The sequence below is a fragment of the Micromonospora sp. NPDC047738 genome, from assembly GCF_040642675.1.
GTDB lineage: Bacteria > Actinomycetota > Actinomycetes > Mycobacteriales > Micromonosporaceae > Micromonospora.
Window position 1 is genome coordinate 101480 of record NZ_JBEYSO010000009.1, and the last position, 55895, is coordinate 157374.

Consider the following 55895-nt stretch of genomic DNA (forward strand, 5'->3'; position numbering starts at 1 on the left):
CGGGCGATCCGGCACAGCGACGAGGTACGCGAGGTCAGGTCGGCCGCGTTCCCGTAGAGGTGCTGGCTGTCGGATGCGCCGCCGCCCCCCGGGCTGTGCGTTGGTCAGGCCGCCGGCGTACCGGTGACCGTGAAGAGACGGGTACGGCCGATGTTGTCGAACGAGCCGAAGCCCACCCGACCGGAGCCGAAGGTGGTGTCCTTCGCGGTCAGCAGCGGGTCCTTGGCGTTGTCGACGTAGACGGCGATCTCACCGGTGGCGGGCAGGTGCACGACCCGCACCTTGTGCCAGTCGGCGTCGGTGATCGCCGGGTTGGCGCCGCGGGAGCGGCCGTTCCACTGGTGGTCGATGCGTTCCCGGTCGGCGTTGTTGACCTTGAAGATGCCGTTGTGCGGGTAGATCGTGTTGTCGGTCGACAGGTGCGCGTAGTAGTACTGCGTGTCCGACTGCCAGCCGAAGACGATGATGATGTCCCGGTTGCTGACCTCCACGGGCGTGTCGAGGCGTACCCGGGCGTCGATCTGCACCGACGACCAGGCCGACGGGCCCTTGTTGAGGAGGGCGTACTCGAACGGGCGGCGCGGGCCGGGGCGGCTCACGCCGGCCTCGGCGAGGATCACCTGGTCGCCGTCGAACTGCCACTTCGACGGGGTCACCGGGGTCCAGTTCTCGGCGCCGCCGGTGTGGACGACCTTGGTCTTGCCCACGTCGCCCTTCGCCACCTTCTTGGTGCCGACCACCTTCCAGATCTTCCCGTTGGCCTTGGCCACGATGTAGAGCTCGCCGGCCGCGTCGGTACCGAAGCGCAGGTCGACCCGGTTCGGGTCGCCGGGCGCACCCGGGCTGGACAGGTCCCGCATGCGTACCAGGTCGCCGGCGGTGGTGTAGAGGGCGAGCCGGTGGATCGGGGCGAGACCCTCGCCGCGGCGCATCTCGTCCGCCTGGGTGTAGAGGATCTGGCCGTCGACGAGGTCACCGAAGACGTACTTGCCGATCAGGGCCGGCAGGGTGTGACCGCGGTAGACGAAGCCGCCCGCCACCGCGACGCCCACGTCGGAGGTGCAGTTCCAGCCCGGGGCCGGGTTGTGGTCGTACGCGGCGACCGGGTACGTGTAGCCGTACTTCGCGTCGTCGGCCGGCAGCGGGTAGAGCTTGTCGCAGGGCTTGGTCGCGGTCTTGTCGAAGACCCACGAGCCCTCGCGCTCGCTCCAGCCGAAGTTGTCCCCGGCCCGAACCTCGTAGATCGACTCGATGGCGTGCTCGCCGATGTGGCCGAGGAACATCCGGCCGGTGGCCCGGTCCCAGCTGAACCGGTGCGGGTCGCGGAAGCCCACCGCGTAGATCTCGCCGAGTGCGCCGTCCCGACCGACGAGCGGGTTGTCGGCCGGGATCCCGTACCGGCCGTTGGGCGCGTTGGTGCCCTGCGGGTCGATCCGCAGCAGCTTGCCGTGCGGCATGCCCATGTTCTGCGGGTCGCCGTTGCGGTAGCCCTGCCCGCCGTCACCGACCGCGAGGTAGAGCATGCCGTAGTCCGCGTCGTCCGGCTTCGCGGTCGGGTTGAAGTTGATCTCCTGGATGCCGTGGATCTGGCCGCCGAAGCCGATGCGCAGCAGCTCGCGGTGGGTGCCGGAGAAGGTGTCGGCGGCCGGGTCGGTGGCCGTCCACTCGGTGATGACGCCCTGGTAGATGGTGTTCGGCTGGGCGTAGTCCGGGGTCCGGGTGGCGAGCGAGGCCTGCTCGGTGTGGATGGTGTAGAAGCGGCCGTTGCGCGCGAAGTCCGGGTGGAACGCGACGTACCCGAAGCCCTGGCCGAGGCCACGGCCGGAGAAGAACTGCGGCGCGAAGGTCGCGGCCACGTCGAGGTAGACGTGCGGCACGCCGTTCTCGACGAAGTAGAGGTTGCCGTTGAGGTCCGGCACGGCGCGACGGCCGGAGCCGTCGGGCAGTTCGTTGATGGTGTTGATCCGGGCCTTGCGGACCAGCCGCTGGTCGACGGGGGCCGGGTTCGGGTTCGACTGCGGGAAGCTGGCGTACTCCTCCAGCACCAGCCCCAGCTGGGACTGGATCGGCGATTCGGGGATCGGGTCGTAGACGGCGCCGGCGGCCCGGGCGGGTCCGGCGACCAGGGTGGACAGGACGAGGGTGGCGGCAGTGACCCCGGCGGTGAGGGCGGCTCTGCGGAGCCTGCCGGTGCTGCCAGCGCGAATGAACACGCGGGTTCTCCTTCTCGGTGGGACGGACCGAGGAACGGTCAGCGGGCCATGTAGCGGTACTGCTTGGCGATGTCGCTCGCCGGGATCACGCTGTCGAGGAACATGAGCCCGTCCATGCGGCAGTCGCACGGGTTGCGCTCGAGGTTGTTCTGCGGGAAGCTCCCGCCGATCTTGATGCCGCGCGGGTCGGTGGCGCTGGTGACGTGCGGGCCGGGCCCGGACACCTTCCACGGGTCACCGGCGACGGTGTAGAAGCCGTCGACCGGCTCGCCGTTGCGGTAGAGCGCCATGGTGCCGGTGGTGAAGTCGTAGGTGGCGGCGAGGTGCACCCACTCCCCCTTCGGCAGCAGGGTGCGCCAGTCCTCACTCGCCGCGAACGTCTGCGAGGATCCGCCGTCGAGGCGCCGGCCGAGCGCGACCAGGCGCAGCTCGCCGTTGACGTCGATCAGCTCGAGCAGGGCCCGCACACCGTGCCCGTCGGAGTCGCCGGTCAGCACGCCGGCCAGGCCGATCGCGTTGTACCGGTCGGTGGGGTTGGCGGTGGTGGAGTTCGGTGCCGGGCCGTCCATCTCCCGCTTGAACCAGCCCATCACCGTCGTACCCTCGGCGCCGCTGAACGCGCGCAGCGTCCGTACGCCGCTGGACGACCAGGTGCCGGCCTTCCAGTCGTCGTTGCCGGCGGCCTCCGGGTTGACCTGCCGGGTCTGCAACGCGTTGCCGCTGTTCTTGTACGCCTGGTCGGGCACCCGCATGTCCGCGCCGCCGTTGACCAGTTCGATCTCGGTGCTCGAGCGGCCGAGGTCCCGTTCGAGCGCGGCGTCGCCGGGCATCGGGTGGTCGAAGTCGTAGAACGCGACCAGATGCGACCACAGGGCGGGGTGGACGTCGTGCGGGCCGGGCCGGTCGGCCTGGGCGGGGCTCGCGCTGGCGGTCAGGGCCAGGCCCAGCAGGGCGGTGGCCGCGATGGCTGCCCTTCTGCTTCTTCTCATTGGACGGTGCTCCGTTCGTCGGTGCGTGGTGGTCGCTGACGAAAGCGCTTACGTGAGGCGCGGGACCGTACTCCGGTCGCTGAAGTTGGAGGTACGTCTGGACAGGACTGAGGGCCGCCCGGGCCGCTGGCCGGGCGAGGTGACGCTCGCCGGACGGCGGTCGGGCAGTGGCGGTGCCGCACGTACGAAAGCGCTTACGAAAGCGCTTTCGTACTCTATGCTGTGCCTTACGCCACAGGCAAGAGCCCGGTGCGGATCAATGTGACGTCAGGAGTTCGTGGATGCCCAAACCCGGTGCGCGGCTACGCCTCGTCGACGTGGCGGAACGCGCCGGCGTATCGCTGGCGACCGCCTCCCGCGCCCTGGCCGGCCGCGAGGGCGTCAGCGAGGAGGTCGCCGACCGGGTCCGGCAGGTCTCCCGCGAGCTCGGCTACGTCGCCAACCCGTACGCCCGCACCCTCGCCGGCGGTGCCAGCTCCACGGTCGGCCTGATCGTCCACCAGATCGACGACCCCTACTTCTCGGAGATCGCCAGCGGGGTCGTCGAGGTCGCCGCCGAGGAGGGGCTGCTGGTCCAGATCGCCCACTCCGGCCGCGACCCCGAGAATGAGCTGCGCCAGCTGCGGCACCTCATCGCTCAGCAGGTGGGCATCATCCTGATCGCCGGGTCCGGCTACGACGACCCGCGCGTGGAGGGCGAGGCGCGCACCGAACTCGCCGCGTTCCAGCGCGCCGGCGGCCGGGTCGCCGTCATCGGCCGGCACGCCCTCGGCGTCGACGCCGTCGCACCCGACAACGAGGCCGGCGGCCGGGCGATCGGCGCACACCTGCTGGGACTCGGCCACCGGCGGATCGCCGTGGCCGCCGGCACGCCGGGACTGACCACGGTGGCCGACCGGCTCGCCGGGGTCGCCGCCGCGCTGTCCGCGCACGGGCTCTCGCTCGACGAACTGCCCGTCGTGCACTCCGACTTCACCCGCGACGGTGGCCGGGTGGCCGCCGAGCGGATCCTGCACCAGCATCCGGACAGCACCGCGATCATCGCGCTCAACGACGCGATGGCGATCGGCGTGCTGTCCATCCTGCGGGCCCGGCGCATCCCGGTGCCCGAACGAATGTCGGTGGTCGGCTTCGACGACGTGTCGGTCGCCGCCGACCTCGCCCCGAGCCTCACCACGGTACGCCTGCCGATGACCGAAATGGGACGGATGGCCCTCACCCTCGCCCTCAAGCCCAGGTCGACCCGCCCCCGCCGCCGGCCCACCGGCCACACCCTGGTCGTCCGCGACTCGACCGGCCCCGCGCCGGCCGGCTGACCGGGCCGGGCACGCGATACGGCGACAAACCGGCGGCGGCGGGTTTCCCGGCCCGAGCCCCGGGAAGGCACCGGCATGGCCGAATCTTTCGTGGATGAGGACCTGGCGACGCTGCGCGCCATCGCGTACGCCGCCGGGATCCCGGGTGGCGAGCGGATGTCACACGACGAGCTCGTCACCGCGCTGCGCCGGGCCGGCCTGTCCGAACCGACCGGCGGGCCGATCGACACCAGCCTGGCCGATCCCGGCGATCCGGGCACGGACGAGGGCATACACCACGGCCAGGGGGTGGGTCGCCGCGAGTCCTCGGGTGGTCCGGCTGCCCAGACGGCGGCGCCACGACCGGGCCCGCCCGGCCCGGGTCGGCCGGCCATCGGCCGCTGACCGGCACCGCCGGCCAGCTCGACAGCCAGCACACGGGAGGCGACATGAGCGACGACATCAAGCGCGTGGCGAAGTCCCGAGCCGATCACCTGGGGGGCGAGACCGCGCACCAGCGCCTGGACGAACGCGGTGTGGCGCGGGGCCGTACCGGTGATTCCCGCACCGCCGGCCCAACGGACGGCACCGGCATCGCCGCCGGGGTGGAGGGCATGCCCCGCAGCGACCTCAACCTGGGTGACGAGAGCACCGGCGGCCGTGCCGCCGAGCAGGCGATCGGTGCCCTGCCCGAGGAGTCCGGTACCGAGATCGAAGACCGCACCGAGCGGTGAGGGTGCAGTCCCGGGGCGGCCTCGCGGCGCGAGGCCGCCCCGGCGCACGTTCAAACCCGACCTGGCTTGAAGGTTGGGCGGCCGGACACCGGGGCGGCGTGCGGTGCGGTGTGCCGGTAGCGTCGCCGGGGTGGCTCTTCTGGACATGGTCGCGGCGGAACGACGCCGGTTCGCCGACCTGATCGACTCGCTGACGCCGGAACAGTTGGACACGCCCAGCCTCTGCGGAGAGTGGACGGTCAAGGAGGTGGCCGGCCACCTGATCGCCCCGTTCGCCACGCCTCCCCGCTGGTTCCTGCCGCTGATCCTGCGTAGCCGCTTCAACCTGCACCGGGCCAACGCCGAGTTGGCCCGCAGGATCGCCCGGCGGCCGACCGCCGAAGTGGTGGCCGAGCTGCGCCGCAACGAACGCAACCCGTTCAAGCCGCCCGTGGTCGGCCTCTTCGGCCAGCTCACCGACCTGCAGGTGCATGGCCAGGACGTACGCCGCCCACTCGGCCTGCCGCCCGAGCTCGACCCGGATCACGCCCGGACCTCGCTCGACTTCCTGGTCAGCCGCCGGTCGGTGGCGTTCGGGCCGCGCCGGCTCCGGGCCGGGCTGCGGTTCGCGGCCACCGACCTGGACTGGGCCCGGGGTGACGGGCCGGAGGTCCGCGGCACGGTGGAGGCGTTGTTGCTGGCCCTCACCGGGCGACTGGTCGTCCTGCCCGAGTTGGCCGGCGAGGGTGCGGAGATCCTGCGCGCCCGCTCGACCCGGTGAGCGCCTGAGTACGCCGACTCACGCGCGAGCGACCGAAGTCAGCGGAGCCCTCTACCCTCACGACGTGCTGTCGCAGATCAAGGGCTTGTCTCGCCACTTCACCGAGGAAACGCTCCGGACGTACCTGCGCGACCGCTCAGCCCGCACGGAAGACGGTTGCCTCGTCGTGCGCGGCTACGGCAACCAGCGCGGCGTATATCAGAAGGTGGCGGGTCGGGCGTGGGCACACATCGCCGCGTTCGTCGTCTTCGTCGGCGGCTACGACCCGGCGCTGGATGTTCACCACGTCTGCGGCGTGCCGGACTGTATCGAGCCCACCCACCTGCGTCAGGTCGGTCATGGCGAGAACCGTGGCAACCGGAAACAGCAACCGCAGTGCCGCAACGGACACGACCGCGAGATCGATCCCCGGACCGGCCGCTATCGCAAGGTCTGCCGGCGCTGCAACAGCGATGCGCAGAAGCGGTGGCGCGACCGGCAAGCCCGCCAGGTGGCGGAGGCCCGCGCCAGCTACGGCCGCCCAACGGATTGACAAGCGGACCTGCACCCAGCTGGGTGGAGAACGCTCGCTGACGCTCTTGGCGATGCCGTCGCGCAGAATGCTGCCGCTTCGCGGGGAGATGGCCCATCCACCGGGGGCGATAACAGAAAAGCAGGGAGAGCACCTACTCCCTGCCACTATCAACATATAGCGCACTGGGGGGCTTGCGGCAAGACCCGGGTCGTGCCGCAGAATCGCCGGCCGAGGCCAGAACTTGACGAAATGGGAACCGCGAAATGCGTGCGTCGACGTATTGCGCGGGCACCACGACGACGGCTGCGGCCTCAGATCGGAGCTGATGACGTGACCCCGCTGACCACCAGCGCGTTTGATCTTCCCGACCACCTCTCCCCCAAGGCCGACCCGGCGCTCATCGCCGGCGACGAGCAGCATTTCGCGGCCATCGCGGAGAGCCTTGAGCAGACGATCGCCGACCTGTCCGGCCGTCTCGATGCCGAACTCAAGGCGCCCGGCGGCAAAGGCCGGCAGGCGCTGGACCGGGACCAGGCGATCCACCGGCTGACCGCTCGCCTGCGCGCCCTGCGCCGCTTCAGCCGGGACCTGTGCCTGGGCCGCATGGTCAGTGCGGACGACCCCGAGCCCGGGTACGTCGGACGACTCGGCCTCACGGACGGCGCGGGTCGCCGGCTGCTGGTCGACTGGCGGTCCCCCGCGGCCGAGCCGTTCTTCGCGGCGACCCACGCCAACCCCATGGGTCTGGCGAGCCGCCGCAGGTATCGCTGGACCCGCGGCCGGATCACCGACTACTGGGACGAGGTGTTCACCCCGGACGGGTTCGAAGGGCACGCCGCGCTCGACGACCAGTCCGCCTTCATCGCCAGCCTGGGCGGCAACCGGTCGGCCCGGATGCGGGACGTGCTCGGCACCATCCAGGCCGACCAGGACGCCATCATCCGCGCGGGATCCGCCGGCGCTCTCGTCATCGACGGCGGCCCCGGTACGGGGAAGACCGTCGTCGCCCTGCACCGCACTGCGTACCTCCTCTACTCCGACCCTCGCCTCGGTCACCGCCGGGGCGGCGTGCTGTTCGTCGGCCCGCACCAGCCCTACCTGGCGTACGTCTCCGACGTCCTCCCCAGCCTCGGCGAGGAGGACGTGCAGACCTGCACACTGCGGGACCTCGTCCCCGAGGGCGCCGCAGCCAGGATCGAGGTCGACCCGGAGGTGGCCGCGCTGAAGTCGTCCGCCGACATGGTCAAGGCGATCGAGGCGGCCGTACGGTTCTACGAGGAGCCGCCCGCGAAGGGGATGACGGTCGCGACCGAGTGGTCCGAGATCCGGCTGAGCGCCGACGACTGGGCGGAGGCGTTCGAGGCGCCGGATCCGGGCACGCCGCACAACGAGGCGCGCGAGCAGATCTGGGACGCGCTGCTCACGATCCTGCTCGAGAAGTACGACGGCGACGAGCCGGAGGCCCGGTTCCGCGCGTCGATGGAGCGGAACCGGGAACTGCGCGCGGTCTTCCACCGCGCGTGGCCGCTGCTCGACGCGGCCGACGTCGTCGGAGACCTCTGGTCGGTACCCGCCTACCTGCGCAGATGCGCCCCCTGGCTCAGCACGGACGACATCCGTAAGCTCCAGCGCGCGGACGCCCAGGCCTGGACGGTTTCTGACCTGCCGTTGCTGGACGCCGCGCGGCAGCGGCTCGGCGATGCGGAGGCCGCTGAGCGCCGGCGCCGGCATGACGCCGCCGCCTCCGTCGGACGCGAGCAGATGGCCCAGGTCGTCGACGACCTGATCGCCTCCGCCGCGTACGACGACGGCGAGGGCCTGATGACCATGCTGCACCAAGGGGACCTGCAGGACGCCCTGGCCGACGGCGTCGCGCCGCCGCCCGCCCACGACCCGGATGTGCTCGCCGGCCCGTTCGCGCACATCGTCGTCGACGAGGCGCAGGAACTGACCGACGCGGAGTGGCAGATGTTGCTGCTCCGCTGCCCGTCCCGCAGCTTCACCATCGTCGGGGACCGCGCCCAGGCCAGGCACGGGTTCACGGAGTCGTGGCAGGAGCGGCTCGAGCGGATCGGGTTCGACCGGATCAACCTGGCCTCGCTGAGCATCAACTACCGGACGCCGAAAGAGGTCATGGCGGAAGCCGAGCCGGTCATCCGGGCCGTGCTCCCGGACGCCAACGTGCCGACCTCCGTCCGCAGCGGCGACGTCCCCGTCGTACACGGATCTGTTTCGGATCTGGGTTCGATCCTTGACACCTGGCTCGCCGCGCACGCCGACGGGATCGCGTGTGTCATCGGCGATCCCGCGTTCCGGGCGACGTCCCGCGTCCGGTCGCTGACGCCGGAGCTGTCGAAGGGGCTGGAGTTCGACCTGGTCGTCCTCGTCGACCCCGAGGGATTCGGCAACGGCGTCGAAGGCGCGGTCGACCGCTATGTCGCGATGACCCGGGCGACCCAGCAACTCGTCATCCTCACCAGACCCTGACCACGTGTCGGCCTGGGCTTGATCGGCGGCCCTGTAACGGCCAGGCGTGCCCAGGCCGGCACCCCTGATGGGAGGTCGGATTTACAGCAGCCTCATTCATTACGCCAAAGAACTGTCATTATGATGTAGCAGCATCTTGTCCGGATCTGTCGGTTTCTATTAATGGATTACTGGTAACTACAATCCGATAATCCGGGCCGGTGGGTGGAGGGCTCCGCCAACGAACGTGCCACCAAACGCGCCGACTCCGTTGGGGATGGATGGGGTTGACCCTCACGCGACGGGCGGCTCTACGTTCCTTGCCATGGAACGTTGTGGCTGTGGGGGCCTCGTACCGGGTGTGGACCGACGCCCTGTTGGAGGCCCGATGAGGCACCGGACGCGCACGTCAACGTCGGCGGCAGGCGGGGCAGCACGTGACCCGGACGCGCCACCGTACGTCCAGACCCTCGACGCGTTGCGCCCTTGGAGACGACATGAGCCTGATCACCTGCCCCGGATGCGGCCTGACCCACACCGACCGAGGCCTGCCGGTCGTGCCCAACCGGGCTGCGGCCGGGGAGTGCGTGGCCGAGGCCGGGGCGGTGCAGGCCGCGTTCTACGCGCCGGACCTGCTGGCGTACAGGCAGTATGTCGTCGATGCCTACGCGTGCCTGCATGCGGACCCGAGCACCCGGATCGGGGTGCAGACCACCGCGCTGTGCCTGATGACCATGGACCTCTACCTCGAGTGCGGGCAGCCGGTCTCGGAAGGGTCGACCATGCACCAGGAGATGATGCGGAATCATCCGGACATCTTCACGCCCCTGGCGACACCGGATCTCGATGGAGTCCTGACGCACCGGCACCTCCTCGCGGCGCCACACAGCCAGCACGCGGCCCTGGCCGCTGAGTGGGCTCGCTCGGTGTGGGACGCCTGGTCGGACCACCACACCCAGGTCCGGGCCTGGAACCATCTGCTCGTCCCTCGCCGGGTCACCGGACGCTCGGAGTGAACGAACGCCGAGTCATGCGCGATGGACGGGGATTCATCCGCGCCGCCGGTCAGGGCCTCAGCGCACACACCAGCGAGAGCACGCGCCTGGCAGCGCACGTCGACCAGATGCCCGCGCTGCTGACGGGCTACCTCCGCTATCTGTCTGCCACTGAGGGGTCCCGGTAGCGCTGAGGAAGCTTCGTTCGGAAAACCGTTTGAGCCGTCGTTCCGCGTCCCCGTAGGTTGCCTGCGGCCCGTCGCAATGAGGACAGAGGACAAAACCGCGTGACCCCGCCTGCTCTTTAGACCTGACACCTTCTTCCACTCACCTGTAGCCGACGCTCCCGTCGGTCCGCCGGGCTGCCCTTGTGCGCCCGGTCATACAGCGTTTGAGGCCGCGCGTCATCGGCCTCGTGTCAGGTCTAGAGAGATCAGGTCTAGAAAGATCATGTCTTCACAACCTCATACCGTGCTGCCCTGGGTCGTTCGTCGGACCAGGCTGCCTCTGCTGTCGTTGCAGTGCGTGGACTGCCGGTCGGAGTCGGCCACCACCGGCGAGGGCAGGTTCCGCGTCAACGCCAACGGCAAGCTGCTGGACGTGTGGCTGCTGGTCCGCTGCGTATCCTGCAATCGGACGAGCAAGCTCACGGTGCACGAGCGAGCGCCGGTCAGATCCTTCGATCCGCCCGAGCTCCACGGCTACAGCGTCAACGATCCGGAACTGGTGGCGTCCAGGCTGTTGGATCCGCTGCTCGCCCGGCGCAACCGCTTCACCCTGGACTGGACAGGGGCCTGGCGGCTGGACACCCCGTCGGCCTGGCTCGACGAGGCGTGGCCGGTCCAGGTGGACGTCGTCTTCGAGGATCCGGTACCGGTACGCCCAGAACGGCTCATCGCGCAAGGGCTCGGCCTCAGCAGGAACGAGGCACTGCGCCGGATCAAGTGCGATATTCCGCTGCGCCGTCCGACGAGCGCCGGATTCACCTTCACCGTGATGGCCGGGGACTAGCGGGAATGTAGCCGGGCGGGCACCCGGCCCGCCCGGCTACATTCCCCGAAGCCGCGACCGCTGCTCTGGCACCAAGCAACTCGAGGTCACAAGGCCCTCGAAAGGCTCACCGCCGGCTACCGTTCCGATGTGCCTCAACCCCCATGCCGCACTCACGGACGCAGCAGTTGCCGCACCCGGGCGGCCTCTCGAGTGAGGTGGTCGCGCTCCGGCACGCTGGTAGCGGCGCGGGAGGCCTCGGCATAAAGTTCGGCGGCGTGCTCGAGGTCGCCGGCACGTTCGTGCAGGTATGCCGTCACCGCGGCGTGACGGGGCAGGTCGGGGTTCACGTGAGCCAGCGCCACCAGGCCGGCCTGCGGTCCGTCGGCCTCCCCGACGGCCACTGCGCGGTTGAGCCGCACCACCGGGCTGTTGGTGAGGAGCAGCAGTTCGTCGTACCACTCCACGATCTGCACCCAGTCCGTCTCGGAGGTGCTCCGGGCGTCCGCGTGCAGGGCGGCGATCGCGGCCTGTGCCTGGTATTCGCCCAGCCGGTCGCGGGCCAGCGCGGCCTGCAGAATCGTCACCCCCTCGGTGATCAGGCCGGTGTCCCAACGCGATCGGTCCTGCTCACCGAGCGGCACCAGCCGACCTCCCGGGCCGGTGCGGGACGCGCGGCGCGCATGGTGCAGCAGCATGAGCGCGAGCAGCCCCGCGACCTCGGGCTCGTCGGTCAAGGCGACGAGCTGGCGGGTGAGGCGGATCGCCTCGGCCGCCAGGTCGACGTTTCCGCCGTACCCCTCGTTGAAGACGAGGTAGAGCACCCGTAGCACCGTCCCGAGATCGCCGGGCTGGTCCAGCGGCAGCCCCGCGATCCGCCGCTTGGCCCGGCTGATCCGCTGCGCCATGGTCGCCTCGGGAACGAGGTATGCCGCCGCGATCTGCCGCGTGGTCAGGCCACCGACCGCGCGCAGCGTCAAGGCGACGGCCGAGGCTGGCGGCAGGGTGGGGTGCGCACACAGAAAGTAGAGCCGCAGCGTGTCGTCGGTGGCGGGCGCCGGACCGGCGGGAGGCTCGACCTCCACGGCGAGTTCCCGCCCCCGCCGCGACGCCTCGGCACGGGCGGCGTCGAGGAACCTGCGCCACCCGACGGCGACGAGCCATGCCTTCGGATCGCGCGGTGGATCATCCGGCCAGGTGTCCAGCGCCCGGATCAGGGCCTCCTGCACGGCATCCTCGGCCGACGCGAAGTCAGCTCCGCGCCGGACGAGGACACCGATCACCGCGGGCACGAGTTCCCGCAGCAACGACTCGTTCACTCGGTCACCGTGGGCAACTCGGTGAGAAACGGTCGCACCTCGAGCCACTCGTGGATCGGCTCGCCGCCGGCCCCGGGAGCGGCGGACAGCTCCCCCGCCAGCTGGACCGCGCGGTCCCAGGACTCCACGTCGATGACCATCCAGCCGGCGATGAGGTCCTTGGTCTCGGCGAACGGACCATCGGTCACCGGTGGGCGCCCCTCGCCGTCATACCGCACGAACGCGCCCTCGGGCGACAGTGCCTGTCCGTCGACGAACTCACCCGTCCCCTCCAAGCGGGCAGCGAAGTCGCGCATGAACTGCACGTGCGCGTCGACCTCCTCCGGCGTCCACTGGTCCATCGGCACGTCGTTGACCGGAGCCGGGGCGCCGCGGTAGTGCTTCAGCAGCAGGTACTTCATGGTGTCCTCCTTCTTCCCGCGCGGCCCGTCGTGGCCGCTCGTGTCCCTGGGACGGAGCCAGCGCCACATTCTCGACACCCGACACGACAACGATCCGGGACACCCGGGCAGACTCTGCTATCCGTTCCGGCCGGCTCCCTGCGGGTGTGGCGGCGTTACGCGGGCGAGCAGCTTGTGACCCGCACTGTCCAAGCGCTCGTGGTCGGAGCCGAGCCGGATCTCCCGCCCCTGCCAGCGCTTGCGCAGCCAGCGGTCGTGGCTGGCCAGCACGATCGCGCCGGGGCCGCCGCCCAGCGCCGCCTCCAACTCGTCGCACAGGCGCGGCGACAGGTGGTTGGTGGGTTCGTCGAGCAGCAGCAACTGCGGCGGTCGCGCCACCAGCAGCGCCAGCGCGAGACGTCGGCGCTGCCCCACCGAGAGCCGGCCGACCGGCTTGTCCAGGTCCGCCTCGTGCATCAGGCCCAGCGAGCCCAGCGGCACCGCCTCGGCCCGCTCGGCGCCCAGCGCCAGCTCATAGGTGGCCCGGACGGACCGCTCCGGCCGGTCGAATACGGTGTTCTGGGCGAGCAGTCCCACGGTCAACCCGCGCCGCCGCCGCACCTCACCCTCGGGTGTGAGCCGCCCGGCGAGCACGGCCAGCAGGGTCGACTTGCCCGCCCCGTTCCCCCCGGTGACCAGCAGACGGTCGGTCGCCGACACCTGCGCACTCACCGGTGCGAGCCGGCCCGGCACCCGTACGTCAGCCAGGGACACCAGCGGACCATCGCCTTCCGCCGCGGGTGCGGCGAGTGCCGTGCTCTCGAACCGCAGGGGCTTCGGCGGCTCGCCGACCTGGGAGCGCTCCAGCTCCTCCAGGCGGCGGATGGCGTTGCGCACCCGGCGGGAGATCTGGCTCTGCACCCGGCCGGCGCGATGGCCGTAGCCCATCTTCTCGTTGTCGCGCGGCCCCCGGTCCGGTGCGACCCGGTGCGCGGTGACCTCGGCAGAGACCCGCAGCGCCGCCAGTTCCTCCTGTTCCTCGGCCCAGCGGCGCTCCCAGCGGTCCCGCTCGGCACGTTTCTCGGCCAGGTAGGCGCTGTAGTTGCCGCCGTAGCGGACCGGGCCCTGCATCGCGGGGTCGAGGTCGATCAGGTCCGTGCACACGGCGTCCAGAAAGGCCCGGTCGTGGCTGGCCACCACGACGACCCCGGGCAGGGTGCGCAGTTGCTCCTCGACGAAGCCGGCGGCACGGTCGTCGAGATGGTTGGTCGGTTCGTCCAGCAGCAGCGCGGCGGGCCGCCGGACCAGCAGCGCGGCCAGCGCGAGCCGGCCGCGCTGCCCGCCCGACAGCGACCCGAGCGTCCGGTCATGGCCGACGCTGCCGAGGCCGAGGCCGTCGAGCACGAGCGCGGCCCGCCGGTCGGCGTCCCAGGCCTCCCGTTCCTGGGCCTGTTCGAGCCGGACGCCGTACGCGTCGAGCAGGCCGGGGTACTCGGGCGCGTCCTGCGCGGTCCGCGCGAGCTGATCGGTGAGCCGGTCCAGCTCGGCCAGGTCCTCCCTGGCCTCGCGCAGGGCGTCGTCGAGTACGTCGGCGATTGTCGCGTCGGTGTCGTAGGGCATCTCCTGCTGGAGAAAGCCCAGGTCGGGTGGGCGCGTGACGCTGCCGGCGTGGGGCTGGTCCGTCCCGGCCAGCAGGCGTAGCAGGGTCGACTTGCCGACGCCGTTCTCCCCGATCAGCCCGATGCGGTGCCCGGGCGAGGCGGTCAGGGAGACACCGTCGAGCACCCGTCGGTCGCCGAGGGTGTGGACGAGGTCGTGGGCGAGCAGAGCGGGCTGAGGCATGGGATCCGTCCAACGTGATCGGTGCGCGGCCCGCGGGGCGGATGCCTCGGACACGGGCCAGGTCGACACGCCGGCGGTTCACACCTCAGGGGCCCCCGTCTCCTTCAGCACGCCGTCGGCCAGCCGCAGCCACCGGTTCACGCCGATGTCGCGCAGGAACCGTTCGTCGTGGCTGACCACCACGAAGGCCCCCTGGTACGAGTTCAGGGCGCTCTCCAACTGGCCCGCGCTGACCAAGTCGAGGTTGTTCGTCGGCTCGTCCAGAAGCAGCAGGTGCGGAGCTGGTTCCGCGCACAGCACACAGGCCAGCGTGGCGCGCAGCCGCTCGCCTCCGGAGAGCACCCCGACGGGCAGATGGGCGCGGGGCCCCCGGAAGAGGAAGCGGGCGAGCAGGTTCATCCGCTCGGCCTCCGGCCGCTCCGGGGCGTAGTCGGCGAAGTTCTCGGCGACCGTACGGTCCACGTCCAGCAGGTCGAGGCGCTGCGAGAGGTAGGCGATGCGGCCGTCGGCCCGCTTGATCTCGCCGCTCTGCGGTGTCAGGTCGCCGTTGATCAGGCGCAGCAGGGTGCTCTTGCCGGCACCGTTGGGACCGGTCAGCGCGATGCGCTCCGGGCCTCGGACGGTCAGGTCGACGCCCTGGCCGGCGAACACGTCCCGGTCGCCGAGGCGGACGCGGAGCTGCTCGCCGAGGAACAGGGTGCGTCCGGCGGGCACGTCGGTGTCCGGCAGGGCCAGCGTGATGCTCTGTTCCTCGCGCAGCGCACGCCCGGCCTCGTCCAGCCGGGCCTTCGCCTCGCTGACCCGGTTGGCGTGCATCTGGCCCGCCCGGCCCGCGGACTCCTGCGCGCCCCGCTTCATGGTGCCGGCGAAGATCCGGGGCAGGCCGGCGCTCTTCAGGTTGCGGGCGGCGTTGCTCTGCCGGCGTTCGGCGCGCTCGCGGGCCTGCTGCATCTCCCGCTTCTCCCGCTTCAGCTCCTGCTCGGCGTTGCGGACGTGCTTCTCGGCGGCTTCCTGCTCCGCCCGCACGGTCTCCTCGTACTCGGTGAAGTTGCCGCCGTAGAAGCGCAGTTCGCCGCGGTCGAGTTCGGCGATGCGTTCCATGCGGTCGAGCAGGGCGCGGTCGTGACTGACCAGGAGCAGCAAGCCGTTGAAGTCCTCCAGCACGTCGTAGAGCTTGTGCCGGGCGTCGAGGTCGAGGTTGTTGGTGGGCTCGTCGAGCAGCAGCACGTCGGGCCGCTTCAGCAACTGGGCGGCGAGACCGAGGGAGATGACCTGGCCGCCGCTGAGGGTGCTCAGGCTGCGGTCCAGGGCGAGGTCGGCCAGACCGAGACGGTCGAGCTGGGCGCGGGTGCGTTCCTCGATGTCCCAGTCGTCGCCGATGGTGGTGAAGTGGTTCTCGTCGACGTCCCCGGACTCCACGGCGTCGATGGCCTGGATGATCGCGGCGACGCCCAGCACCTCGGCGACCGTGAGGTCGCCGGTCAGGGGGAGGCTCTGCGGGAGGTAGCCGAGGGTGCCGGTCACGGAGACCGACCCGGTGTCGGGCCGTAGTTCACCGGCGATGAGCTTGAGCAGCGTGCTCTTGCCGGTGCCGTTGGGCGCGACGAGGCCGGTGCGGCCGGAGCCGACGGTGAAGGACAGGTCCTGGAAGACGGGAGTGTCGTCGGGCCAGGCGAAGGACAGGTTCGAGCAGACGATGGAGACGTCGGACATGGAGGTGACCTCGTGATGAGGGGGCAGGGAAGACACTTCTGCCCCGGGGCAGACAGGGAAAGAGGGGACGACAGCAAGGCCACGTCGGCGGCGCTTCCACGCGCCGGGCCGGTGGCCTGTCGGGTCCGGGTATCACCCGGAGATGTCGTCGTCCACCACCATGTCTGGTCTCCTCAACAAACGATCAACGCCGCCACCACTCTAACAGCAGCGGGCGTGGGACCGGAGACACGACGGATCATCCGGCCGGCCGCAGGGGGCCCGGCGCTGCGGGTGCGGCATTCGGCCTGCCTCCGACCGGTCGGCAGCCGAGGTAGGCATCCAGTGCGGCGGCGCCGGTGAGCATGGCGCGGCTACGGGCCGAGAGGCGGGCGCGCCAGTCACGCAGCATCGACTCCAGGGGTGCGACGCCTCCGGCGGAGCGGACCTGGGCGATCAGCGGGGCGATCTGCTCCAGCAGGTAGCCGCCTCGTCTGAGCTGGTGGGCCAGCAGGGCGTCGCGTACGTCGGCCGCGCGGTAGACCCGGTAGCCGGTCCGCGGGTCGCGGCGCGGCTGGACCAGGCCGGCGCGTTCCCATTTGCGCAGGGTGGCCGGGCGGATGCCGAGCCTTCTCGACAGGGGGCCGACGAACGTGTCGCCGCGTTCCGGCGGTACGGGACTGAGGTCGTGCAGCGCGGCTTCGACGGCCCGGAGAGTGCGGCGGTCGTCGAGCAGCTGGGCATGGCTCTCGTCGATGAGCCGAAGCGCGTCCTCGGTCGCGTCCCGGTTGACCGCCTGCATGATCGACGTGGCCGTCTGGTGGCCGTGTCCCGGTACGAGGGCGAGGAACGCCTGCAGGGCGTTCGCGTGCAGCCGTGTGTAGGTGCGGTAGCCGTGCGGGGTGCGTTCCGCGCCCGGCAGGATGCCCGCCGCCTCGTAGTTCCTGATCGCCTGCGTGGACAGGCCGTGCCCGCGCGCCAGGTCAATCGGCCTCAGCCGGCCTCCGTCTTGAAGGTTTCGCCTCACTGTCCTGCCAATATCGCGGAGAAGTTTCAACCGTTGGTTCAACGATACCGTTGACAGCATGACTGCTGGCATCACAGACACCGCCCACGCCGTTGACGCCGCGACCGTCATGGGACTGCTCCCGGCCCGGCCGCGGCTGCTTGCCCTGGGTGAGCCCACCCACGGCGAGGACGTACTGCTCGAGGTGCGCAACGATCTCTTCCGGCAACTCGTCGAGCAGGAGGGCTACCGGACAATCGCGATCGAGAGCGACTGCATGATGGGCCTGGTCGTGGACGACTACGTCACGTCCGGCACGGGCACCCTCGACGAGGTCATGCAGCGCGGCTTCAGCCACGAGTGGGGCGAATTCGCGGCCAACCGCGAGCTGGTGCGCTGGATGCGCGCGTACAACGACGGCCGGCCCGCCTCCGAGCAGGTGCGCTTCGCCGGTTTCGACGGCCCGCTGGAGATCACCGGCGCCGCGAGCCCCCGCCAGGCCCTCACCGCACTCCACTCCTACCTCACCGCCCGGGTGGACGCCGACCTGCTCCCCTGCACCGCGGAAACGCTCGACCGCCTGCTCGGCCCCGACGACCGGTGGACCAATCCCGCCGCCATGATGGACCCGTCCCAGTCCGTGGGGCAGACGCCCGAGGCCACCCAGCTGCGACTGCTCGCCGACGACCTGGTAGCCCTGCTCGACGCGCAGACGCCCCACCTGATCGCGGCGTCCTCACCCGACGACTGGGACCGGGCCCGCTTGTACGGGCGCACCGCCACCGGCCTGCTGCGCTACCACTTCTGGATGGCCGACCCGGCGCCGAGGCGCATGGCATGGCTGCTCGGCGTGCGGGATTCGATGATGGCCGCCAACCTGCTCGCCCTCGCCGAGCGGGGTCCGACGCTGGTGAACGCCCACAACGCACATCTGCAGCGGGACAAGAGCACGATGCAGATGTGGCAGGGACCGGTGCAGTGGTGGAGCGCCGGCGCGATCGTCAGCGTCCAACTGGGTGAGGGGTACGCCGTCCTGGCCACGGCCCTCGGCACGATCCGCCACCACGGTGTGCAGACCCCACCCCCGGACACCATCGAAGGGCTCCTGTACGCGCTACCGCAGGACCGATACGTCGTCGACGCCCGCCGACTGGCCGACGCCCTCGGCGACGTGACGCCCGCTGCCCGGGTGTCCCCCTGGTTCGGTTACGCCCCGCTGGACCCGGCCCACCTGGCCAGCAGCGACGGGATCGTGTTCGTCAAGGACGCCCCGCGGAACTAGGATCACCGTGGTGCCCACAGGACACATGACGGGGATGACCGCGGCGGACGTCCACCGCGCCGCCGCCGAGATGACCCGGGTGCTGCGGCCCGCCGTGGACCGCGACTGGACCGTGCCGGCAGCAGACCTGGAGTGGACCTGCTGGACGACCGCGGCGCACGTCGCCCACGACCTGCTCGCCTACGCGGCGCAGCTGACCGGCCTGCCGGCCGACGGCTACCTCCCCCTCGACCTGCGGGTACGCGCCGACGCGACCCCGGCCGACCTGCTGACCGTGATCGCCGCGAGCGCCGGGCTGCTCGCCGCCGCCGTCGACACCGCCGCCCCCGACAGCCGCGCCTGGCACTGGGGGCCGTGCGATCCGGGCGGCTTCGCGGCGATGGGCGTCGCCGAGACCCTGCTGCACACCCGGGACATCACCGGCGGCCTCGGGCTGGACTGGTCGGCGCCACCACAGCTGTGCGCCGGGGTGCTGGGCCGGCTGTTCCCGGACGCGCCGAACGGCGATCCTGTCGCGGTGCTGCTCTGGATGACCGGCCGGGCACGGCTCGGCGACCGGCCGCGGCGTACCGCGTGGACCTGGCGGGCCGCACTCGGCTGAGGCAGGGTCAGCGGCGGCGCCAGGGCAGCCGCCAACGTCGGCGCTGCCCGCGGACCGGGACGCCGGCGCTGTCCGCCGTCGCGGCGGCCGCGATCCGCTCGGCGGTGGCCCGTGCGCGTTCCTCCCGCCAGACCCGGACGGTCTCCTCGACGTTGACGGGGCGGACCACCACCCGGGGTCCGCTCGGCGCGCGCAGGAAGTCCACGATCTCCCGGTTCAGGGCGGTGACCGCCGCCCGCACCGACTCCTCGGTCGGCAGGTCCCGCACCTCGCCGGGCAGCCGCTCCACCCGGCGGCGCAGCTGCAACGGGGTGGGCAGCAGCAGGTCGCCCGGAATCCGCTCGCGCTCCAGGAAGCTCTTGATCCACCACGACTCGTCGTAGGGCAGGCCCCGCCCGGGGATCGGCTTGCCGGCGCCGGGCAGGTTGTCGAACTCGCCGCGCTCCTGGGCCGAGCGGATCTGCGCCTCGACCGCCGCATCCCAGCTGGTTGTCACCGCCGTCACCTCCCGCTCCCACCGTAGCCGCCGCTCCCCCGCGAGGTCAGCGCCGAGGCGGTGGCGGACCATTCCCACCCGGCCTCCAGCAGGGTCAGCGGTGCCAGCGCACGTGCCGGTGCCCGTCACGGGGGAACGGGGGCCGGGCGGGCAGCACCTCCTGGAAGGCGTACCCGCTCTTCTCCGCCACCCGGCAGGAGGCCAGGTTGTCCACCTGGTGCAGCAACTCGAGGTGGGTCAGCCCGCCGGCGGCGAAGCGGGCGAAGGCCCAGTCGCTCACCGCGGTGACCGCGCGGGGCGCGACCCCGCGACCGCGGGCCGGCGCCGCGGTCCAGTAGCCGACCTCGGCGTACGGGCGGCCGGGGGTGATCTCCTTGAGCACCACGTTCGCCACCAGCCGCTCCCCGTCCGGCTCCGGCTCCAGCACGGCGAAGCTGAACCGGCGGCCGGCCGCCCAGCCCTGGCGGGCCCGGCGCAGGAACGTCCGGGCGTCCGCGGCGGTGGTGACCGGAAACCGGGTCCAGCTGCGCAGCACCGGGTCCCGGTACGCCGCCAGCAGGGCCTCGGCGTCGCCGGCGCGCCACGGTCGGAGCACGAGTGCGGGGGCGGTGGCCGTGGCGTCGGCGCGCAGGACCATGGACATGCCCGCATTCTCGCGCCTCGGTGCCGCCCGCCGGAAGCGGGTCGATCGCCTCCTGGGCGCCTGAGCCGCCGGACGTAAGGGGTGTGCGCCGACCGCCGCCGGTTCCGTAGCCACGTCACGCAGCCCGGCTGCGCCCGCCCGTCGGGTGGGACGGCCAGTGTCCACCGGATCCGGGCGCGACGGCCCAGGCGTAGGGTGATCGGCAGATTCACCGGAACGGGGGCGTCATGGTCACTACCGGAGCGTTGGTGGGTATCGGCCTGGTGGCGTTGGGCCTGGTGCTCACGCCCGGCCCGAACATGGTCTACCTGGTGTCCCGGTCGGTCGCCCAGGGCCGGCGGGCCGGGCTGATCTCGCTGCTCGGGGTGGCCGCCGGCTTCCTGGTCTACCTGGTCGCGGCGGTCGCCGGGATCGCCACGGTGTTCGTGCTGGTGCCGCCGCTGTACGTGGCGGTGAAGCTGGCCGGGGCGGCGTACCTGCTGTGGCTGGCCTGGCGGACGCTGCGCCCGGGCGGCCGGTCGGCGTTCACGCCCACGGCGCTGCCGCCGGACCGCCCCCGGCGGCTGTTCACCATGGGCCTGGTCACCAACCTGCTGAACCCGAAGATCGCCATCCTGTACGTGTCGCTGCTGCCCCAGTTCATCGACCCGGCGCGCGGCCACGTGGCGGTGCAGAGCCTGCTGCTGGGGCTGACCCAGATCAGCATCGCGCTGACGGTCAACGGGCTGATCGTGCTCACCGCCGGCACGGTGTCGTCGTTCCTGACCCGCCGGCCGGCCTGGGAGCGGGCGCAGCGGTACGTGATGGGCAGCGTGCTGGCCGGGCTCGCGGTCCGCATCGCCGCGGACCGGTCCCGCGCCGCCGTCGCCACCCCCTGACCGGCACGCGCGGCCGCCGCACGGTCAGAGGTTGTCGGGTCCGGTGAGCCCCGGATGCCGCTCACCCGGCGCGGCGTACCAGGCCCGCGCCTGTTCGCGCAGCGCCGTGTCGATGCGCAGCAGGCTCCAGTCGTCCAGCTCCGGCAGGTCGGTCCGGTCGAACCAGCCGACCGCGACGGACTCGTCGCCGTCGGCGGTGGCGGCGCCGCCGACCGCCCGGCAGCGGAACCACACGTTGAGGTACTCGCAGGTGTCGCCGTTCGGGTAGCGCACCGGATGGGTGGCCACCCCGCCGATCCGGTCGATCGCCACCCGCACACCGGTCTCCTCGTACACCTCGCGCAGCAGCGCCTCGGCCGGCTGCTCACCCGGGTCGACCATCCCGGCGGGCAGCGACCAGCGGCCGTTGTCGCCGCGGCGGGCCAGCAGCAGCCGCCCGGCGTCGTCGGTCACCACCGCGCTGACCCCGTAGAGCATGAGCAGGTCGTGTCCGATGTGCTGGCGCAGCCGCGCGACGTACGGCGAGACAGGCATGCCCGGCAACCTACCCGCCGCCGGCGCGGCCCGCCGGGCCGCCCGGACCGGTCACTACACTTCGCCCCGATGGACGCCCACCCCACCCCCGACACCCGCCCCTGCGCGCACTGTGGACGGGAGGTGCCGCAGCGTGCCGGCGCCGGCCGCCCGTTCCGCTACTGCCGGGACAACGACGGCGCCTGCCAGCGGGCTTCCCGAAACTCCCGGATGCGCCACCGCAACGCTCCCGGCCTGCCCGGGCAGGTGGCCCGCACCTGGGAGGCGGTGGACCGGCTCGACCAGATCGTCGAGAGCCTCACCGAGGCGCTGCACGCCGAGCTGTCCCCGGCCGGGGTGGAGCGGCAGGTCGCCCTGGTCCGTGCCGAGGCGGCCACCCAGGTCGCGGCCGCGCACACCGAACGCGACGACGCCCGCCGCGACGCCGAGGACACTGCCGCGGCCGCCGCCCGCGCCCGACAGGACGCCCAGACGGCGGCCACCGAACGGGACACGGCCCGGCAGCGGGCCGACCAGGCCGAGGCGGAGGCCGCCCAGGCCGTGGCGGGGGCGCGGCACGCCGAGGCGGCCCGGGACGAGGCGCGCGGGCAGGCCAGCGCCGCGCAGGCGCTGCGGGTGCAGGCCGAACGGGACCGCGACGCCGCCCGCCACGAGCTGCGCACCACGCGCACCGAGCTCGACGGCCAGCGGCGGCGGGTCACCGACCTGACCGCCGAGCGGGACGCCGCCCGCGGTGACGCCGAGCGGGCCACCCGTTCGGCCGGGGAGGCGGTGGCACGCGCCGAGCGGCTGGCCGCCGAGGCGGACCGGTCCCGGGTCGACGCCGAGACGGCCCGGGCGGCAGCCGAGCGGGCCGGCACGGAGACCGCCGAGGCGCGGCGGGGCGAGCAGCAGGCGCGGACCGCCGCGCAGCAGGCCGAGGCCGCCCGGGCGGAGGCGGTAGCGGCGGCCGAGTCGGCGCGGCAGGAGGCGGCGGCCCGCGCCGACGAGCGGGACGCCCTCGCCGCGGACCTGGCGGCCGCGCGGGAGGCCGCCGGCGCCGCCGAAGCTCGGCTGGCCGAGCTGACGGTACGGCTGCGCGCCGCCGAGACCGACCGCGACGCGGCGCAGCGGCGGGCCGCCCAGCTCGCCGACCAGGTCAGCGACCTGGCTAGCGCCCTGGCGAGGCTCGGCGCCCGCGACACCTGACGTATTTTGGTTGAATGCACAACCACATGGCGTTCCCGCCGCCGGTGACGGCCACCGCCGGCAACCCCGACCCGGCGGCCCCGCTGGTCGTGCTGCTGCACGGCCGCGGCAGCCACGAGCAGGAGATCCTCTCCCTGGCCGGCCACCTGCCCGCCGGCCCGGCGTACGCGGCGGTCCGCGCGCCGATCGCCGAGGGCGGCGGCTACGCCTGGTTCGCCAACCGGGGCGTCGGCCGCCCGGTCGCCGCGTCGCTGCGCGCCGCCATGGGCTGGTTCCGCGGCTGGCTCGACGAGGTGGCCCCCGCCGGCCGGCCGGTGGCGCTGGTCGGTTTCAGCGGCGGCGCCGCGTTCGCCGGTGGCCTGCTGCTCGACGACCCGACCCGGTACGCCGGCGCCGCGATCCTCCACGGCACCCTGCCGTTCGACGCCGGGGTGCCCACCACGCCCGGCCGGCTGGCCGGGGTGCCCGTGTTCGTGGCCCAGGGCGAGCACGACACCGTCATCCCCCGCGAGCTGCTCGACCGCACCTGGGCGTACCTGCGCGGCGAGTCCGGCGCGGCCGCCACCGCCCGACGCGACCCGGTCGGCCACCAGATCGCCCCGCCCGCCCTGACCGGCCTGTCCGACTGGCTGCGGGAGCGGCTGTCCGCCTGATCACGGGCTGGGACGGGGCGGCGCCGACAGCCCGGCGACGGCGATGATGCGGGTGTGGGAAAGACGTACGAGCGCATCGACGGTCGGCTGCGCACCTTCATCGAGGCGCAGCCGATGTTCTTCACCGCCACCGCCCCCCTGGCCGGCGACGGCACCGTCAACCTGTCCCCGAAGGGCCTGCGCGGCTGCCTCGCCGTGCTCGACGAGCACACGGTCGCCTACCTCGACTTCGCCGGCAGCAACGCGGAGACCATCGCCCACCTGCGGGAGAACGGCCGCATCACGCTGATGTGGTGCGCGTTCACCGGCCCGCCGAACATCGTGCGGGTGCACGGACGCGGCGAGCCGGTGTTCCGCGACGATCCCCGCTGGGCGGACCTGCTGCGCCACTTCCCCGACATCGACGCCAGCGTGCACGGGCTGCGGGCGATCATCGTGGTCCGCGCCGACCTGATCCGCGACACCTGCGGGTACGCGGTCCCGCTGATGACCTACGACGCGGACCGCGACCTGCACGGCCGGCGGTTCGCCCGGGAGGACGACGCGTCCCTGAGCGCCTACTTCGCCGGCAAGCCGCACATCGCCACCAGCATCGACGGACTGCCCGGCCTGCCGCTGCCGCTGCCACCCACCCCGGCACCCTGACCCCCCGCACGTCAGTGGATCCCGGCCATCAGGTGCCGGATGTGCCGGGTGAACATCACCGCGCTCACCCCCAGCACCACCGACGCGAGCCCGAAGGTGAGGAAATACGTCGACTCCGACCAGGTCCCCGCCAGCCGGGCCACCTGGCCACCGATCGCGTCACCCACGGCCGTGGCGAGGAACCACAGCCCCATCATCTGGCTGGCGTACTTGACCGGGGCCAGCTTCGTGGTGGCGGACAGGCCCACCGGGCTCAGCGACAGCTCACCGGCGACCTGGATGGCGTACACGGCCACCAGCCACCACGGCGACACCAGCTCGCCACCGACGGCGGCCCGGGCGGCGGCGGCCATCAGCACGAACGACAGGCCGTTGAGGACCAGCCCGACGGCGAACTTCATCGGCGTGGACACCCGGTGCCCCAGCTTCAGCCACAGCCAGGCAGCCAGCGGCGCCCCGATGATGATCAGGATCGGGTTCACCGACTGCAGCCAGGACGCCGGGAACGTGAAGCCGAGCACGGACCGGTCGGTCTTGTCGGCGGCGAAGATGTTCAGCACCGACCCGGCCTGGTCGTAGATCAGCCAGAACGCGGCCGCGAACACGAACAGCCACAGGTACGCCTTCATCCGGCTGCGCTCGGTCCGGCTGATCTCCCGGTCGGTGAGGATCCGGGCGAAGTAGCCGATGGCCACCAGCACGGTGAGCACGGTGAGCAGGTTCACCACGGTGTTGACGGTGAACAGTCCGGTCACGGCGAGTGCGGCCAGCACCGCCAGCGCCACCACGACGACCACGCCGATGCGGGTCAGCGTCCGCCGCCGGTCGGCCCCGAGCAGCGGGTCGACCGGCCGCGCGCCGGCCTCCCCCAGGTTCCGCCGGCCCAGCACGTACTGCAGGACACCGAAGGTCATCCCGATCGCGGCGGCACCGAACCCCAAATGCCAGTTGATCTTCTCGCCGAGGAAACCGGTCACCAGCGGCGCGATGAACCCACCCAGGTTGATGCCCATGTAGAAGATGGAGAAGCCGGCGTCGCGGCGCGGGGAGTCCCGGTCGTACAGGTCGCCGACCATGGTGGAGATGTTCGGTTTGAGCAGGCCCGTGCCGAGCACGATCAGGGTCATGCCGGCGAACACGCTCCACCTTGCCGGCACCGCCATCACGTAGTGGCCTGCGGCGATGACGATGCCGCCCCACAGCACGCTGCGCCGGGCGCCGAGCAGCCGGTCGGCGACCCAACCGCCGGGCAGCGCCATCAGGTAGACCATCGCGTTGTAGGTGCCGTACACGGCGTTGGCGGTGGTTTCCGGGATGGCCAGGCCGTCGTCGGCGACGGCCGCGGTCAGGTACAGCACCAGGATCGCCCGCATGCCGTAGAAGCTGAACCGCTCCCACATCTCGGTGAGGAACAGCGTCGACAGCGCCCGGGGGTGGCCGAAAAACGTCCTTCCCCCGGGCGGTCGGGCGTCTATCGGCGCGTCACTGGTCATCGTCACCTCCCGCACACCTGCGGCGGCTAACATCCCCAATGACAGCCAAATCACTCCACCCATTCGACCCGGCCGGGGACGACCCCGCCGGGCACCTGTCATGGCCGGCTACCCTTGCAGGGTCCCGACCGATGCGGGCCGGTTCCGCGTGGGCGGGAATGGCCGGGCGGGCAGGGACCGTTACACCGAGAAGACCAGCACCACGAACGAGGGGAAGCCGATCATGGGCGAGCGCATGCTGCGCGGAAGCCGCCTGGGCGCGGTCAGCTACGAATCCGACCGCAACACGGAGCTCGCGCCGCGCCAGACCCGCGAGTACCTCTGCGCCAAGGGACACCAGTTCGAGGTGCCGTTCGCCGTCGACGCCGAGGTCCCGACGACCTGGGAGTGCAAGTTCGACGGCAGCGTCGCCCGGCTGGTCGACGGCAGCGAGCCGGAGCAGAAGAAGGCCAAGCCGCCGCGTACCCACTGGGACATGCTGCTCGAGCGGCGCTCCATCGCCGAACTGGAGGACATCCTCGCCGAGCGGCTCCAGGAGGTCCGCACCCGCCGCGGCCGCGCCTGAGCGCACCAACGACCGAAGCGCCCCCGGGGATCACCCCGGGGGCGCTTCGTCACGTCTGGGCGGTCACGGCCGGCCCGGCTCGATGATCTCCCCCTCGATCGGCCGGCCCGGCTCGACAACCGGCGGCTGCTGCTGCGGGGCCGGCGGTGGCTGCGGCGCGCCCCGGTACACCCGGACCCGGCGCGGCCCGAACAGGTCACCGGCGACCATCGACGACACCCGGCCCTCGGCGAGACGTTGCACCCCGACCCGGGCCAGCCGCCGCACCGGCGGCACCAGCAACAGCAGCCCCACCGCGCCGCTGAGCAGGCCGGGCAACGCCAGCAGCAACGCCCCCAGCAGACCCACCAGCCCGTCGGTGACCTGCCGCCCCGGCGGCTGCCCGGACTCCACAGCCGCCCGGAAACCCCGCCAGGCCCGAACCCCCTCCCGGCGCAGCAGCACCAGGCCGAGCAGAGACGCCGCGAACACCAGCAGCAACGCCGCCCCGAACCCGACGCCCCGCCCCACCAGGACGAACACGGTCAGCTCCAGCACCGCGAGCAGCAGCAGGGCCGGCGGCACGTACCTCAGTCCTCGGCGCATCTCACCTCACAAGCCAGGGTGTCATCACGCCCCTCCAGCATGACACGCCCGCGCTCACGGCCACCGCGCCAACTCGGCGGGGGCGCCCCGACGCACCGACGGACGCCGGTCCCGCAGCCCCCAGCTGGTGATCCGCCACAACGCCTCCGCCATGATCAGCGGGCTCATCTTGCTGTCGCCGTGCTCCCGCTCGACGAACGTGATCGGCACCTCCACGATCCGCACCCCGGCCCGGTGGGCCAGCCGGGACAGCTCGACCTGGAACGCGTACCCCTGCGAGCACACCGAGTCCAGGTCGATGGCGTCCAGCGCGGTCGTCCGGTACACCCGGTAGCCGCCGGTGGCGTCGGAGACCGGCATGCCCAACGCCAGCCGCGTGTACAGGTTGGCGCAGCGGGACAGCAGCAGCCGCCGCAGCGGCCAGTTCAGCACCCGCGCGCCGCGGGTCCACCGGGAGCCGATCACCACGTCGGCGTCGCGGGCCGCGGCCAGCAGCGCCGGCAGGTCCTCCGGGGCGTGCGAGCCGTCGGCGTCCATCTCCACCACGGCGTCGTAGCCGCGCTGCCGGGCCCAGGCGAAACCGGCCAGGTAGGCCGCGCCGAGGCCGTCCTTGCCCTGCCGGTGCAGCACGTACACGTGCGGGTCGGAACGGGACAGCCTGTCGGCGATCGCGCCGGTGCCGTCGGGGCTGTTGTCGTCGGCGACGAGGATGTCCACCGCCGGCGCGGCCTCGCGGACCCGCGCGACGATCGTCCGGACGTTGTCGGCCTCGTTGTAGGTGGGGATGACCACCAGCACCCGGCCCACCCCGGGATGGCCGGCCGTCCGTTTCCCGGCTGCCACGCCCACCTCGTACCGCCCTTCCCTCGTCCTACCCGGGGGTGACCTCCCGCCGCCGGCGCAGCACCGCCGCGCCGGCCAGCGCCGCCACGGCCAGCGCCGCGAGAGCCACCTCCGGCCACACCCCCGCCCGGGTGGCCGTGGTACGCCCGTGCCCGAGCTGCAACTGCCGGACCACCACCGCCGCGGTGTTGAACCCGGTGGCCCCGTCTACCCGCCCGTCGGGGGAAACGAACCCGGACACGCCGACCGTGGAGGCCATCAACGCCGCACGGCCGTGCTCGACGGCACGAAGCCGCACCATGGCCAACTGCTGGCGGGCCTCCGCCTCGTCGAAGGTGGCGTTGTTGGTCTGCACCACCAGCAGCTGCCCGCCGCCGGTGACGGTGTCCCGGACAAGGCCGTCGTAGGCGACCTCGAAGCAGATCACGTCGCCGAGGGTGACCGCCCCGGCGTTGAGCACGCCGGGGGCGGCGCCGGGCACGAAGTCGGCGCGGACCCGGTCGACCTGATCGCTGACCATCCGGGCGATCTTGCGTAGCGGCACGTACTCGGCGAACGGCACCGGATGCCGCTTGACGTACAGCTGCCAGAGGTCGGGACCGGTGCCGGGCCGCCACACCAGGCCGGCGTTGCGGACCTGCCCGGCGTCGGGGCCGAGCAGCACCGCACCGATCAGGATCGGCGCGCCGATCGCGTCGGCGGCCTGGGAGATGCGGTCCGCGGCGTCCGGGTTGCGCAGCGGGTCGATGTCGCTGGAGTTCTCCGGCCACACCACCAGGTCGGGGCGGCGTTGCGTACCGGCGGTGACCTGCTGCGCCAGTCGCAGGGTCGCGTCGACGTGGTTGTTGAGCACAGCCTGCCGCTGGGCGTTGAAGTCCAGCCCGAGGCGGGGCACGTTGCCCTGCACGATGGCGACGGTGACGGTGTCGCCACCCCCGCGCACCCCGACCGGGACGGCCGACCCGGCGGCCAGCAGAGCCGCCAGGGCGGCGGCGAGCCCCGCCACGGGCCGCCAGTGCCCGGCGGGCCGGCGCCAGTCCCGCCAGGCGGCGGTGACCAGCAGCCCGCCGGCCAGCGCGACGGCGCAGGTGACCAGCGGGGCGCCGCCGAGGGCGGCCAGCCGCAGCAGCGGGGAGGTGTCCTGGCTGAACGCCAGCCGCCCCCACGGGAACCCGCCGAACGGGGTGCGGTCCCGCAGCGCCTCCTGCCCCACCCACAGCACCCCGGTCAGCAGCGGCCACGCCGCCCGGTGCCGGTCGACCAGCGGGGACACCCAGGCGGTGGCCGCGCCGAGCAGCGCCAGGTAGCCGGCCTGCAGCAGGGACAGCAGGATCCACGGCAGGACGCCGGTGTGCAGGTTCGTCCACTCCAGCAGCGGCGCGAACAGCGCCAGCCCGGTGAGGAAACCCAGCCCCGCACCGGCACGCAGCCGCCGCCGGTGCGCCGCCGCCGCGAGCAGCGCCACCCCGACCGGCGCCAGCGGCCACACCCCGTACGGGGGGAACGCCACCAGCAGGGCCAGCCCGGCCGCGACGGCCAGCGGCGCGGCCACCCGCAGCGGCAGCGGACGCGGCCCCGCCGCCTCGTGTGCCCCCTGCGGGGCACGCACCTCTTCCCGGTCCAGCGTCGTCACCGGCACCTCACCACGATCACGCGCCGAAGGCTACCCGCCCGGCCCGGCCGCCGGCCCGTGCCCCGGTGAACGGGGCCAGCCCAGGCAGGATCCGGGGCGTCGTGGGTGAAACACGGCAGCGCAGTGGTGGCCAGGTCGAGGTGGCAGCGCACGGCGGCCCGGCCGGCCGCCGCGCGTCCGGGTTCGGCGGCTTTGGCGCGCGGCGGCGGCCGGCGCTGCCAGACTCGGCAGCATGAGCGCAGGCCGATGGCGGGGTCGCATCCTGCCCGCCGCGCCGGGGTCCGGCGTCACCCGCCTGGAGTTGTTCTACGACCTGGTGTTCGTGCTGTCGTTCCTCAACGTCACCGTCCTGCTGGCGGCGAGCCTGAGCGTGCGCACGCTGCTCGCCGGGCTCGTGGTGCTGGCCCTGCTGTGGTGGTGCTGGGTCTCGTTCGCCGCCCTCGGCAACGTGGTCCGCACCGACCAGGGGGTGCTGCCGCTGATCGGTGTGGTGACGGTGGTCGCCCTGTTCGTGCTCAACCTGAGCCTGCCGCAGGCGTTCACCAGCCGTCCCGGTGGGCCACCCGGCCCGCTCGTCTTCGCCGCCTGCTACCTGATCATCCGGGCGGTGCAGGTGCTGGTGGTGCTGACCCGCGCCGACGCCCCGGGCCACGCGGCGCTGCGCTTCGGCCTGCCGCTGCTGGCCAGCGTGACGCTCATCGTGGTCGCCGGGGCGCTGCCGCAACAGCCGGGGGTCGGGCCGACCTGGCTGCGGGTGGCGCTGTGGGCGGCCGCCGTGGTCATCGAGTTCACCGCCGGGGGCCAGGTCCGCAGCGTCGGCCTGGCAGTGGTTTCCGCCGCCCACTGGGCGGAGCGGTACGCGCTGATCCTGCTCATCGCGCTCGGCGAGTCGATCATCTCGCTGGGGCTGGGCCCCAAACCGGCCGTCGGCCTCCCGCTGAGCTGGGCGGTGATCGTGGCGTCGGTGTTCGGCGTCACCACCATCGCGGCGCTGTGGTGGATGTACTTCGACACCCTGGCGCCGGCCCTGGAACAGAAGCTGCACCGCACCCGCGACGTCGACGAACGGGCGACCTTCGCCCGGGACGTCTACGCGTATCTGCATCTGCCGTTGGTCGTCGGGATCATCCTGTTCGCCCTCGGCCTGAAACGCTACCTCGCCGTGATCGCCGACCCGCATGTCGACCCGTGGCGGGTGCGGGCGGTCGGCCTGGACAACCGAGTGCTGTTCGCCGGCGTGATCATCTACATCGTGGGCCTGCTGGCGCTGTGGGTGCGGGCCAGCCACCGGGTACGGCTGCTGCCGACCGTGACGGTGGTGGCGCTGGCCGTCGTGCTGCTGCCCGCGGGCCGCCTGCCGGCGGTCGCCGGCCTGGCAGTGCTCGCCGCGGCCTGCGTCGCGCTGGTGCTGGCCGGGCTGCGCACCAGCGACCCGCTGCGCCGCCACGTCCGGCAGGTCGCGCTGCAGGAGCAGATCGCCACCGAGCAGGAACAGTCCGAGTGGCGCCGCCGCCACCTGTGACGGCGCAACGAAAATCGGGGCGCGGCTCGCGCCGCGCCCCGATGCTCCCAGGCCCTTCCCGGCCGGTGGGGCGAGAATGAGCGGCGCCGACCTTCGGACCGACCGGACGCGGACTGGCTGCCCCCGCCTGGCCGTTGTCTACTGGCCGTGCCTTTCACCCTGCCCGTACACCGGTAACCGCGGCCGGTTCGCGCCGCCCCGCCGACCCCCGCCCGCTGGACCTGGCCGCCGCAACCACTCGGGTCGCTCGGCCAGCGGACGAAGGGACGAAGCGAACAACAGCCGCTTCCCGTGGTAGGACTCAAAGACGGTACGGCGTGCACCCCCGCCGCTGTCAACCCACCCCGGCCTGTCGTGTGTTGCGCCACGGCGTGTCGCGTCGGCGCGTCTCGATCCGTGCCGGGTGGCGGCTCAGTCTCCGCCCAGATGCCGGCGCAGCAGCCGGGCCGCCGCTACCGGGTGGTCGGCGGCGAGGAGCCCACCGGCCGCGAGGACGTAGTCGACGTCGACGACCGCGCGGGCGGCCCGGGGCAGCGGCCACCCGCCGGCGTGGTCGGTGAGCACCGCGGCCAGCACCGCGGCCGCGTCGCCGGCCGGCGCGTGCCGCAGCACCCCACCGGAGCCGACCATCAGCTTCACGTCGCGCAGGTCCCGGCCGGCGCGTTCCCCGGTGGCCGCGCCGCGGGCGTGCCGGCGCAACGCCACCGTCGCGGCGAGCCCGGCGATGCGCCGGTCGACGGCCCGGCCGGTGTCGTCGGCGGGCAGGAACCCGGGATCGGCGGCCCGCACCGCCGCCGCCGCGGCCAACTGCTCCTCCTCCCCGCCGGTGAGCAGACGTTCCTCGGCGGCGGCGCGGACCACACCGGGGGCGCTCCACCGCATGCCCAGGTCCCCCTCCACGGTGCGGGCCCGCCACAGGGTGCCGGCGACCTCCCGGCCCGGCCCGCTGTCCCGCTCGTCGGGGGTGAGCACCGAGTACACGTCGGTGGTGGCGCCGCCGACGTCAACGACGGCCAGATCCCCGCCGAGCGCGTCGGCGAGGACCTCCACCCCGGTCAGCACCGCGTCGGGCGTGGCCGCCCGCACCAGCCGGGCGAACCGGCCACCGCGGGACAGCTTCTTCCCGCCGATCACGTGCCGCAGGAACACCTCCCGGATCGCCGCCCGCGCCGGCGCGGGGGCGAGCACCCCGATGCGGGGCAGCACGTTGTCGGCGACGGTCACCGGCACCTTCGCGGCGGCGAGCAGCGCATGCAGGTCGTCACGGACCTCGACGTTGCCGGCAAGGACCACCGGCACCCGAAAGCGGGCCTTCGCCAGCCGGGTCGCGTTGTGCGTCAACGTCTCCACGTCACCGCCGTCGGTGCCGCCGACGAGCAGCACCACATCGGGACGGGCGGCGCGCAACGCGGTCAGCTCGGCCGCGCCGAGCCGCCCGGCGGCCACGTGCACCACGTTCGCCCCGGCCGACAGCCCCACCCGCCGGCCGGCCTGCGCGGTGACGAGCGGCTCGTAGCCGACGACCGCCAGCCGCAGCCCACCACCGGCCGACGAGCACACGTACCAGGGCAGGTCCCGGACCCCGGCGCGGGCGGTGGCCGCGCCGACGGCGGCGTCCAGGCCGTGCAGCACGTCCGTGCCGACGGTGGTCGGCGCGGACGCCGCCGCGACCAGCCGGCCGTCGTCGAGGTCGACCACCGCGGCCTTGGTGTACGTGGACCCGACGTCGGCGCAGACGGCGGCGTTCACGCCGCCGCGGGGACGACCACGGTGCCGGTCGCGGTGACCGCCACGATCGGCTCGGCGAGGACCTCGGCGGCGGACTCGCTCCTGTCGGGGCGTCCCCGGCACACCACCCGCGCCTCGAAGTCGATGGTGCGGCTGCGGGTGCCCACCCGGGTCACCGTGGCCACCACCTCCAGCACGTCCCCGGCCTTCATCGGCGCCTTGAACTGCACATCGGAGTAGGAGGCGAACAGCCCCTCGTCACCGTCGGTGCGGATGCACACCTCGGTGGCGACGTCCCCGAACAGGCCCAGCGCGTACGCCCCGTCGACAAGGTTCCCGGCGTAGTGGGCGTGCGAGTACGGCACGTACCGCCGATGCGTCACCGTCAGACCGACGCGGGAATCGCTCATGCTCTCGCCTTCTTGTTCGTGATCAGGGCGTGGACCAGATAACTGGCCACCTCGCCGGGGGTGGTGCCGCGGCCGAAGATCCGGTCGACGCCCAGTTCCCCGGTCATCGTCTCGTCGAAGCGGGGCCCGCCGACGATCAGCAGCGGCCGCTTCCCGGCCGGCATCGCCTCCCGGAACGCCGCGGACATCTCCCGCGTGTTGTGCAGATGCGCGTCACGCTGCGTCACCACCTGCGACACCAGCACCGCGTCGGCCTTCTCCCGCCGGGCCGCCTCCACCAGCTCCGGAACGCTGACCTGCGCGCCCAGGTTGCTGACCTTCAACTCCCGGTAGTACTCCAGGCCCTTCTCCCCCGCGATGCCCTTGACGTTGAGGATCGCGTCGATGCCGACGGTGTGCGCGTCCGTGCCGATGCACGCCCCCACCACCGACAGCTTGCGCCGCAACTTCTGCTTCACCACCGCGTTGACCTCCTTGGCCGACAGCAGCGGGAAGTCCCGTTCCACCACCTGCACCTGCGACAGGTCCACCAGATGGTTCACCCGCCCGTACACCACGAAGAAGGTGAACTCGTCGCCCATCTGCTTGGCGTGCACCAGCATCGCCGGGTCGATGCCCATCTTGTTGGCCAGCTGCACCGCCGCGCCCTCGGCCCGCTTGTCGTGCGGCACCGGCAGCGTGAACGACACCTGCACCATGCCGTCGCCGGTGGTGTCCCCGTACGGTCGGACGATCTTCTTTTCCGCCGGGGCCGTCACGGACGGTCTCCTTCCAGGATCTCGGTGGCCGGGTTGTAGTAGTCGGCCTCGTGCTTCGCGACCCCGTCGAGGCCCTTGCCGCGGTCCGCGGGCCGCTTCATGATCCCGAACGTGCCCTCGGCGATCGCCGTGAGCAGCGACTGGTCGCCGATGCGGTCGAGCAGGTCGACGGCCTCACCGAGAACCCGGTGGGCACGCTGCTGGATGAACCCGCCCGGCGCGGGCACGAAGTCCTCGTGCAGCCCACCGGCGGCACCCAGCACATACCGCACGTTCTGCAGGGCGATGTCCCGGTCGGACAGCCACGGCGTCACCACCGCCTCGGTCATCATGCCGACCAGCAGGATCCCCTGCCCGGTCATGGCGCCGACCAGGTTGAAGAACCCGTCGAGCAGGTTGCCGCGGAACACGTCCCCGGTCATGTGCTTCGTCGGCGGCATCCACTTCAACGGCGCGTCCGGGAACAACTCCCGGGCCAGCAGCGCGTGCGCCAACTCCAGCCGGAACGACTCCGGCAGATCCGGGTTGATCTCGAACGCGTGCCCCAGCCCCAACTGCCAGTCGGCCAACCCCGCCTCGTGCGCGAAATACTCGTTGAGCAGCTGCGACACCGTCACCGTGTGCGCCTCGTCGACCGCGTCGGCGGTGGTCAGGTAGTTGTCCTCACCGGTGTTGATGATGATCCCGGCGCGGGCGTGCACCTGCCGCGAGAACCGCTGGTCGACGAACGTGCGGATCGGGTTGATGTCGCGGAACAGGATCCCGTACATCGAGTCGTTGAGCATCATGTCCAGCCGCTCCAGACCGGCGAGGGTCGCCATCTCCGGCATGCACAGGCCCGACGCGTAGTTCGTCAACCGCACATACCGGCCCAGCTCCTTCGACGACTCGTCCAGGGCGGCCCGCATCAGCCGGAAGTTCTCCTGCGTGGCGTACGTGCCCGCGAACCCCTCCCGGGTCGCCCCCTCGGGCACGTAGTCCAGCAGCGACTGTCCCGTCGAACGGATCACCGCGATGATGTCCGCCCCCGCCCGCGCGGCGGCCTGCGCCTGCGGGATGTCCTCGTAGATGTCGCCCGTCGCCACGATCAGATAGATCCACGGCCGCTGCTTCGGATCCCCGTACCGCCGCACCAGCCGGTCCCGCTCCGCGCGGCGCCGGTCGATGCTCCGGATGCCCGCCGCGACCGCCTTGCGGGCGGCCCTGCGGGCCGCAGTGGCCGCCCGGCCGGTGGGCTGGGTGAACCGCACCGACCCCGCCGCGGCCTTCTGCGCCAGCAACGTCACGTCGGTCATCTGCTCCCGCGCCAGGGCGTCGAACACCGGCACGGCCACCCCGTGCCCCAGCCCCACATCAGCCACGACCGCGTCGACGAGCCGGTTCACCCACGGGATCCCGTCCGGGTCCGCGCCGGTCACCCCGGCCAGCCGCAGCACCGCCCGCTCCACCGACACGGTGGTGTGGCTACGCGCGAACTCCACCACCGGCTGCCCGGCGCGGCGCGCCAACTCCCGCGCCCGCGCCACCAGCGCCGGATCCAGCTCAAGCTTGCCGCTCACGCCGCCACTCCGCTTCGCTCCGCGACGGCGGCGCGACACGCCCCCGTCCCGATGCTTCCCTCGCTCACGCAGACCCTTCCTCATAGATCAGGTCACCGCGCAGCACCGTGGCCCGGCACACCGGCAGCGGCGTCGGATCGTCCGCGCCGCGCAGCTCCGGATCCTCGGCCTGCAACACCGGCAGACCCCTGTCCACCCCGGCCGGGGAGGACCACACCGCGAACGTCGCCGGCGCGCCCAGCGCCAGGACACCCTCGTTGTCCAGATGCACCGCCCGCCACCCGCCACGGGTGTGCGCGGCGAACGCCGCCCGCACACTCATCCGCTGCACCGGGTTGTGGTGCGCCGCCGCCGCCCGCACCGACCCCCACGGGTCCAGCGGCGTCACCGGCGAATCCGACCCGAACGCCAACGTCACCCCGACCGCGTGCATCGCCCCCATCGGGTTGGACTCCAACGACCGCGACAACCCCAGCCGCGACTCGTACATGCGGCCGGCGCCGCCCCACAGCCGGTCGAACGCCGGCTGCATCGACGCGACGATCCCGTACTCCACGAACCCGGCGATCAACCGCTTGTTCATGATCTCCGCGTGCTCCACCCGGTGCCGGGCCAGCCGCAGCCGATCCACCCCCAACTTCTCCGCCGCCTGCGCGAACCCGTCGAGGACCGTGGAGATCGCCGCGTCGCCGATCGCGTGGAAACCACCCTGCAGCCCGTGCGCCGCGCAGTCCAACAGGTGGTCCCGCACCTGCTCGGCGCTCACATACCCGTGCCCGCACCCGCCCGGCTCCCCGTCCAGGTACGCCTGCGACACGTGCGCCGTCCGCGACCCCAGCGCCCCGTCGGCGAACAGGTCACCACCGGCCCCGACCGCACCCAACTCCCGCGCCCGCGCCGCACCCAGCAGCTCACCCCAGTACCCGTACACCTCGGGCAGCCCCGCGCCGGAGATGCCCAGCAGCCCGGTGAAGTCCTCCTCGTCGGAGATCTCCGGGCCGCCGCACTCGTGCACCGCGGCGATGCCCAGCGACGCGGCGTGCGCCAACGCGGCCCGCTGCGCGGCGACCCGCTGCGGCCGGGTCACCGACGCGAACGCCGCCGCCCGCACCACGTGATGCGCGTCACGCCGCAACCAGCCCGACGGGTCGTACCCGGCGGCGGCCACCACGTCCGGGCAGGCCGCCAGCAACGCCCGCGACACCAGCGCCGAATGGATCGACGCCTGCGACAGATACACCCGCCGCCCCCCGGCCGCCCGGTCCAGCGCCGCCGCGTCCGGCAACGCCCGCTGCGCCCAGGACGACTCGTCCCAGCCGTGCCCCAGCACCACCGCGTCACCCGGCAGGCCCGTCGCGAACCCCGCCACCGCGTCCAGCAGCTCACCCGCCGACCGCACCCCGGACAGGTCCAGGCCCGACAGGGCCAACCCGGTGTCGGTGGCGTGCACGTGGGCGTCCACGAACGCCGGGGTCACCAGCGCACCGGCCAGATCCACCACCCGGTCGGCAGCCGGCGCGTCCGCGTCCGCCCCCAACCAGGCGATCCGGCCGTCCCGCACCAGCAGGGCGGTCGCGCTCGGATCGGCCGGACAGTGCAGCACGCCGCCGCGGTACAACGTCGAGGGGTTCGTCATGGTGTCAGTCTGCCGCCAACCGCGCCTCGAACAGACGACGCACCCCCGGCTCGGCGCGCAGCAGCTCCAACGCCAACTCCGCGTGCCCCGGCACGTACCCGTTGCCGACCAGCATCGTCACGTCCGCCGCCAGGCCCTCCGCACCCAACGCCGCCGCCGCGAAGCTCGTCGCCATCGAGAAGAAGATCACCGTGCCGCCGTCCTCGGTGGCCAGCACCGCCCCGTGCTCACAACCAGGCACGTCCACGCACACCACGGTCACGTCCGCCGGCGCACCCAACGCGGTGGTCACCGCCGTGGACAACCCCACCGGGTCCCGCGCGTCGGCCAACGCGACCACGTCGGCCAGCCCGGCCGCCGTCAGCGCGTCCCGCTCCGCCACCACCGGCACCACCCCGACCGTCCGCCCGGCACCCGCCCGCCGCGCCGCAGCAAGGGACAGCGACCCGCTCTTGCCGGCACCGCCGATCACCGCCACCCGCACCGGCCGGGCGTCACCGGCCCGCCGCCGGCGCTGCACCTGCTCGTCGACCACCCGCGCGGTCAACGCCGGCGCCCCGCACACGTCCAGCACCGCCAGCGACAGCTCCGGGTGCAGGTCCGCCGGCAGCACCGCCGCGATCGACCGGGCGAACAGGATCGCGTACCCGTCGCACGGCACCTGCTCGCTGCGCCCGTCCCAGCGGGCCAGCCCGTCCAGGATCGTCAGCGGCGTCAGCGTCAACGACACCAGCGTGGCCACCCGGTCACCCGGCGTGAGCCCCAGCGGGGACCGCCGGCCCACCTCCTCGACCGTGCCGATCAGCATGCCGCCCGACCCGGTGACCGAATTCTGCATCTTCCCCCGGGTCGAGATGATCTCCAGCACCTCGGCGCGGACCTTCTCCCCGTCACCGCCGTGCTTCTCCGACAGCTGCCGGAAGCTCGCCGCGTCGAGGTTCAGCCGCTCCACCCGGATCCGCACCTCGTTCGAGGCGATCCGCGGATCGGCGTCCAGCCGCCAGGCCGCCTGCGGCAGCACCCCCGCGGGTTCCACGACACGGTGCAGTCCCACCGGTGACGTCACGCCGACCCTCCTCCGTCCAGCCGCTCGAAGCCCCTGGCCAGGACTCGCGTCGCGGGAAAACTTCCGGCAGACTAATTTCTTCACCGGATATTTTCCAGTAGCCTTCGTGACCGTTGATCCACCCGCACCGACCAGCAGGAGGGGCCGTGACCCAGACCCAACCGGTGGAGACCATCCCAGCGCCCCACCCCGCACCGGCCGCGGTCCCCACCGCCGGACAGCCCTACGAATACCGCCGCCGCCCACTCGTCGAACCCGACTGGACCCGCTTCCCCGGCTGGCGCCACGTCACCCGCGAACAGTGGGAGAACGCCCAGTGGCAGCGCGTCAACTGCGTCAAGAACATCAAGCAGCTGCGCACCGTCCTCGGTGACCTCGTCGACGAGACCTTCTACGCCGACCTCGAGGCCGACCAGAAGGCCCTGGCCACCATGTCCATGCTGGTGCCCCCACAAATGCTCAACACCATGGTGCCGTTCGCGCCCATGACCACCGAGGCCTTCCTCGCCGACCCGATCCGCCGCTACATGATCCCCGTCGCCTCCGACCGGCGCACCGACTGGCCCTCCCACCCCTACGCCAGCCGCGACAGCCTCCACGAGCACGACATGTGGGTCGCCGAAGGCCTCACCCACCGCTACCCCACCAAGGTCCTCGCCGAACTGCTCTCCACCTGCCCGCAGTACTGCGGCCACTGCACCCGGATGGACCTCGTCGGCAACTCCACCCCCGCCGTCGACAAACTCAAACTCACCCTCAAGCCCGTCGACCGCTACGACGCCCACATCGCCTACCTCAAGGCCCACCCCGGCGTCCGCGACGTCGTCGTCTCCGGCGGCGACGTAGCCAACGTGCCGTGGAAGAACCTCGAGTCATACCTGATGCGGCTGCTCGAGATCGAAACCATCCGCGACATCCGGCTCGCCACCAAGGCCCTCATGGGCCTCCCCCAGCACTGGCTGCAGCCCGACGTCGTCGAAGGCCTGGAGCGAGTCGGCCGCACCGCCGCCCGCCGCGGCGTCAACCTCGCCATCCACACCCACGTCAACCACGCCCAGTCGCTCACCCCGTTGGTCGCCAAGGCCGCCCAGACCGCCCTCGACGTCGGCGTCCGCGACGTCCGCAACCAGGGCGTGCTCATGCGCGGCGTCAACGCCACCACTCCCGACCTGCTCGACCTCTGCTTCGCCCTGCAGGGCGAGGCCGGCATCCTGCCGTACTACTTCTACATGTGCGACATGATCCCCAACGCCGAGCACTGGCGGGTCCCCGTCTGGCACGCCCAGCAACTCCAGCACGACATCATGGGCTACCTGCCCGGCTACGCCACCCCGCGCATCGTCTGCGACGTCCCCTTCGTCGGCAAGCGCTGGGTCCACATGCTCACCGAGTACGACCGCGACCGCGGCATCTCCTACTGGACCAAGAACTACCGCACCTCGATCGAGTCCGCCGACCTCGAAGCGCTCAACAAGCGCTACGCCTACTACGACCCGATCGACACCCTGCCCGAAACCGGCCAGGCCTGGTGGGCAGCCCACCGCAACGACTGACCTACGCACCACCCGTCGCCCGGCACCCGCACCACGGGTTGCCGGGCGACTCCGTTCCCGCCGGCTGGATCAGCCGCCCCGCGGCGCGTACATGATCACCGCCACCCCGAGCAGGCAGATCGCCGCGCCCACCACGTCCCACCGGTCCGGGCGGAACCCGTCCACCAGCACACCCCACGCCAGCGACCCCGCCACGAACACACCCCCGTACGCGGCCAGGATCCGACCGAAATGCGGGTCCGGCTGGAACGTCGCCACGAACCCGTACACGCCCAGCGCCAGCACCCCGCCCGCCACCCACCACAGCCCCCGATGCTCCCGCCAGCCCTGCCACACCAGCCACGCCCCACCGATCTCGGCCAGGGCAGCCAACACGAACAGCACCAGGGAACGCGCAACCGTCACGCCGCGACGGTAACCCGGCCACCCGGTTGGCCGGCCGCCCGCCCACCACACACCGGTGCCCCCGGCACGACGTACACGCCAGGGGCACCACCAGGCCGGGGTCAACTCGTGAAGGAGCGACCACTCACGTCCTGCTCGCTCTCCTGGACACGCTCGCCGGGCCGTCCACCGCGGGCCTCCTCCTGCCGCCCCACCTGCTCCGCCCGCGACCGCTCCTGCCGGGTCATGTCACCCATCCGAGCCCGGGCCGCACCGGCCACCCGCTCGACCCTGTCCTTGGCCTTCTCGGTGCTCATGTCGCCTCCTGCGTCGTTCCCACAGACCGGGGGCCTTCGCCCCTCTCTACCCGCGTCCCCGTCCCTCCGCCCGGAAAACCTCCGCCGGCTCCGGACGAGGCACCGCGAACGGAACCGGACAACCCGGGCCAGGGCAGCGCATCCCGCCCAGGACCAGCCCGTACCCGGGTACCCGATGCGAGCCCAGGACGACGGGACGGGTCAGCACGACGACCTGGCCCGCACCGGCACGCGGCGGCGGGCCCCCGGGAGACCGGGAGCCCGCCGCCGTGCGGGTCACTTCTCGAAGTTCTTCACGTTGCGGCCGGCCTCCTTCTGCCGGTCCCGCGCCGTGCGCTGCTCGCTGGCGCCCTGCGCCCGCAACCGCTCGTTGTCGGTGGCGTCGCCGATCCGCTCCTTGGCGAGGCCGCTCATCTCCTGGGCCTTGTTCTTGGCCTTGTCGGTGAAGCTCATGGCACTCCCCTTCGCTGGCAACGGTGTCCGGGCCGTTCGGCCCGCTCCCTGACCGCGTCCCCGTGGTCGTTGAGCTGAAACGCCGTCGTTGAACGTGGCGATGGGCATCACCCGCAGGGCGTCCTAGGACACTAGGTGAACACGAAGCCACGGTGGCTGGTTAACTGGACGAATGGGAGAGATCCTGCTGATCCGGCACGGAGAGACCACCTGGAGCGCCAGCCACCGGCACACCTCGTACACCGATCTGGAGCTGACCCCTGACGGTGAGCGGCAGGCCCGCGCGCTCGGCGTGATGGTCGCCGGCCGCCGCTTCGCCCGCGTCCTGTCCAGTCCCCGGCAGCGCGCCACCCGCACCGCGCACCTCGCCGGCCTCGACGCCGACGCCACCGACCCCGACCTGGCCGAATGGAACTACGGCGAGTACGAGGGACGCACCACCGCGGACATCCACGAGGAGAGCCCGCAGTGGAACCTCTGGACCGACGGCGCTCCCGGCGGCGAGTCGCCGGCCCAGGTCGGCGAACGCGCGGACCGGGTGCTGGCCGGGATCGCTCCCCTGCTCGACCGGGGCAGCGTCGCCCTGGTCGGCCACGCGCACAGCCTGCGGGTGATCGGCGCCCGCTGGATCGGCCTGCCCCCGTCCGCCGGTGGGCTGCTCCGGCTGGACACCGCCACCGTCTCCGTGCTCGGTCACGAGCACGGACGGCAGGTCATCCTGCGTTGGAACCAGCCGGCTCCGCCGCCGCCCGGGAACGACCCCGACCAGGCAGCTCGGCATTGATCTTCGGCGGGCGGTTCTCGTAGGGCGTGGAGAGGACCACGGTGGTGCGCGTGGTGACGTTGGCCGCGGTACGGATCTCCTGCAGCACCCGCTCCAGGTCCGCCGGCCCGGCCACCCGCACCAACAGCAGGTAGAAGTCCTCCCCCGCCACCGAGTAACACGAGTCGATCTCGGGCAGGTGGGCCAGCCGCTCCGGCGCGTCGTCGGGCTGCGACGGGTCGAACGGCCGGATCGCCACGAACGCGGTCAACGGCAGGTCCAACGCCTCGAACGAGACCCGCGCGGCGTACCCCTTGATGACGCCGCGCTGCTCCAGCCGGCGGACCCGCTGGTGCACAGCGGACACCGACAGCCCCACTTTCTCGGCGAGGTCGGTGTACGACAGCCGACCGTCCCCGGTCAGCGCGGCGACGATGGCCCGGTCGATCTCCTCCACGCGGTGCAACCTACCGGAGAGAACGCTCCCCTGCCGCATCCGGCCCGCCGGGCGTCACGCTCGGTGGGCCGGATGGTCGCCCTCCGCGCCCGTCAGCCCTTCGCGAGGGACCGGGAGATGACCAGCCGCTGGATCTGGTTGGTGCCCTCGACGATCTGGAGCACCTTCGCCTCCCGCATGTACCGCTCGACCGGATGGTCGGCGACGTAGCCGGCGCCGCCCAGCACCTGCACCGCGTCGGTGGTCACCCGCATCGCCACGTCGGTCGCGAACAGCTTCGCCTTCGCCGCCTCGATCGAGTACGGCCGACCGGCGTCGCGCAGCCGCGCCGCGGCCAGCGTGAGCGCGCGGGCCGCCGAGATCTGGGTGGCGGCGTCGGCGAGGATGAAGCCCAGTCCCTGGAACTCGATGATCGAACGGCCGAACTGCTGTCGCTCCTGCGCGTAGCCGACCGCGTAGTCCAGGGCGGCCTGGGCCAGACCGACCGCGCAGGCGGCGATGCCGAGCCGGCCGGAGTCCAGCGCGGACATGGCGATGGTGAAGCCCCGCCCCTCGCCGCCGACCAGCCGCTCCGCCGGCACCCGGGCCTCGTCGAACGCGATCTGGGCGACCGGGGAGGCGTACAGTCCCATGGTCCGCTCGGCGGCCTGCGGGTGGATCCCCGGGGTGTTCCGGTCGGCCAGCAGGCAGGAGATGCCCTTCGGGCCGGGACCGCCGGTGCGGCAGAAGATGTTGTAGAAGTCGGCGACCCGGGCGTGGGTGATCCACGCCTTGGTGCCGGAGACCACATAGTCGTCGCCGTCGCGGACCGCCTTGGTGGTCAGGGCCGCCGCGTCCGAGCCGCCCTGCGGCTCCGACAGGCAGTAGGCCCCGAGCAGCTCCCCGCCGATCATGTCGGGCAGTAGCTTGCGCTGCTCGTCGGTGCCGAACTGGGCGAGCGGGTAGCAGGACAGGGTGTGCACGCTGACCGCCTCGGCGACCGCGAGCCAGCGGCTGGCCAGGATCTCCAGCACCTGCAGGTAGACCTCGTACGGCTGGGCGGCGCCGCCGTGCTCCTCGGCGTACGGCAGGCCGAGCAGCCCGGCCCGGCCCAGGGTGCGCAGCACCTCGCGGGGGAACTCGGCGCGCTCCTCGAAGCCGGCGGCCTTCGGGGTGAGCTCCCGATCGGCGAGTTCGGTGGCGAGGTCCAGCAGGTCGTGGGCCTCGTCGGTGGGGAGGATCCGGTCGACAGTCATAGCGCGATGAGCTCCGTGGGGGTGGTGTTGAGCCGTTGCCCGCCGTCCGTCGTGCAGACGACGATGTCCTCGATCCGGGCGCCGTGCCGCCCGGCGAGGTAGATACCGGGTTCGACCGAGAACGCCATGCCGGCCTCCAGCGGTCGCGGGTTGCCGGCCACGACGTACGGTTCCTCGTGGGTGTCCAGGCCGATGCCGTGACCGGTGCGGTGCAGGAAGGCGTCGCCGTAGCCGGCGGTGCTGATCACGTCCCGGGCCGCCGCGTCGACCGCCTCGGCGGTCACCCCCGGCCGCACCGCCGCCACCGCCGCCCGCTGGGCCGCGTGCAGCACCGCGTAGTAGTCGGTGAACTCGGCCGGGGCGGGACCGCCGGCGACGTACGTGCGGGTGCAGTCGGAGCGGTAGCCCGACGGCATGGTGCCGCCGATGTCGACCACGACGGGCTCCCCGGCCCGGATCGGCCGGTCGGACGTGCCGTGGTGCGGGCTGGCGCCGTTCGGCCCGGCGGCGACGATGACGAAGTCCACGGTGACGTGGCCGGCCGCGCGGATCGCCGCGGCGATGTCGGCGGCCACCTCGGCCTCGGTCCGGCCGGGGCGCAGCCACTCCCCCATCCGCCGGTGCACCGCGTCGATCGCGGCGCCCGCCTCGGCGAGGGCCGCCACCTCGGCGGGCGACTTGCGGATCCGCAACTCGCGCAGCACCTCGGACGCGAGGCGCTGGGCGGCGTCGGGCAGCGCGGCGCGCAGCGCGAGCACCTGCTCGGCCCACATCCGGTCGGCCAGCCCCACCGTCGCCACCGGGCCGGGCAGCGCCGCCCGGAGCAGGGGGTACGGGTGGGTGCCGTCGGCGTGGTCGACGATCCGCACGCCGGTGGCCGGGGCGGGGGACGCCTCGGCGGCCGGGCGCTCCAGGACCGGCACGATCAGGGTGGGCTCGCCCGCGGCCGGGAGCACCAGACAGGTCAGCCGCTCCCCCTCGTGCGCGTCGTAGCCGGTCAGGTAACGCAGGTCGGAGCCGGGCGTGAGCAGCAGCGCGTCCAGGCCCGCCGCAGCGGTGGCGCGCTGGGCGGCGGCCAGCCGCGCGGCCGGATACAGTTCGTCGATCCCCACCCTGTGAGCTTAACGGTCGTTTGGGCCGCGGTGGGAGCCACTCCGCACCGACGAGGCCCGCGGGTCAGCCGGCCCGGCCGGGAGCAACCCGCGCGATCGGTGGCGAGGACGGGAGCGGTCAGGCGGTGGCGGTCTCGGCGCGGAGGTCCTCCTCCGACGCGCCGCGGCGCCAGTAGCCGGCGAAGGTGACCCGGGCGCGGTCCAGGCGGCGCTCGCCGACCAGGTGCCGGCGCACGGCCCGGACCATGCCGGCCTCACCGGCGATCCAGGCGTACGGGGTGGTGCCCGGCAGCCGCGCGGCGCGCAGGGCATCGGCCAGCAGGGTGGTGCCGGGGGCGGTGCCGCCGCGGACCAGCCAGGTCACCTCGGCGCGGGCGGCGCTGGGCAGCGGTTGGATGTCGGCGGCGCCCGGGACCTCGACGAAGGCGCGGGCCGGGGTGCCGGCGGGAAGCCAGTCGAGGATGCCGGCGACGGCGGGCAGCGCGGTCTCGTCGGCCACCAGCAGCACCGCGTCGGTGCCGGCGGGTGGCCGAAAGCGGACGCCGCGCTCGTCGGGCACGGCCGGGCCGAGCAGCAGCACCCGATCGCCGGGACGGGCCCGCCCGGCCCACCGGGTGGCCGGGCCGGTGTCGCCGTGGCGGACGACGTCGATGTCCACCTCGGCCAGCTCCGGGCGTTGGGCGCGGATGGTGTACGCGCGCATCACCCCCCGGACCTGCGGGTCGAGGGCCCGCCAGGCGGCGTACCAGTCCTCCCCCGCCTCGACCGGGACGACCGGGGCGGCCTGGCCGGGGTGGGGCAGGAAGAGGGAGACGCTCTGATCCCGACCGCCGCCGGGGAAGCCGGCGAGGTCGTCACCGCCGAGGGTGACCCGGACCAGGCAGGCGCCGACCAGGCGGGTGGTGAGGACCCGGGCGGCGTAGAAGCGGTACCGCAGGGCGACGGCGGCGGTGGTCACGTGGTGACCTTCCGGGCGTCGCGGATGGCGCGGGCCAGGTTCTCCAGCAGCGGGGCCGCCCCCGCGTACGAGAAGCGGGGCACCGCGTCCCACGGGGTGACCTGGCCGGCGCGGACCGCGGGCAGTTGGGTCCAGGTGGGCTTGACGGTGAGGTCCTTGGCCTGCAGCGCGGTGGAGCGGTTGTCGAGCAGGATCAGATCGGCCGGGAACTTGCCGGCGTTCTCCCAGCTCAGCGCCTCGAAGTAGTCCCCCTGTTCGAGCTTGGTGGGCAGCACGAGGTCGACGCCGAGTTCGGCGAAGTACATCAGGTCGGTGCTGACCTTCGGGTTGGAGACGTAGAACAGGTCGGGGCTGCCGGAGGCGGCCATCACCCGGAGGCCGGGGTTGGCCTTGACGGCCTGGCGGACGGCGTCGGCGGCGGCGGCGAACCGGGCCTTCGCCGTGGTGACCTCGGACAGGTCGGCGCCGAGGGACTCGGCGAGCTGGGCGTACCGCTCGATGGGTCGGGTCATCGGGACCCGGGCGGTGGTCACCGCGACGCTCGGCGCGAGCGGGAGGATCTTGGCCTTGCTCTCGTCCGGGACGTACCAGAGCGCGCCAGGGTCGTACATGTGGGTGACGAGCAGGTCGGGGCGCAGCGCCGCGTACTTCTCCAGGTTGAACTCGCCCCAGGCGTTGCCGAGGATCTCGACGCGGTCCACGTCGAGGTCGCCGGCCTGCGGGTCGCGGGTGCCGTCGGCGCGTCGGGTCTCGCCGAACACGCCGACGATCTGCGCGCCGAGTCCGAAATCGACCAGGGCGGCGGCCACCCCGGTGAAGGCGACGATCCGCGAGGGCCGGCGGACGGCGTCGACCTGCTGCGGACGGTCGTCGGTGAAGGACCAGGGGCCGCCGCTCGGCGCGGTGGCGGCGGTGTCGCCGTCGCCACCGCAGCCGGCGAGGAGGGCGGTGAGGCCGGCGGCGCCACCGGCGGCGAGCAGGCTACGACGGGAGAACCGGCGGCCGGACAGGGTTTCGGGCATGGCGTTGTCTTTCGGTACGGGTCGGAAAATGACCATGGACAGCGGGGTTAGGTTAACCTAACCTAACTTGCTGTCAAGCCCGTTCCACCGACCGGAGTCCACACTGTCCGTCATCACCTCACCACGAAGCGCCGCCCCGCCCGCGTCGCAGCGACGTCGCGGCGCACCCGCCACCGGCCTGGCCGTCGGGCTGCTGCTGCTCGGCACCGTCGCCGTGCTCAGCCTCGCCGTCGGCGCGAAACCCCTGCCCCTCGCCGACGTGTGGCACGGCCTGACCGACCCCGCCTCCCCCGACTACGCCGTCGTGCACCGGATGCGGCTGCCACGTACGCTGCTCGGCCTCACCGCCGGTGCCGCGCTCGGCGTCGCCGGCGCCGCCATGCAGGCACTGACCCGCAACCCGCTCGCCGACCCCGGCCTGCTCGGCATCAACGCCGGCGCCTCCGCCGCCGTGGCCACCGCCACCCTCGCCCTCGGCATCACCGCCCTGGACCAGCAGGTCTGGTACGCGCTGCTCGGCGCCGCCCTGGTCACTGTCGGCGTGCACGCCGTGGCCGGCGGCCGGCACGCCACCCCCACCCGGCTGGCCCTGGCCGGCGCGGCACTCAACGCCGCCCTCTACTCGTACGTCAGCGCGATCATGCTGCTCGACACCACGTCCCTGGAACGGCTGCGGTTCTGGACCGTCGGCTCCCTCGCGGGCGCGCGCACCGACACCGTCCCCCACCTGCTGCCCTTCGTCCTGGCCGGGCTGCTGCTCGCCCTGCTCGCGGCCCGGCCACTCGGCGCGCTCGCCCTCGGCGACGATTCCGCCCGCGCCCTCGGCGCCCGCCCCGGCCTGGTCCGGGCCGCCGTCGTCGCGGCCGTCACGCTGCTGTGCGGGGCGGCGACCGCCGCCTGCGGTCCGCTCGTCTTCGTCGGGCTGCTCGCGCCGCACCTGGTCCGCGCCCTCACCGGCCCCGACCCGCGCCGGCTGCTGCCGTACTGCGCCGTGTTCGCCCCGGTGCTGCTGCTCACCGCGGACATCGCCGGACGCGTGCTCGGCCGACCGGGCGAACTCCAGGTCGGCCTGGTCACCGCCGTGCTCGGCGGCCCGCTCTTCCTGCACCTGGTCCGGCGCGGACGGATAGCCCGCCCATGATCGTGCTGCGCCTCCCCGGCGGGCTGTCGCTGCGCCTGCACACCCGCGCCCTCGTCGTCGGCGGCGCCGGCACGCTGCTCGCGGCGGCCCTCGCCGTGCTGGCCGTCGGCGCGGGCGACTACCCCATCGACCCCGCCGACGTGCTCCGGGTCCTCGCCGGCGGCGGCAACCCCGCCGACCGGTTCGTGGTCACCGAGCTGCGCCTGCCCCGGCTCGCCACGGCACTCGCCGTCGGGGCCGCCCTCGGCCTGGCCGGCGCGGTGTTCCAGTCGCTGACCCGCAACCCGCTCGGCAGCCCCGACATCCTCGGCGTCACCCAGGGCGCGGCCACCGGCGCGCTGGTCGTGGTCGTGCTCGGCGGCAGCAGCATCGCCCTCGGCGCGGCAGCCGCCGCCGGCGGACTTGCCATCGGCGCGCTGCTGGCCGCGCTGGCCGGCCCGCGCGGCCTGACCGGCCACCGGCTCGTCCTGGTGGGCATCGGAGTCACCGCGATCCTCACCGGCGTCAACGGGTGGCTACTCACCCGCGCCCCGCTGATGGACGCCGCCCGCGCCGCGCTCTGGCTCACCGGCAGCCTGGACGGGCGCGGCTGGGCCAACGCCCTGCCGGTGCTCGCCGCGCTGGCGGCACTGCTCCCCGCCGTGCTGCTCGCCCGCGCCCCGGCGCTGCGACTGATCGAGCTGGGCGACGACACCGCCGCCGCGCTCGGCGTCCCGGTGCGCCGGGTACGCCTGGCCGCGCTCGGCACGGCCGTCCTGCTGGTCTCCCTGGCCGCGGCGGCCGCCGGACCGGTGTCGTTCCTCGCCCTGACCGCCCCCCACCTGGCCCGCCGGCTGACCCGCGCCCCGGGACCCAACCTGCTGCCCTCGGCCGCCCTCGGCGCCGCCCTGCTGGCCGCCGCCGACCAGGTGGCACAGCACGCGGTCGGCGGCCACCAACTGCCCGTCGGTGTGGTCACCGGCGTGCTCGGCGGCGGCTACCTGACCTGGCTGCTCGCCGGCGAACGCGGGAGCCGGCGGTGATCGGACCGGACGAGAAGGAGACCCGCACCATGCGCCCCGGCACCTCCCGACTGGTCGGCGAGACGTTGACCCTCGGCTACGACCGGCGCACCGTCGCCGAGGACCTCACGCTGGCCGTACCCGACCGTTCCTTCACCGTGATCATCGGCCCGAACGCCTGCGGCAAGTCGACCCTGCTGCGCGCGCTCGCCCGGCTGCTGCGGCCCACCCGGGGCACGGTGCTGCTCGACGGCGCCGACATCCACCGCCGCCCGGCCAGGCAGGTCGCCCGTACGCTCGGCCTGCTCCCCCAGTCGGCCGTCGCCCCGGACGGCATCACCGTCGCCGAGCTGGTCGCCCGCGGCCGTTACCCGCACCAGGGCCTGCTGCGGCAGTGGTCCCGCGAGGACGAGCGGGTGGTCGCCGAGGCGATGACCGCCACCGGGGTCACCGCCCTTGCCGACCGCCCGGTCGACGAGCTCTCCGGCGGGCAGCGCCAGCGCGTCTGGATCGCCATGGCGCTGGCCCAGCACACACCCCTGCTGCTGCTCGACGAGCCGACGACCTATCTGGACATCGCACACCAGGTCGAGGTGCTGGACCTGTGCGCCCGGCTGCACGAGGAGCAGGGCCGCACCGTGGTGGCCGTGCTGCACGACCTGCACCAGGCGGCCCGGTACGCCACCCACCTGGTGGCGCTGCGCGACGGGCGGGTGGTCGCGGCCGGCGACCCCCGCCGGATCGTCACCGCCGAACTGGTCGAGGAGGTGTTCGGCCTGCCCTGCCGGGTCATCGAGGACCCGGAGACCGGCACCCCGCTGGTGCTGCCGGCGGCCCGCCGCCGGCCGGCCCCGACGGCCAGCTGATCGACCGGCACCCCGCGGCGACCGCGCCCACCCACGTTGCTGCCGCCGACCTATGGGTAAGCGACCGAGGACCGGACCGAAGGAGGAATGATGGGACGCGATCCCGCCCAGATGAAGACCGGTGAACTGCGCAAACAGGCGGAGCGCGCCGGACTCGACAACATCGACCAGATGAACAAGAACGAGATGATCCAGGCGCTCGGCGGGTCGGCCAACGCCAACCAGGGCGGCGGCCAGCGGCAGAAGGACCCGCGCCCGCAGGGGGTCAGCCCGCAGGACTACAAGAACATACCGGGCAACCAGACCTGACCCGTCGCCCCGGTGTGCCAGCCGCCCTTGGTGGGACACCGGGGCGAACTGGTTGGATCTTGCGCGCCCCGGTCACCATGGACGCGTGCTGCGCTTCGTACTGAACCTGTTGTGGCTCGTCTTCGGTGGCGGCCTCGTCCTGGCCCTGGGCTACGGGGTGGCCGCCCTGATCTGCTTCGCGTTGGTGATCACCATCCCGTTCGGGGTGGCGTCGCTGCGCCTCGCCTCGTACGCGCTGTGGCCGTTCGGCCGCACCGTCGTCCCCAAGCCGGGCGCCGGGATCGCCTCCGGCCTCGCGAACGTGCTGTGGGTGCTGCTGGCCGGCTGGTGGCTCGCGCTCTCCCACATCGTCGCCGGCGTCGGCCTCTGCGTCACCGTCATCGGCATCCCGTTCGGGGTGGCGAACTTCAAGCTCGTGCCGGCGGCGCTCTGGCCGCTCGGCCAGGAGGTCGTCGACACCCCCTGATCACGCTCGACCCAGTCCAGATCGCGCAAGTGGCGGTATCCCCGTGCCCGGGATGCCGCCACTTGCGGCATCTTGGTCACTACCCCTGGGGCATCCTAGGAGGCTGGGCTTGTTGGCAGGCCGCCGGGTTGCCCGAATGGCCTTCGGGTTTCCGGCGGCATGGCTACGGTCGGAGCAGTGGGCGGTCATATCGGGGTGATCGAGGCACTCAAGGCGGATCCCACCATGTCGGGGCTGCGCCGGTCGCTGGAGGCGTACTACGGCGACCCGGCCCGGGACGCGGCGATGGACGCCTTCTACGCGCGATTCGTCCGCCCCGGCGACCTGGTGTTCGACGTCGGGGCGCACGTCGGCGACCGGCTCGGCAGCTTCCGCCGCCTCGGCGCCCGGGTGGTGGCCGTCGAGCCCCAGCCGCTCTGCGTCCGGGCGCTGCGCGCGCTCTACGGCGACGACGACCGGGTCATCGTGGTCGAGGCCGCCTGCGGGGCGCACGAGGACCGGGTCCGGCTGCACGTCAACTCCGCCAATCCGACCATCTCCACGGCCTCCCCCCAGTTCGTCCGAGCGGCGGCCGGCGCCGGGGGCTGGGCGCACGAGACCTGGGACGCCGAGATCGAGGTCGCCACCACCACACTCGACCGGCTCATCGCCGCGCACGGCGTACCGGCCTTCGTGAAGATCGACGTGGAGGGGTTCGAAGACGCCGTACTGACCGGTTTGAACCAGCCGCTGCCGGCACTGTCGTTCGAGTTCACCACGATCGCCCGGGAACTGGCCCCGCGCTGCCTCGATCGGCTCACCGGGCTCGGGTTCACCCGGTTCAGCGTCGCGCTCGGCGACGAGATGGGCCTCGCCCTGCCGGACTGGCTGCCGGCGGCGGAGGTGGCGGCGTACCTGTGGGCGCTGCCGCACGAGGCCAACTCCGGCGACGTGTACTGCGTGTCCGAGGGCCACCTCCGGCGCCGGGGCACGCCGTAGGCCGAGCGCGCCGATCGGACGGCCGGAGGATATCGAAGCTGCTCAACGGGGCTGACCCTTGCGGTACCCCATGCCGGCGCGTGAGCCACTTTTTTAATCTTTTGAACTTAGCCATGTTTCGTTACCTGGCCGTGATTGACGTGACCGGCGCCACTTCGATTCACTGCGATGCAACCGGTTCCGCAACCGGTTCCGGAATACCGGCCTCACCTCTTCGACCCGGGAGCGTAACGTGCCGATCACCATCGCCGACGTCGCGGCCCGGGCGGGGGTGAGCAAGACGACCGTCTCCCGGGTGCTCAACGGCAAGGGCGAGGTGCACGTCCACACTGCTGACCGGATCAGGGCCGTCATCAGCGAACTGGGGTACGTGCCGAGCGCCCGCGCGGTCGGTCTCGCCCGCGGCCGGACCGGGGTGGTCGGGATGCTGGTACCGGCCCTGACCTGGCCATGGATGGGCGAGGTGCTGCAGGGCGCCGTCGACATGGTGGAGAGCGCCGGTTACGGGCTGTTGCTCTTCACCTGCAACCGCGGCGAGGAGTCGCTGCGGCAGTTCGCCTCGCAGGTCTCGGCGAAGTCGTTCGACGGGCTGCTGGTCATCGAGCCCGAGGGCAGCCTCGACTACATTGCCGAGCTGCACGGTGGTGGCCTGCCGGTGGTCCTCATCGACGACCGCGGTCATCAGCGGCCGTTCCCGTCCGTGGCCACGACCAACCGCAGGGGTGGCGAGTCAGCCGCGCGCCACCTGCTCGAACTGGGTCGGCGCCGGCCGCTGGTGATCAAGGGGTGCGAGGAGTTCGGCTGCACCCAGGAGCGGCTGGCCGGATTCGTCGCGGCGTACGAGGCCGCCGACCTGCCGCTGGATCCGCGGCTCGTGGTCGAGGGCGACTTCACCTTCGACTGCGGCAGCCGCGCCGTCCGGGGGCTCACCGAGGCCGGCATCGACTTCGACGCCGTCTTCGCCCACAACGACCTGTCGGCCGGCGGCGCCCTGCAGGCGATCCGCGAGGCGGGCCGCCGGGTCCCGGAGGATGTCGCGGTCGTCGGTTTCGACGACGTCCCGTACGCGGCGCACACCGAACCACCACTGACCACGGTGCACCAACCGATGCGCGAGATGGGAGAGGCCGCGGCCCGGATGCTCCTGTCGTACTTCGAGGGTGTGCCGCTGCCCGACACCCCCCGCGTCATTCCCACCACCCTGATCGTCCGCGGCTCGACCGGAGCGCCCGCGCCGGCCGACCGCCGAGCCGTCGGGCCGCGCCGGCCCGTGCCGGAGCCGTTCCAGCAGCAGATCCGCTGACCCCGGCGGGACGTCCCGCACGTCCCGCCGCGGTGACGCACACCCCGCTCCGCCGACGAACCCACCGAACCCACCACGACCGGGAGGAACACATGCGCGTCAGACGCAGCCTCGCTCTCGCCCTGGCGAGCGTGACGGCGTTGGCAACGCTCGCCGCCTGCGGCGACAGTCCGAACGCGAACAAGAACAAGGGCCAGGCGGCCACCGTGCTGAACGCCGGCATGCCGAACGGCCCGCAGGCCGAGAACCACAACCCGTTCCTCACCACCTCGGCCGCCGCCTCGCTGGGCTACCGCTGGCAGATCTACGAGCCACTGATGATGTGGAACCCGGTCAAGCCGAGCGACCCGATGAAGCCGTGGCTGGCCACCAAGGCCGAGTGGTCGCCGGACTACACCTCGGTCAAGGTCACCATCAGGGACAACGCCACCTGGTCGGACGGCCAGAAGCTCACCGCCGAGGACGTGGCGTTCACCTACAACCTGGTCAAGAAGTACCCGGCGCTGAACGACCAGGGCGTGCCGTACACGGACGCGACGGCGAGCGGCAACGAGGTCACCATCAAGATCGCCAGCCCGCAGTTCGTCAACCAGCAGAAGGTCCTGTTCCGGGTGCCGATCGTCCCCAAGCACATCTGGGAGAAGATCAGCGACCCGACGACCGACCCCAACAAGCAGCCCGTCGGCAGCGGCCCGTACACGCTGAAGTCCTTCACCCCGGCCACCACGACCCTGACCGTGCGGGACGGCGGCTACTGGCAGGACCTGCCGAAGGTCAAGGAGCTGCGCTTCACGTCGTACACCGACAACAGCGCGCAGACCACCGCCCTCGCCAACGGCGAGTCGGAGTGGAGCTTCGTCTTCATCCCCAACTACCAGGCCGTCTTCGTCGACAAGGACCCGGCCCACCACAAGGTGTGGGCGCCGCCGGTCCTGGGCATCCACGGCCTGTACGTCAACACCACCAAGAAGCCGTTCGACGACCCGGTGCTGCGCCGGGCGATGAACATGGTCATCGACCGCGAGGACATCTTCAACACCGCCGAGGCGGGCTACTTCCACCCGCTCGTGAAGAGCGTGACCGGTCTGCCCAGCCCCGCCGGTGACACGTTCATCGCTGCCGAGTTCAAGGGCCAGGAGCACAAGGTCGACGTCGAGGGCGCCAAGGCGCTGCTCACCGGCGCCGGCTACCAGCTCGACGGCAACACCCTCAAGGACAAGACCGGCAAGCCCGTCAAGCTGACCCTGACCGACCCGGCCGGTTGGTCCGACTACCAGACCAGCCTCGAGATCGTGCGGGACAACCTGTCCAAGATCGGCATTTCGGCCACGGTCGACAAGGCCAACCAGGACGCCTGGTTCCGCAACGTCGAGCAGGGCAACTTCGACGCGACCTTCCGGTGGACCGAGGGCGGCGCCACGCCTTACGACATCTACCGGACCATCATGGACGGCTCACAGCTGAAGCCGATCGGCACCGCCTCCCCCGCCGGCAACTTCGGCCGCTTCAACAACCAGCAGGCGACCGATGCCCTGCGGTCCTACGCCAATGCGACGGACGAGGCCGCCCGTACCGCCGCGATGAACACCCTGCAGAGGATCTTCGTCGAGCAGATGCCGATGATCCCGGTCGGCGCGGACAACATCGGTGGCGCGTACAGCACGAAGAACTGGACCGGCTGGCCGGACGACGCCAACCCGTACGGCGCGCTGCAGCCCACCCAGCCCAACGCGCTGGACGTGGTGCTGCACCTCAAGCCCGCCGGCAGCTGACCCACCAGCACCGCCTCCCCGGTCGGCCACGGCCGACCGGGGAGGCCCACTCCCACGTTCGCAACCGGTCACCGCGCACCCCTCGGTGACAGACACCCCGAAGACAGGAAACTCGGCATGACGTTGAGCGAAAGCACGGCGGCGCCGGTCAACGAAGTGGTGCTGGAGGCCGTCGGCCTGACCAAGCATTTCCCCGTCCGCAGACGGCTGCGCGACCTCGTCTCCCGGGCGCCGGCAGCCGTCCACGCCGTCGACGACGTATCGTTCGCGCTACGCCGTGGCCAGGTGACCGCGCTGGTCGGTGAGTCCGGATCCGGCAAGTCCACGGTGGCCCGGCTGCTGGCCCAGCTCTACCGCCGCACCGCCGGCGACATCCGGCTGCACGGCGTATCGACCCGGGTCCACGGCGGCCGGGCGTTCCGGTCGTACGTACGACGCGTCCAGCTGATCCTGCAGGACCCGTTCGCGTCGCTCAACCCGGTGCACACGATCCGCTATCACCTGACCCGGTCGCTGCGCATCCACGGCAACGCCGGCCGCACCGCCGAGGACCTAGACCGGGCGCTCGCCGATCTGCTCACCCGGGTCAGCCTCACGCCGCCCGAGCGCTACCTGGACGCGTTCCCGCACGAGCTCTCCGGCGGTCAGCGGCAGCGCGTCGCGATCGCCCGGGCGCTCGGCGCCGACCCGGAGGTGCTGCTCGCCGACGAGCCGGTCTCCATGCTCGACGTCTCGATCCGCCTCGGCGTGCTCAACCTGCTGCGGGACCTCAAGGAGCGGCTCAACCTCGCCATCCTGTACATCACGCACGACATCGCGTCCGCCCGGTACTTCGCCGACGAGACGATCGTGATGTACGCCGGCCGCATGGTCGAGGGCGGCGACAGCGAGACGGTCACGCAGCGCCCGGCCCACCCGTACACCCGCCTGCTCATCGAGTCGGCACCCGACCCCGACAGCATCACCGGCGCCGCAGCCGCCACCGCGCAGGACCGAAGCAGCGGGGAGCCGCCGAGCCTCATCCGGCCGCCGGCCGGCTGCCGGTTCCACCCGCGCTGCCCGCACGCCATGCCGCGCTGCTCGGTCGACCTGCCGCCCCGGCTGGAGATCGCCGACCGGCCCGGCCACTGGGCGGCGTGCTGGCTCTACGATCCGGCCTCCGTCGCCGCCGAAGACGCCGGTTCCGTCCCGCCGCCCCCGGCGCCGGCCCGCCGGGACGGCGCCGCCACTTCGGGGGAGACTCGATGAGGTTCCTGCTCCAGCGCATCGCCTTCTACCTGTTCACGGCGTGGGCGGCGATCACGCTGAACTTCTTCATCCCGCGCATGATCCCGGGCGACCCGGTCCAGGCCCTCATCTCGCGTAACCAGGGCCGGATCAGCGCGGACGCCATCCAGTCGCTTCGCGTGCTGTTCGGACTGGACAAGAACCAGAGCCTCGCTGAGCAGTACGTCGACTACTGGAGACAACTCCTCCACGGCGACCTCGGCCTGTCGTTCACGTTCTTCCCGACGCCGGTGTCGGCGGTCATCGGCGACAGCCTGCCGTGGACGGTCGGGCTGGTCGGCATCACCACGATCGTCAGCTTCCTCCTCGGCACGGCGCTCGGCGTCGGCGCCGGCTGGCGGCGCGGATCGTGGATCGACGCCCTGCTGCCGGCCACGACGTTCCTCTCCTCGATCCCGTACTTCTGGCTGGGTCTCGTGGCGATCGCCCTGTTCGCCGGGCCAGGCAGCTTCTTCCCGTCGTCCGGCGGCTACGAGCCGGGTCTCGTGCCGGCGTTCGACCAGTACTTCATCCCGAGCGCGATCCAGCACAGCATCCTGCCGGCCGCCACCATCCTGGTCTCCTCGATGAGCGGGTGGCTGCTCAGCATGCGCAACATGATGGTC

General features: G+C 72.6%; 56 protein-coding genes and 1 pseudogene (1 of these 57 cut by a window edge). 28 read left to right on the top strand and 29 right to left on the bottom strand.

Annotated elements, in window-relative coordinates; all coding sequences use genetic code 11:
• The 3 genes and pseudogenes from ABZ783_RS16995 to ABZ783_RS17005 form a co-directional block, all read right to left on the bottom strand.
• Positions 1-71, bottom strand: a pseudogene (locus tag ABZ783_RS16995) (hypothetical protein); the annotation flags it as partial.
• Between the two features lie 33 nt (positions 72-104).
• Entirely contained in the window at positions 105-2213 is a 2109-nt protein-coding gene (locus ABZ783_RS17000) for a PQQ-dependent sugar dehydrogenase (RefSeq protein WP_357438793.1), read from the bottom strand.
• A gap of 38 nt (positions 2214-2251) precedes the next feature.
• Positions 2252-3202 (bottom strand): LamG-like jellyroll fold domain-containing protein, encoded by a 951-nt coding sequence (locus tag ABZ783_RS17005; RefSeq protein ID WP_357438796.1) that lies wholly within the window; start codon positions 3200-3202, stop codon positions 2252-2254.
• Between the two features lie 281 nt (positions 3203-3483).
• Here ABZ783_RS17005 and ABZ783_RS17010 point away from each other — a divergent pair, with 281 nt between their 5' ends.
• From ABZ783_RS17010 to ABZ783_RS17045, 8 genes are all read left to right on the top strand, one after another.
• Complete coding sequence (locus ABZ783_RS17010) at positions 3484-4518, top strand: LacI family DNA-binding transcriptional regulator (protein WP_357438799.1); 1035 nt, start codon at positions 3484-3486, stop codon at positions 4516-4518.
• Between the two features lie 75 nt (positions 4519-4593).
• Positions 4594-4902: a hypothetical protein gene (locus ABZ783_RS17015; protein WP_357438801.1), complete on the top strand. Its 309-nt coding sequence runs from the start codon at positions 4594-4596 to the stop codon at positions 4900-4902.
• Between the two features lie 44 nt (positions 4903-4946).
• A complete protein-coding gene (locus ABZ783_RS17020; protein WP_357438804.1) occupies positions 4947-5231 on the top strand; it encodes a hypothetical protein in 285 nt (94 codons plus the stop codon).
• Between the two features lie 130 nt (positions 5232-5361).
• Complete coding sequence (locus ABZ783_RS17025) at positions 5362-5991, top strand: maleylpyruvate isomerase family mycothiol-dependent enzyme (RefSeq protein ID WP_357438807.1); 630 nt, start codon at positions 5362-5364, stop codon at positions 5989-5991.
• A gap of 64 nt (positions 5992-6055) precedes the next feature.
• Entirely contained in the window at positions 6056-6523 is a 468-nt protein-coding gene (locus tag ABZ783_RS17030) for an HNH endonuclease (RefSeq protein ID WP_357438809.1), read from the top strand.
• Positions 6524-6754: 231 nt separating this feature from the next.
• Positions 6755-8992, top strand: a complete 2238-nt coding sequence (gene helR, locus ABZ783_RS17035) for an RNA polymerase recycling motor ATPase HelR (protein WP_357438812.1) — start codon at positions 6755-6757, stop codon at positions 8990-8992.
• A gap of 476 nt (positions 8993-9468) precedes the next feature.
• On the top strand, positions 9469-9987 hold the full coding sequence (locus ABZ783_RS17040; protein ID WP_357438815.1) for a DUF5946 family protein: 519 nt from the start codon (positions 9469-9471) through the stop codon (positions 9985-9987).
• A gap of 450 nt (positions 9988-10437) precedes the next feature.
• The gene (locus tag ABZ783_RS17045) at positions 10438-10977 is read left to right on the top strand and encodes a DUF1062 domain-containing protein (protein WP_357438818.1); all 540 of its coding nucleotides are present in this window, start codon (positions 10438-10440) and stop codon (positions 10975-10977) included.
• A gap of 152 nt (positions 10978-11129) precedes the next feature.
• On the opposite strand, the gene ABZ783_RS17050 is transcribed toward ABZ783_RS17045, so the two are convergent.
• The 5 genes from ABZ783_RS17050 to ABZ783_RS17070 all read right to left on the bottom strand — a co-directional run bounded on the left by ABZ783_RS17050 (position 11130) and on the right by ABZ783_RS17070 (position 17216).
• Positions 11130-12275 carry a DUF6596 domain-containing protein gene (locus tag ABZ783_RS17050; protein ID WP_357438821.1) on the bottom strand — a complete coding sequence of 382 codons (1146 nt, stop codon included), beginning with the start codon at positions 12273-12275 and terminating at the stop codon, positions 11130-11132.
• Complete coding sequence (locus tag ABZ783_RS17055) at positions 12272-12676, bottom strand: YciI family protein (protein WP_357438823.1); 405 nt, start codon at positions 12674-12676, stop codon at positions 12272-12274. The genes ABZ783_RS17050 and ABZ783_RS17055 overlap by 4 nt, the downstream gene beginning before the upstream one ends.
• A gap of 117 nt (positions 12677-12793) precedes the next feature.
• A complete protein-coding gene (locus ABZ783_RS17060; protein WP_357438826.1) occupies positions 12794-14497 on the bottom strand; it encodes an ABC-F family ATP-binding cassette domain-containing protein in 1704 nt (567 codons plus the stop codon).
• A 78-nt stretch (positions 14498-14575) separates the two neighbouring features.
• On the bottom strand, positions 14576-16210 hold the full coding sequence (gene abc-f / locus ABZ783_RS17065) for a ribosomal protection-like ABC-F family protein (RefSeq protein WP_357438829.1): 1635 nt from the start codon (positions 16208-16210) through the stop codon (positions 14576-14578).
• A 238-nt stretch (positions 16211-16448) separates the two neighbouring features.
• Positions 16449-17216, bottom strand: coding sequence for a TioE family transcriptional regulator (locus ABZ783_RS17070; RefSeq protein WP_357438832.1), 768 nt, complete (start codon positions 17214-17216; stop codon positions 16449-16451).
• Positions 17217-17274: 58 nt separating this feature from the next.
• On the opposite strand from ABZ783_RS17070, the gene ABZ783_RS17075 reads away from it, so the two are divergent.
• Together ABZ783_RS17075 and ABZ783_RS17080 are read left to right on the top strand one after the other, a co-directional pair.
• Positions 17275-18477 carry an erythromycin esterase family protein gene (locus ABZ783_RS17075; protein WP_357438835.1) on the top strand — a complete coding sequence of 401 codons (1203 nt, stop codon included), beginning with the start codon at positions 17275-17277 and terminating at the stop codon, positions 18475-18477.
• 34 nt (positions 18478-18511) lie between these two features.
• The gene (locus tag ABZ783_RS17080) at positions 18512-19078 is read left to right on the top strand and encodes a maleylpyruvate isomerase N-terminal domain-containing protein (protein WP_357439259.1); all 567 of its coding nucleotides are present in this window, start codon (positions 18512-18514) and stop codon (positions 19076-19078) included.
• Positions 19079-19085: 7 nt separating this feature from the next.
• Here ABZ783_RS17080 and ABZ783_RS17085 read toward each other — a convergent pair whose 3' ends face one another.
• Together ABZ783_RS17085 and ABZ783_RS17090 are read right to left on the bottom strand one after the other, a co-directional pair.
• A complete protein-coding gene (locus ABZ783_RS17085) occupies positions 19086-19574 on the bottom strand; it encodes a DUF1992 domain-containing protein (RefSeq protein WP_357438838.1) in 489 nt (162 codons plus the stop codon).
• Between the two features lie 94 nt (positions 19575-19668).
• Positions 19669-20217, bottom strand: coding sequence for a GNAT family N-acetyltransferase (locus ABZ783_RS17090; protein ID WP_357438840.1), 549 nt, complete (start codon positions 20215-20217; stop codon positions 19669-19671).
• A gap of 227 nt (positions 20218-20444) precedes the next feature.
• Here ABZ783_RS17090 and ABZ783_RS17095 point away from each other — a divergent pair, with 227 nt between their 5' ends.
• The gene (locus tag ABZ783_RS17095; protein ID WP_073833036.1) at positions 20445-21095 is read left to right on the top strand and encodes a LysE family translocator; all 651 of its coding nucleotides are present in this window, start codon (positions 20445-20447) and stop codon (positions 21093-21095) included.
• A 24-nt stretch (positions 21096-21119) separates the two neighbouring features.
• On the opposite strand, the gene ABZ783_RS17100 is transcribed toward ABZ783_RS17095, so the two are convergent.
• The gene (locus tag ABZ783_RS17100; RefSeq protein ID WP_357438843.1) at positions 21120-21629 is read right to left on the bottom strand and encodes an NUDIX domain-containing protein; all 510 of its coding nucleotides are present in this window, start codon (positions 21627-21629) and stop codon (positions 21120-21122) included.
• Positions 21630-21698: 69 nt separating this feature from the next.
• Here ABZ783_RS17100 and ABZ783_RS17105 point away from each other — a divergent pair, with 69 nt between their 5' ends.
• From ABZ783_RS17105 to ABZ783_RS17115, 3 genes are read left to right on the top strand one after another with little or no spacing between them, the layout of a single operon-like run.
• Entirely contained in the window at positions 21699-22817 is a 1119-nt protein-coding gene (locus ABZ783_RS17105; protein ID WP_357438846.1) for a hypothetical protein, read from the top strand.
• 14 nt (positions 22818-22831) lie between these two features.
• Entirely contained in the window at positions 22832-23470 is a 639-nt protein-coding gene (locus ABZ783_RS17110; protein ID WP_357438849.1) for a hypothetical protein, read from the top strand.
• 54 nt (positions 23471-23524) lie between these two features.
• Positions 23525-24115, top strand: coding sequence for a pyridoxamine 5'-phosphate oxidase family protein (locus tag ABZ783_RS17115; RefSeq protein WP_357438852.1), 591 nt, complete (start codon positions 23525-23527; stop codon positions 24113-24115).
• Positions 24116-24126: 11 nt separating this feature from the next.
• Here the strand turns inward: ABZ783_RS17115 and ABZ783_RS17120 are convergent, their stop codons facing one another.
• The gene (locus ABZ783_RS17120) at positions 24127-25608 is read right to left on the bottom strand and encodes a peptide MFS transporter (RefSeq protein ID WP_357438855.1); all 1482 of its coding nucleotides are present in this window, start codon (positions 25606-25608) and stop codon (positions 24127-24129) included.
• Between the two features lie 223 nt (positions 25609-25831).
• Here ABZ783_RS17120 and ABZ783_RS17125 point away from each other — a divergent pair, with 223 nt between their 5' ends.
• Positions 25832-26173, top strand: a complete 342-nt coding sequence (locus ABZ783_RS17125) for an RNA polymerase-binding protein RbpA (RefSeq protein WP_046564157.1) — start codon at positions 25832-25834, stop codon at positions 26171-26173.
• Between the two features lie 63 nt (positions 26174-26236).
• Here the strand turns inward: ABZ783_RS17125 and ABZ783_RS17130 are convergent, their stop codons facing one another.
• Genes ABZ783_RS17130 through lnt form a run of 3 tightly spaced genes read right to left on the bottom strand, consistent with a single transcriptional unit; the run spans position 26237 to position 29165 of the window.
• Positions 26237-26758, bottom strand: coding sequence for an FxsA family protein (locus ABZ783_RS17130; protein WP_357438858.1), 522 nt, complete (start codon positions 26756-26758; stop codon positions 26237-26239).
• A gap of 54 nt (positions 26759-26812) precedes the next feature.
• Positions 26813-27607 (bottom strand): polyprenol monophosphomannose synthase, encoded by a 795-nt coding sequence (locus ABZ783_RS17135; protein ID WP_357438861.1) that lies wholly within the window; start codon positions 27605-27607, stop codon positions 26813-26815.
• Positions 27608-27629: 22 nt separating this feature from the next.
• Positions 27630-29165: an apolipoprotein N-acyltransferase gene (gene lnt, locus ABZ783_RS17140; protein WP_357439261.1), complete on the bottom strand. Its 1536-nt coding sequence runs from the start codon at positions 29163-29165 to the stop codon at positions 27630-27632.
• Positions 29166-29466: 301 nt separating this feature from the next.
• On the opposite strand from lnt, the gene ABZ783_RS17145 reads away from it, so the two are divergent.
• A complete protein-coding gene (locus tag ABZ783_RS17145; RefSeq protein ID WP_357438864.1) occupies positions 29467-30756 on the top strand; it encodes a low temperature requirement protein A in 1290 nt (429 codons plus the stop codon).
• A gap of 411 nt (positions 30757-31167) precedes the next feature.
• Here ABZ783_RS17145 and ABZ783_RS17150 read toward each other — a convergent pair whose 3' ends face one another.
• The 6 genes from ABZ783_RS17150 to ABZ783_RS17175 form a co-directional block, all read right to left on the bottom strand.
• Positions 31168-32505 carry a glutamate mutase L gene (locus ABZ783_RS17150; RefSeq protein WP_357438867.1) on the bottom strand — a complete coding sequence of 446 codons (1338 nt, stop codon included), beginning with the start codon at positions 32503-32505 and terminating at the stop codon, positions 31168-31170.
• Positions 32502-32894 (bottom strand): hotdog domain-containing protein, encoded by a 393-nt coding sequence (locus ABZ783_RS17155; protein WP_357438869.1) that lies wholly within the window; start codon positions 32892-32894, stop codon positions 32502-32504. Before ABZ783_RS17155 ends, ABZ783_RS17150 begins: the two co-directional genes overlap by 4 nt.
• Positions 32891-33652, bottom strand: a complete 762-nt coding sequence (locus tag ABZ783_RS17160; protein ID WP_357438871.1) for an OAM dimerization domain-containing protein — start codon at positions 33650-33652, stop codon at positions 32891-32893. The genes ABZ783_RS17155 and ABZ783_RS17160 overlap by 4 nt, the downstream gene beginning before the upstream one ends.
• Positions 33649-35211, bottom strand: coding sequence for a lysine 5,6-aminomutase subunit alpha (locus ABZ783_RS17165; RefSeq protein ID WP_357438874.1), 1563 nt, complete (start codon positions 35209-35211; stop codon positions 33649-33651). The genes ABZ783_RS17160 and ABZ783_RS17165 overlap by 4 nt, the downstream gene beginning before the upstream one ends.
• A gap of 64 nt (positions 35212-35275) precedes the next feature.
• Positions 35276-36847, bottom strand: a complete 1572-nt coding sequence (locus ABZ783_RS17170; protein ID WP_357438877.1) for an amidohydrolase family protein — start codon at positions 36845-36847, stop codon at positions 35276-35278.
• A 4-nt stretch (positions 36848-36851) separates the two neighbouring features.
• On the bottom strand, positions 36852-37901 hold the full coding sequence (locus ABZ783_RS17175) for a zinc-binding alcohol dehydrogenase (protein ID WP_357439263.1): 1050 nt from the start codon (positions 37899-37901) through the stop codon (positions 36852-36854).
• Positions 37902-38059: 158 nt separating this feature from the next.
• Between ABZ783_RS17175 and ABZ783_RS17180 the strand changes: the two genes are divergently transcribed.
• Positions 38060-39466 carry a lysine 2,3-aminomutase gene (locus tag ABZ783_RS17180; protein WP_357438879.1) on the top strand — a complete coding sequence of 469 codons (1407 nt, stop codon included), beginning with the start codon at positions 38060-38062 and terminating at the stop codon, positions 39464-39466.
• Between the two features lie 69 nt (positions 39467-39535).
• Here the strand turns inward: ABZ783_RS17180 and ABZ783_RS17185 are convergent, their stop codons facing one another.
• The 3 genes from ABZ783_RS17185 to ABZ783_RS17195 all read right to left on the bottom strand — a co-directional run bounded on the left by ABZ783_RS17185 (position 39536) and on the right by ABZ783_RS17195 (position 40620).
• Positions 39536-39871 carry a YnfA family protein gene (locus ABZ783_RS17185; protein ID WP_073835117.1) on the bottom strand — a complete coding sequence of 112 codons (336 nt, stop codon included), beginning with the start codon at positions 39869-39871 and terminating at the stop codon, positions 39536-39538.
• A 101-nt stretch (positions 39872-39972) separates the two neighbouring features.
• On the bottom strand, positions 39973-40167 hold the full coding sequence (locus ABZ783_RS17190) for a hypothetical protein (protein WP_073835118.1): 195 nt from the start codon (positions 40165-40167) through the stop codon (positions 39973-39975).
• A gap of 276 nt (positions 40168-40443) precedes the next feature.
• Entirely contained in the window at positions 40444-40620 is a 177-nt protein-coding gene (locus tag ABZ783_RS17195; protein ID WP_357438883.1) for a CsbD family protein, read from the bottom strand.
• A 172-nt stretch (positions 40621-40792) separates the two neighbouring features.
• On the opposite strand from ABZ783_RS17195, the gene ABZ783_RS17200 reads away from it, so the two are divergent.
• Positions 40793-41404 carry a histidine phosphatase family protein gene (locus ABZ783_RS17200; protein ID WP_357438886.1) on the top strand — a complete coding sequence of 204 codons (612 nt, stop codon included), beginning with the start codon at positions 40793-40795 and terminating at the stop codon, positions 41402-41404.
• On the opposite strand, the gene ABZ783_RS17205 is transcribed toward ABZ783_RS17200, so the two are convergent.
• The 5 genes from ABZ783_RS17205 to ABZ783_RS17225 form a co-directional block, all read right to left on the bottom strand.
• Entirely contained in the window at positions 41334-41840 is a 507-nt protein-coding gene (locus ABZ783_RS17205; protein WP_357438888.1) for an Lrp/AsnC family transcriptional regulator, read from the bottom strand. The two genes, ABZ783_RS17200 and ABZ783_RS17205, sit on opposite strands and share 71 nt — an antisense overlap.
• Before the next feature lie 92 nt (positions 41841-41932).
• Positions 41933-43075 (bottom strand): acyl-CoA dehydrogenase family protein, encoded by a 1143-nt coding sequence (locus tag ABZ783_RS17210; protein ID WP_357438890.1) that lies wholly within the window; start codon positions 43073-43075, stop codon positions 41933-41935.
• The gene (locus ABZ783_RS17215; RefSeq protein ID WP_357438892.1) at positions 43072-44187 is read right to left on the bottom strand and encodes a Xaa-Pro peptidase family protein; all 1116 of its coding nucleotides are present in this window, start codon (positions 44185-44187) and stop codon (positions 43072-43074) included. The genes ABZ783_RS17210 and ABZ783_RS17215 overlap by 4 nt, the downstream gene beginning before the upstream one ends.
• 118 nt (positions 44188-44305) lie before the next feature.
• Complete coding sequence (locus ABZ783_RS17220) at positions 44306-45145, bottom strand: siderophore-interacting protein (RefSeq protein ID WP_357438894.1); 840 nt, start codon at positions 45143-45145, stop codon at positions 44306-44308.
• Positions 45142-46167, bottom strand: coding sequence for an ABC transporter substrate-binding protein (locus tag ABZ783_RS17225; protein WP_357438896.1), 1026 nt, complete (start codon positions 46165-46167; stop codon positions 45142-45144). Before ABZ783_RS17225 ends, ABZ783_RS17220 begins: the two co-directional genes overlap by 4 nt.
• Before the next feature lie 190 nt (positions 46168-46357).
• On the opposite strand from ABZ783_RS17225, the gene ABZ783_RS17230 reads away from it, so the two are divergent.
• From ABZ783_RS17230 to ABZ783_RS17275, 10 genes are all read left to right on the top strand, one after another.
• Positions 46358-47308 (top strand): iron chelate uptake ABC transporter family permease subunit, encoded by a 951-nt coding sequence (locus ABZ783_RS17230; RefSeq protein ID WP_357439266.1) that lies wholly within the window; start codon positions 46358-46360, stop codon positions 47306-47308.
• Positions 47305-48330, top strand: coding sequence for an iron chelate uptake ABC transporter family permease subunit (locus ABZ783_RS17235; protein ID WP_357438899.1), 1026 nt, complete (start codon positions 47305-47307; stop codon positions 48328-48330). The genes ABZ783_RS17230 and ABZ783_RS17235 overlap by 4 nt, the downstream gene beginning before the upstream one ends.
• Positions 48331-48359: 29 nt before the next feature.
• Complete coding sequence (locus ABZ783_RS17240; RefSeq protein ID WP_357439269.1) at positions 48360-49175, top strand: ABC transporter ATP-binding protein; 816 nt, start codon at positions 48360-48362, stop codon at positions 49173-49175.
• A gap of 90 nt (positions 49176-49265) precedes the next feature.
• Entirely contained in the window at positions 49266-49484 is a 219-nt protein-coding gene (locus ABZ783_RS17245) for a hypothetical protein (RefSeq protein WP_357438902.1), read from the top strand.
• An 85-nt stretch (positions 49485-49569) separates the two neighbouring features.
• Positions 49570-49950, top strand: a complete 381-nt coding sequence (locus ABZ783_RS17250; RefSeq protein ID WP_357438905.1) for a YccF domain-containing protein — start codon at positions 49570-49572, stop codon at positions 49948-49950.
• A gap of 225 nt (positions 49951-50175) precedes the next feature.
• Positions 50176-50928, top strand: a complete 753-nt coding sequence (locus tag ABZ783_RS17255) for an FkbM family methyltransferase (RefSeq protein ID WP_357439272.1) — start codon at positions 50176-50178, stop codon at positions 50926-50928.
• A gap of 232 nt (positions 50929-51160) precedes the next feature.
• Positions 51161-52231 carry a LacI family DNA-binding transcriptional regulator gene (locus ABZ783_RS17260; RefSeq protein ID WP_357438908.1) on the top strand — a complete coding sequence of 357 codons (1071 nt, stop codon included), beginning with the start codon at positions 51161-51163 and terminating at the stop codon, positions 52229-52231.
• Positions 52232-52323: 92 nt separating this feature from the next.
• Complete coding sequence (locus ABZ783_RS17265) at positions 52324-54003, top strand: ABC transporter substrate-binding protein (protein WP_357438911.1); 1680 nt, start codon at positions 52324-52326, stop codon at positions 54001-54003.
• A 117-nt stretch (positions 54004-54120) separates the two neighbouring features.
• Positions 54121-55251 carry an ABC transporter ATP-binding protein gene (locus ABZ783_RS17270; protein WP_357438914.1) on the top strand — a complete coding sequence of 377 codons (1131 nt, stop codon included), beginning with the start codon at positions 54121-54123 and terminating at the stop codon, positions 55249-55251.
• Positions 55248-55895, top strand: partial view of an ABC transporter permease gene (locus tag ABZ783_RS17275; protein ID WP_357438916.1) — the 5' portion only. It continues 333 nt past the right edge of the window; the window shows 648 of its 981 coding nt (coding positions 1-648); the start codon lies at positions 55248-55250; its stop codon lies off the right edge, out of view. Before ABZ783_RS17270 ends, ABZ783_RS17275 begins: the two co-directional genes overlap by 4 nt.

Excerpts from the sequence above, each read along its gene's own strand:
- ABZ783_RS17105 (WP_357438846.1), top strand. The coding sequence starts at position 21,699 with ATGGACGCCCACCCCACCCCCGACACCCGCCCCTGCGCGCACTGTGGA.
- ABZ783_RS17265 (WP_357438911.1), top strand. The coding sequence starts at position 52,324 with ATGCGCGTCAGACGCAGCCTCGCTCTCGCCCTGGCGAGCGTGACGGCG.
- ABZ783_RS17240 (WP_357439269.1), top strand. The coding sequence starts at position 48,360 with ATGCGCCCCGGCACCTCCCGACTGGTCGGCGAGACGTTGACCCTCGGC.
- ABZ783_RS17170 (WP_357438877.1), bottom strand. The coding sequence starts at position 36,847 with ATGACGAACCCCTCGACGTTGTACCGCGGCGGCGTGCTGCACTGTCCG.
- ABZ783_RS17270 (WP_357438914.1), top strand. The coding sequence starts at position 54,121 with ATGACGTTGAGCGAAAGCACGGCGGCGCCGGTCAACGAAGTGGTGCTG.
- ABZ783_RS17010 (WP_357438799.1), top strand. The coding sequence starts at position 3,484 with ATGCCCAAACCCGGTGCGCGGCTACGCCTCGTCGACGTGGCGGAACGC.
- ABZ783_RS17255 (WP_357439272.1), top strand. The coding sequence starts at position 50,176 with ATGTCGGGGCTGCGCCGGTCGCTGGAGGCGTACTACGGCGACCCGGCC.
- helR (WP_357438812.1), top strand. The coding sequence starts at position 6,755 with ATGGGAACCGCGAAATGCGTGCGTCGACGTATTGCGCGGGCACCACGA.
- ABZ783_RS17245 (WP_357438902.1), top strand. The coding sequence starts at position 49,266 with ATGGGACGCGATCCCGCCCAGATGAAGACCGGTGAACTGCGCAAACAG.
- ABZ783_RS17125 (WP_046564157.1), top strand. The coding sequence starts at position 25,832 with ATGGGCGAGCGCATGCTGCGCGGAAGCCGCCTGGGCGCGGTCAGCTAC.
- ABZ783_RS17210 (WP_357438890.1), bottom strand. The coding sequence starts at position 43,075 with ATGACTGTCGACCGGATCCTCCCCACCGACGAGGCCCACGACCTGCTG.
- ABZ783_RS17195 (WP_357438883.1), bottom strand. The coding sequence starts at position 40,620 with ATGAGCTTCACCGACAAGGCCAAGAACAAGGCCCAGGAGATGAGCGGC.
- ABZ783_RS17120 (WP_357438855.1), bottom strand. The coding sequence starts at position 25,608 with ATGACCAGTGACGCGCCGATAGACGCCCGACCGCCCGGGGGAAGGACG.
- ABZ783_RS17090 (WP_357438840.1), bottom strand. The coding sequence starts at position 20,217 with ATGTCCATGGTCCTGCGCGCCGACGCCACGGCCACCGCCCCCGCACTC.
- ABZ783_RS17080 (WP_357439259.1), top strand. The coding sequence starts at position 18,512 with ATGACCGCGGCGGACGTCCACCGCGCCGCCGCCGAGATGACCCGGGTG.
- ABZ783_RS17095 (WP_073833036.1), top strand. The coding sequence starts at position 20,445 with ATGGTCACTACCGGAGCGTTGGTGGGTATCGGCCTGGTGGCGTTGGGC.
- ABZ783_RS17190 (WP_073835118.1), bottom strand. The coding sequence starts at position 40,167 with ATGAGCACCGAGAAGGCCAAGGACAGGGTCGAGCGGGTGGCCGGTGCG.
- ABZ783_RS17145 (WP_357438864.1), top strand. The coding sequence starts at position 29,467 with ATGAGCGCAGGCCGATGGCGGGGTCGCATCCTGCCCGCCGCGCCGGGG.
- ABZ783_RS17040 (WP_357438815.1), top strand. The coding sequence starts at position 9,469 with ATGAGCCTGATCACCTGCCCCGGATGCGGCCTGACCCACACCGACCGA.
- ABZ783_RS17015 (WP_357438801.1), top strand. The coding sequence starts at position 4,594 with ATGGCCGAATCTTTCGTGGATGAGGACCTGGCGACGCTGCGCGCCATC.
- ABZ783_RS17130 (WP_357438858.1), bottom strand. The coding sequence starts at position 26,758 with ATGCGCCGAGGACTGAGGTACGTGCCGCCGGCCCTGCTGCTGCTCGCG.
- ABZ783_RS17110 (WP_357438849.1), top strand. The coding sequence starts at position 22,832 with ATGCACAACCACATGGCGTTCCCGCCGCCGGTGACGGCCACCGCCGGC.
- ABZ783_RS17100 (WP_357438843.1), bottom strand. The coding sequence starts at position 21,629 with ATGCCTGTCTCGCCGTACGTCGCGCGGCTGCGCCAGCACATCGGACAC.
- ABZ783_RS17225 (WP_357438896.1), bottom strand. The coding sequence starts at position 46,167 with ATGCCCGAAACCCTGTCCGGCCGCCGGTTCTCCCGTCGTAGCCTGCTC.
- ABZ783_RS17235 (WP_357438899.1), top strand. The coding sequence starts at position 47,305 with ATGATCGTGCTGCGCCTCCCCGGCGGGCTGTCGCTGCGCCTGCACACC.
- ABZ783_RS17055 (WP_357438823.1), bottom strand. The coding sequence starts at position 12,676 with ATGAAGTACCTGCTGCTGAAGCACTACCGCGGCGCCCCGGCTCCGGTC.
- ABZ783_RS17005 (WP_357438796.1), bottom strand. The coding sequence starts at position 3,202 with ATGAGAAGAAGCAGAAGGGCAGCCATCGCGGCCACCGCCCTGCTGGGC.
- abc-f (WP_357438829.1), bottom strand. The coding sequence starts at position 16,210 with ATGTCCGACGTCTCCATCGTCTGCTCGAACCTGTCCTTCGCCTGGCCC.
- ABZ783_RS17155 (WP_357438869.1), bottom strand. The coding sequence starts at position 32,894 with ATGAGCGATTCCCGCGTCGGTCTGACGGTGACGCATCGGCGGTACGTG.
- ABZ783_RS17060 (WP_357438826.1), bottom strand. The coding sequence starts at position 14,497 with ATGCCTCAGCCCGCTCTGCTCGCCCACGACCTCGTCCACACCCTCGGC.
- ABZ783_RS17075 (WP_357438835.1), top strand. The coding sequence starts at position 17,275 with ATGACTGCTGGCATCACAGACACCGCCCACGCCGTTGACGCCGCGACC.
- ABZ783_RS17200 (WP_357438886.1), top strand. The coding sequence starts at position 40,793 with ATGGGAGAGATCCTGCTGATCCGGCACGGAGAGACCACCTGGAGCGCC.
- ABZ783_RS17020 (WP_357438804.1), top strand. The coding sequence starts at position 4,947 with ATGAGCGACGACATCAAGCGCGTGGCGAAGTCCCGAGCCGATCACCTG.